This window comes from Sagittula sp. NFXS13 (assembly GCF_040148795.1).
Lineage (GTDB): Bacteria > Pseudomonadota > Alphaproteobacteria > Rhodobacterales > Rhodobacteraceae > Sagittula > Sagittula marina.
In genome coordinates, this window is sequence record NZ_JAGEMH010000003.1 from 1 (window position 1) to 55,568 (window position 55,568).

The window sequence follows — 55,568 nt, forward strand, 5'->3', positions numbered from 1 at the left end:
ATCCAGGTGCGTGTCGCTGTGCTTAACCGCTACACCGCTCTTGGCATGCCTGTCACAGAGCCCGTGGGGTAACTCCGTCCGGGGAAGGGGGAAGTTCGGCCAGACTTCGATTTGTGCAACAAAGCCCAGTGGAGGAACAATTGACTTTTCATGGCCACTCAAGGGTATCCGATACTGTAATCGATCGCTTCATACTGACTCGAAATAGAGTATTCCGACAGACACAATCATCCCGAAAGTGGGGATGGCCTACCCCCTCTCGGATGTTCAGATTTGACAGGCAGAAACGTCCGGAAACATTTTCGCTGTGCAGTTTGCATGACTCACCGCAGAAAGCCCCGGGGCCACCTGATGTCGAAACCGACATCTCGGGCCAACGGTTGCAAGCCAGTCGTCCGCTCGAAGGTCAAGCATTTCTTCCGCCACCAAAAGAATCGCATGGGGCTGGTCATCAGGACCATTGGGCTTGCGCGTGGCAAGCCCGCGATCACGATGGCGAACATGGTCTACAACATGGGGAGATTGCGGTGGCTTCGCAGCCAAGGTGCGCCGCCTGACGCCAACCAAAATGACCTCAAAGTGCCGCACCAGCGGACGCATCAGTACTTCCTATGTGGCGACCTGATACTGTCGAGCGGTCTATCGAAGATGTCCATCTTTTCCGGCACAGTCATTACCCGCGCCGCCGCTGAGGATCAGGCTGCGGCGTTCAGATAATGAATAGGGAATTTGGTGAATGACCGCTCTGGTCTTGCCGCATTGTAGCGACGGACGACTCTATGAAAGTCCGTATTGGGCCGTTAGTGAATACATCCGACGTAGTTCTCTCCGAACCTCTCCATAGCAGAAGTGGCGACCTCGTCGCTCGTGCTCTCGTCGATGAATAGACCCCACGGGAACACATCGACAGTCGCTAGATCGAAGTTATCTGTGGGGTTCTGCTTAGGCATAGCTAAGAAGGTGTATCGGATCCCCGCCCACATTTCGAAGCCAAGCTCCACCTCTAAGCCGTCGTAGATGCTGTCCCCAGGCATGCTTAGCACGACTTTCTTCGTAATATGTCCCAATGTATCCAGCAGCATAGTGCTACATGTATGGGATACGAGGTCCGCAAGTTGGATGCCCAAATTTTTGCTTGAGTCCTGCTCAAAATGAAACTGGCAACGGGCAAGCCTTCCATCTTTCGAAGCTAGTTCGGCTGCCGATTTAGGTGATCGGAATAGCCCCTCATCGAAGAAGACTTTGTGATCCCTTCCCTCAAGGCTGGGGTGGGAGAGAGTGGAGCAGAGTAGCTTGAGAGCAGCGGGTCCGAGCCGTTTATCACCATCGACGACACAGACGGCAATCCGGCAGTGTCGAGCAATGTACTTTCTCAGGGTATTTCGTAGATCGCGAAGGCGACTGTCGTCCGCCATCTTGGCCGACGACTTATACTCAAAATCACTCGGATCGAGCCCAAACCCTCGAAAAATAGCTTCAACATGGTCTGTCGGATCAGTCTCGCAGATGACAAAGGCAGCTAGGGAAAATCCAGCGAGATGATGTTTGCTATCGTCGAGGTAGAGATATGCCATCTAACCTAGATAAGCGCTTTTTGCCCTCGATAGAAGATGGTTGTGTTTGCTAGTCAGGTCTCGTCCGCAACGTCCGCTTTTTTCAAAACACAGCGCAGGTCGGACTCATCTGCCCAATGTCCGCGCCGGGCCGTCAGCTTCAGGTAGTAGGAGACCGGAGGGAGCTGCGCGGTTTGTCCGTCTCAGCAGGTTCTCTCTTTAGTTGGAGATTACGGTCAGATCGCTAATTGCGCACAGACAAAGTCGGCGCGTGTTGCAATGTCGGCGCGTGGCAGCTCCGTGATCTCGTATCCGAGCGCGGTGTAGGTCTCCCGCATGACGGCGCAGGTCGCTTCGGCCTCGGTGCGGGTCTGCGTGCGTTCGGTGTCCTGTGTGAAGGTCTCGTTCCAGCAGGGGCGCCAGAAAGACGCGGGCGTTGTAACGGTCTGCCCTAGCAGCTGCTGCGACGTGGGGCGGCACGGGGAGGCCGCTGAGGGTCAGGTAGCCTAGAATGTCTAGAAGAAGTGCCCCGGTCGAAGATCACGGGGCCTGAGAGCGTCTGTGCGGCGCTGTGGGCGCGCAGGTCCCGCTCCAGCATCTTTCGGCATAGGCCATGCGATCCGCCCAGGGGAGGGCGTCTCCGCCGCTGGCCATCTCCTCGCGAATGATCGCGCGGCCGGATCCGGGGATCGTGTGAAAGCCGCGTCAGGCAAGCTCGGTGATCAGGCTAGTCTTACCCGCACCGGGGCCACCCGTCACGACGAAGAAACGGTCGCTCATGCGCCATCCTGGGGTTTGACAGGGAAAGGGCTGCGCAGTGATCGACGCGCCGAAAGGCGCGGATCAAAGCAGCGTGAATTTCCGTAAGGAAACCAGCACAAGTCTGCGCCGCAGAGGCAAATCCTCTGACCAAAAAGGCAGAGCTATCTGGCGCTTTTCAATAGGAAAATGGTGGAGCCTAGGGGGATCGAACCCCTGACCTCTTGCATGCCATGCAAGCGCTCTCCCAGCTGAGCTAAGGCCCCATCTTCTGGCATCTTGACCTCAAACCCGTATGGGCTCTAAGGCGCGTGCCATGGGCGATGACGGTGTCACCGTGCGGGGTGATTAAGGGTTGGCGCCTTGGGGATCAAGAGGAAAATACGCCGCTTGCTACAGTTTTTTCTGCGCCCTCCTGGAAGCTTCATGCCCACACCGAACGCTAAGCCATGAACGGCAAAAGGGGCCCCGAAAGGCCCCTCCAGATAATACCGGGTCACGCGGGATCAGGAGTCGTCGTCCTCGCTGGCGACGTCGGCGATCTCGTCGAGGGAGACGTTGTCGTCATCCTCATCTTCGAGCACATCGTCGTCGTCATCCAGATCCACATCCACATCATCATCATCGAGAAGATCGGAGTCTTTGGTCTCCTTCTCCTTCGACTTGTTGGCTTGGTCTTCGGCATCGGCCGCGATCAAGGACCGCTTGCCGGTTTCAACGGTCACGGTCTCGCCCGTGTACGGGCTGATGACCGGAGTCCGGTTCAGGTCATAAAAGCGCTTGCCGGTGGTCGGGCAAACGCGCTTCGTGCCCCATTCTTCCTTCGGCATGGATATCCCCTTTTGGAGTAATGGGACCATGCGCGGCCCCGTCGACAATCAAAGCCCCCTGCCATAAGACCGGTATAGAGTCAAAGGCTTTGGGGGAGAATGGCTGATATGGGACAGATCCGGCTGGCTGGCAACCCCGATATATGCGTCACCCTGCGCCGGTCCGCCCGCGCGCGGCGATTATCGCTGCGCATCTCCCAACTTGACGGGCGCGTGACTTTGACGCTGCCAAAATCCGTGCCGGAGCGAGAAGGGAGGGCCTTTCTTGAATCGAAGGAAAACTGGCTGCGCGGGCACCTCTCCCGGCAAGGGGCGCCGGTGAGCGTGGCGCTTGGGAGCCGTATTCCAATCGAAGGGGCGCTGCACCAGATTGTTGCGGGGCAGGGGCGCTCCATCCGCCGAGTTGACGGTGTTTTGCATGTTCCAGGCGATCCGGACCGCGTTGCAGCGCGTGTTCAAGGCTGGTTGAAGACCTTGGCCCGTGACCGATTGGCTGAGGCGTCAGACCGTTACAGTGCCCGTTTGGGTCGCCCTTACTCGCGACTGACGCTGCGGGATACACGGTCGCGTTGGGGGTCGTGTACCTCGGATGGTGGGCTGATGTACTCTTGGCGGCTGATCCTCGGCCATGCGGACGTATTGGACTATGTCGCCGCGCATGAGGTGGCACATCTGCGCCATATGAACCATTCCGCGCAGTTCTGGGCGGAGGTCGAGCATCTCTATGGCGATTGGCGGTCCGCGCGCAAATGGCTGAAGGATCACGGCAATGAGCTGCACCGCTACCGGTTCGACGCATAAAGAGAGGGGAGCCCGAAGACCCCCCTCGCCCTGGTGTGGCAAAGCGCTCTGACGGCGCTGTGCCTTTGGGTGCTACAAGAGTTTACATGCCGCCGGAGACAGCAAAGCCGTTGATGCCACCCATTCCCAGATCGGACAGGAGGGTCGCTTCGGCGCTTTCGAGGTTGATGCTGTAAAGGCCTGCGCTGTCAGCGCCTTCCATCTGCAGCACTGCATAGGCCATGTCGCTGCCTTCTTCGGGGGACAGTATGTCAAAGCCGCCCATGCCGGACAGATCGACCTCTGCACCGTCCACCATCACCTTGCCGATGGTTTCCAGAGTGCCGGCGTTGTTGGCCACGCTCACGAGCGAGTCGGTGCCCGCGTCGAGCCCGTATTGGAACGTGCTTTCCGCGGTCTTGCCCGCAATGGCGTTGGTGTAGGCGTTGGCAAAGACCATCGGTGTCGCATCGGCATTGGCGTCGCCTTCTGCATAGGCCAGATCGGTCATGCGACGCACGGAACCCGCTTTTTCGTCACCATCGCCAAAGCCGTCGGGGAAGTAGACAAGGTTGTCACCGGTCGAGGAAACGGCGCGCACAGCGTCGATGGCGTTGTTGAAATCGAATGCGACCATGGCATCGGCGCCAATCGTCGCGTCACCCATGAAGGTTGCGCCCAGATCGGTCATCTCGCCAGACATCGGGTTGATGGTGTAGATCATGCCGTCCGCCAGCCCCAGCAGGTCGCCGGTCACCGGGCGGAATGCGATGGCGTCGAGGTTTGACTCAAGCGCGTAGGTCTCTGCTTCGCCCGGCGCAGCGATGTCGGCCATGACGACCAGCGTGCTGCCGCCATCCGTCAGGGCGTAGCCCATTGTGCCAGCGTGGCCCGCAGCAAAGGATGCACCAGCGGTAAGAGCAAGGGCGGCGACAGAGGTGTAAACGGTACGGATCATAAGTGAACTCCTGTTGGCGGCTCGTCCGGTTTGGATGAGCTATGTCGTAACCCACGACCGCAATGCGGGTGGAGTTTCGGCGGGTGTAAACTTTTTGAAAATTATTTATTCCCGCAGCCCAGTGGCGGCCCGATCCATTCGCGTATTGACCCTACCGCCGTTTGTGATCACTTGACGGGATGCAAGTGATCTCGCGCCCCGAACCGACCACCTCCGCCCATGACCGCGTTTATCGCGGCCTGCGCACGCGTATCATGCACGGCCAGATCCCGCCGGGACATTCTTTTACTCTGCGCGGCATTGGCAAGGAATTCGAATGCTCCATGACCCCGGCGCGTGAGGCGGTGCACCGCTTGGTGGCAGAGGGCGCGCTGTCCATGTCCGCCTCTGGTCGCGTCGCCACGCCGGAGCTGTCCAACGAACGGATTGAGGAATTGGCAGCGCTGCGCTCGCTGATCGAGGTCGAGCTGGCCTCCCGCGCATTGCCGCGGGCGCACATGGCCCTTATTGAGCGCCTTCAGACAATCAACAGCAATATCGCCGACGTGGTCTCCAACCGGGATGCTGTGGGCTACATTCGCACCAATCTTGAATTCCACCGCACGCTGTATCTGCGCGCTCAGGCGCCTGCCATGCTGGCCATGTGTGAAACGGTCTGGCTTCAACTTGGGCCGACCATGCGCGCGCTGTACGGGCGTCTGCGCCGCTCAGAGCCGCCGCAATATCATCGCCTGATCATCGCCGCGCTCAAGGCCGGGGATGAGCCCGGGCTGCGCCTTGCGGTGCGCACGGACGTGACACAGGGACTGCGCATGATCGCAGACAGGACCTGACGCCTGCGCTTTCAAAATGGAGTAAGCGGTCGCGAGCGTCTCAGGCCGCCAGCCCGCGCGACCCCATATCAAGGTACTTCGACCGACGTGCCTCAACGATCTCACGGGCGCTCAGGCCATCGAGTTCAGCGAGCATTGCGCTGATCGCCTGACCAACGCTGTCCATCGCGGTTTGTGCGTTACGATGCGCCCCGCCGCGTGGCTCCTTGATGATCCGGTCACAAACGCCCAGCGTGTGCAGATCCTGCGCCGTCAGGCGCAGCGCCTCTGCCGCGTCGCGCATCCGCGCCCCGTCTTTCCACAGGATCGACGCACAGCCTTCGGGGGAAATCACCGAATACACCGAATGTTCCAGCATCGCGACGCGGTTCGCGGTGGCAAAGGCCACAGCCCCACCCGATCCGCCTTCGCCAATCACGACGGACACCAGGGGCACGCCGATTTGCAGGCATTTCTCGGTCGAACGGGCAATCGCCTCGGACTGGCCGCGCTCTTCCGCACCTTTGCCGGGGTAGGCGCCGGGCGTGTCGATCAGTGTCACCACCGGCAGGCCGAACCGGTCGGCCATATCCAGCAGGCGCACGGCCTTGCGATAGCCTTCCGGCCGCGCCATGCCGAAGTTGTGCTCGATCCGCGAGGTGGTGTCGAAACCCTTCTCATGCCCGATCACCATCACCGGCATGTCGTTGAACCGCGCCGTGCCACCCATGATCGCATGGTCATCGGCAAAGTTGCGGTCGCCTGCCAGCGGCATGTATTCCGTGAACAGCGTGTCGATGTAGTCGCGGCAATGGGGCCGTTCGGGGTGGCGCGCGACCTGACATTTCCGCCACGGCGTCAGCTTGGCATACAAATCGGTCAACAGGGTATCGGCCTTGCGATCCAGCGCCTTGGCTTCGGCTTCGATATCCATACCGGTGTTCTGCCGGGCCATGGCCCGGAGTTCCTCGGCTTTGCCTTCGATCTCCGCCAGTGGCTTCTCGAAATCGAGGTAATGGGTCATCGAATGTCTCCGCGCGTCTAGGGTGCAAGTGTTGCGCAGCTATATGGCGTGCAGCGCGGCCAGTTGCAACAAAGCAAGATATTCGCTGTGCCAACCTCCGCCGGTGTCACAGACCCAACAAGACCGGCGCCATCGCCGTAAGCAGCAGGGCGGCCATCGTCCAGTTGAACCATTTCAGCCGCACCGGGTTCGCCAGCCAACGTCGGATGCCGGTCCCGAAGCTGGTCCATGTCAGCGCTGACACTGTGCCAACGGTCAGGAATACAGCGGAGATCAGTAGTACACCGGACAGATCGCGGCTCGGGGCGTAAAGCGTGATCGCGCCCAATGCCATGGACCAGCCCTTTGGGTTCACCCATTGGAATGCAGCCGCCTGTGCAAAGGTCAGCGGCTTGGCTTCTGCGTCGCGGGCGCGGATCTCACCCGCTGTTGCGATCTTCCACGCGAGGTAGATCATGTACACCAAAGCCGCGGCTTTCAGCACTGTGTAAAGCGGTGGCCACGCCTCGAACGCGCGCATGACGCCAAGGCCAACCGGCACGATCATCACCGGAAAGCCCAGAGCTACCCCTGACAGATGCGGCATGCTGCGCCGCAACCCGAAATTCGCGCCGGACGCCACCAGCATCAGATTGTTCGGCCCCGGCGTAAACAGCGTCGCCGCAGCAAACCCCATGAGGCCGGTGATCAGGTCAAGGGGCATGACGGGCTCCATCAAGGTACTGGTCCGCCTTTATCGCGCGTCCTTACTGGTTTGAAATTGCGTTATGCCGCGCGGCCGATGTAAATATGCAATTTATGATCAGTCTTGATGAAATAGACCGCAAAATATTGCGCGCCCTTCAGCAGGACGGGCGTCTGTCCAACCTGGCTCTGGCGGAACGGGTGGGCCTGTCGCCCTCTGCTTGCCTGCGGCGTGTCCAGGGACTGGAAGGGGCTGGCGTGATCCAAGGCTACCGCGCCGTGCTGTCCAGCGACAAACTGGGCACAGGTTTTATCGCCTATCTTTCGGTGGGTCTGAATCAGCACACCAAGACCGCTCAGTTGGCCTTTGAACAAGCGATGACGGCCGCGACGCAGGTGGTTGAATGTCACAACATCACCGGTTCCGTGGAATACCTGCTACGTGTCGAGGTCGCCGACCTCTCCGCCTACAAGCATTTCCATACGGAGATCCTCGGCGCGCTGCCGCAGGTGGATCGGCTGACCACATACGTGGTGATGGGCAGCCCCAAGGATATGCGCGGGTGAGCCGCCTTCATGAAGGTTAATAACCGACCGGTTTTTCCACCCGAACCGGTCGGGACTCACCTTTCCAAAATGTAAACGGAGCGCCGATTGACGCCCCGTTCGCAGAATTCATCCTGTGTTCACGCAGATCTGCGGTTGGCTCAATTGCCCGCGATCAGATCGGCCTGTTTCACGATCACCTCTGCCTGCTTCATCGACGCGATGTCGATCAGCTTGCCCTTGTAAGTGGTGGCACCTTCGCCGCGTGCCTTGGCGGCTTCCATCGCGTCGAGGATTGCGCGCGCGTCTGCGACGGCCTCATCCGTGGGGGTGAAGACTTCGTTGGCCAGTGCGATCTGCTTGGGGTGGATGGCCCATTTGCCGACCATGCCGAGCGTGGCAGAGCGCAGCGCCTGCGCGCGGAAGCCCTCATCGTCTGAGAAATCGCCAAACGGCCCGTCCACCGGCAACACGCCATGTGTGCGGCAGGCAGCCACGATTGCGGCTTGCGCCCAGTGCCAGGGATCGGACCAGTGCTTGGCGCCGTCGCGCAGCATGTAGTAGTTTTCCTGCGTACCCCCGATACCTGTGGTGGCCATCCCCATGGATGCGGCAAAGTCGGCTGCCCCGAGGCTCATCGCTTCCATACGCGGAGAGGCGGCGGCGATCTCTTCCACATGAGCGATACCGGCGGCGGATTCGATGATGACCTCAAAGCGGATCGGCTTTGTGCGCCCCTTGGCGCGCTCGACCGCCGTGACCACAGCGTCGACGGCATAGATATCCGCCGCGCAGCCAACCTTTGGGATCATGATGCGGTCGATGCGATCACCGGCCTGCTCCAGAATGTCGATCAGGTCGCGATACCACCAAGGGGTGTCCAATCCGTTGATCCGCACGGACAGGCATTTCTTGCCCCAGTCCACATCGTTGATCGCCTGGATGGCGTTGACCCGGGCGCTGTCCTTGTCTGAGGGTGCCACCGAATCTTCGAGGTCGATGTTGATCACATCTGCAGCCGATCCGGCCATTTTCTCGAAAAGGGACGTGCGGGACGCGGGGCCAAACAGCTGGCAACGGTTTGGTACAGCGGGGGAGGGCGGCTGGAGGCGGAACGACATGGATGAATCCTATCGGCAATGAAGTTGCGTTTTGTCTACGTTCTGGGTTATTAAATTGCGGAATGCTGCGCAAGCGAAATACGTGTGCTGATGTATGCAGCAACCTGCCTGACCCGCGAAAACCGCAGGGGATGTGCATAAATCTTCGCCAAAACCTCTCCATTGTTGCAGAATCTTGCTCAAGCACAGTGAAATTACGCGGAATGCGGATCAAATCCCGGCACGAAAAGGTCAGTATGTCGCCAAAACACGCTTTGGAGGCCGACATGATTCAGACCCCCTATCTCCTCTTCTTGGGCGACGCGCCCGATCCTCTTGCCGCGAAGGTCGCGCAGGGAATACGCGACTGGCGGCCGGAAAATTCCGTGGGTCAGTTCCGGATGGACGGCTGCAAGGCCGACATGAAACTGCCCGACATGACGCTGGCGGAGGCAAAGGCCGCTGGCGCCAAGACGCTTGTGATCGGCGTGGCCAATCGCGGCGGGGTGATTTCGAAAGCTTGGAAAAAAGTGTTGATTCAAGCGTTGGAGGAAGGGTTTGACCTTGCCTCCGGTCTACACAACCTGTTGGGCGATGAGCCTGATCTGGTTGCCGTGGCCGAAGCCTGCGGACGTACCTTGCATGACGTGCGTGTGCCCGCAGTGGACTACCCCATCGCGGACGGGACAAAGCGGTCGGGCAAGCGCGTTCTGGCGATCGGCACCGATTGTTCGGTTGGCAAAATGTACACCGCGCTGGCGCTGGACAAGGCAATGCAGGCGCGCGGGATGAAGAGCACCTTCCGTCCCACGGGCCAGACCGGCATTCTGATCACCGGCGACGGCGTGCCACTGGACGCGGTGGTTGCCGACTTTATGGCAGGGTCGATCGAATTTCTGACGCCGCCGAATGATGATGACCATTGGGACGTGATCGAAGGGCAGGGCAGCCTGTTCCACGTATCCTATTCCGGTGTGACGCTGGCGCTGATCCACGGTGGTCAGCCTGATGCGCTGATCCTGTGTCACGAGCCGACGCGCACCCACATGCGGGGCCTTCCGGGCTACAAACTGCCCTCGCTCGAAGAGGTGCGTGATGTTGGACTGGCGCTCGCAAGGGTAGCAAACTCCGAGTGCCGGGTTGCGGGCGTATCGATTAATACGCAGCATATGGGGGATGAGGAAGCCAAGAGCTATTGCGCCGAGATCGAAGCACGCTTCGGCTTGCCCTGCGTTGATCCGTTCCGCCACGGCGCGGACCGGCTGGCCGAGGCGCTGGAGGCCTTTTGATCGACGGGTGCGGCGCTGTTCGCTGACGCGAAGGCGCCCCGCCCACCGTCCCATCTGTGTGTGCTTGCCACAGCGGTTTCCTGTACGACGCGCATGAGATTGGATTTAGACCCGAGACAACACAGGAGGTCCGCACATGATCACGGTGACACGCGACGTGTTCCGGCTGGCAGAAGCCTTTACCATTTCACGCGGTTCCCGGACAGAGGCGCATGTCCTGACTGTCGCCATCACGCGCGACGGTGTGACAGGGCGCGGTGAATGTGTGCCCTACGCCCGCTATGACGAGACGCTGGAAAGTGTCACGGCTGAAATTGAAGGCCTGCCCGAAGGGATCACTCGGGCCGAGCTGCAGGACGCATTGCCCGCCGGTGCAGCGCGCAATGCGGTGGACTGTGCGCTATGGGATCTGGAGGCCAAGACAGCGGCTCGCCCGGCATGGGACCTGGCCGGGCTGGAGGCGCCGGGGCCGGAAGTGACCGCTTACACACTTTCGCTCGACACGCCGGAGAAAATGGAAACATCGGCTCGCAAACACGCGCATCGCCCATTGCTGAAGATCAAGCTGGGCACGCCTGATGATATGCCACGGCTCGAAGCAGTGCGTCGCGGCGCGCCTGACGCGCGGATCATTGTTGATGCGAACGAGGGGTGGACCGCGCAGGTCTATGCTGACCTCTGCCCTCATCTGCTGCGCCTTGGCGTGGCTTTGGTGGAACAACCCTTGCCCGCCGGTGCGGATGAGGCGTTGATCGGGATGGATCGGCCAGTGCCGCTTTGTGCAGATGAATCCTGCCACGATCGCGGGTCCTTGTCTGCGCTCAAGGGCAAGTACGATGTGGTTAACATCAAGCTGGACAAGACCGGAGGCCTGACCGAAGCCTTGGCCTTACGGGATGCGGCACGCGCCGCGGGATACGGTGTCATGGTTGGCTGTATGGTGGGGTCGTCCTTGGCGATGGCGCCCGCGACGCTGGTTGCGCAGGGTGCGGAGGTGGTGGACCTCGACGGGCCGCTTTTGCTGGCCGAGGACCGCGACGTGCCGCTGGTCTATGACGAACACGGCGTGCATCCGCCGCAACCGGGCTTATGGGGCTGACGCTACCGCCATCGGTGGTGTCAGATCGCCCCCTTTGGTCCGGCGGTCTGTCGCGCGCACCTGTTCAGTCGGACACAGTTCGCGTGCGGCAAACGCGGTCGCCGTCCAGTCCAACTCCGGGCCGCATCCGATCCGGTGCTTCGACGGCGATGCAAATCCGGTACGTTGTGTCCGTCTGACGATCATAAGTGATCTGAGCGGCAAAGGCGGTGAGATCATCCGGGGCGCTTGCGCAGTCCAGCGGATCGAATGTCGCTGGTAGCGGGGCGCGCATTGCATCGCAGCGGAGCAGATCCGTCTCAAGCCGATTGAGGTCGCGCAGGCGCAGTGTGTCCCGCGCCTCCATTTGCCCCTGTTTCGGGCCGCCGACAGTCCAAAGGCTTAGCCCCAACGACAAAAGCGCAAGGGCAATAAGGATCGGCGCGGCAGGTAGGCGAAGAGCCTTGACCGGAAGATCGCGCCCTTCATCGAAATACGCCAGCACCACGAGGGACAGGCCAGCGACCACAAGCGACTTCACCAAGAACCGCAGGGTCATCTGACCGTTGAGCCAAGTGAAGATCAGAAACAGGGCGTCCCCCAACAGGATGCACACAGCAATCAAAAGTGCCAGAGCGGACAGCCAGCGCCGCACGGCGCTGTGTCGCCGCGCGTCATTTTGGTGGATGTCACGACGGTCCGACTGATCCAGAAAAAAGAAGGCCGGGGTGAAAACGATCAGGGCGGCCATTGACCAGCGCAGGCCGGACAGGCCGCCAGAGGTCACACCTTCTCCGATTTCCGGCAGCCATAGGTTGATCTGGCCGTAAAGCAGGCTCAGCACGTTGCCTGCCACCATGCCAAACACCACAAACATCAGGGCGTAAAAGAAAGCATCCCGCGCGGTCCGGGGGCGGATGGGGCGAGGGACCGCGCCGTTTTCTGTCGGCATCCATGCCGCCAATGCGGTGTCTATCTCTGACGCGGTCCAACCCGCCTCCTTCAAGTTCTGACGAATGGTGTCTGCCGATTGCCCTGCATTCAGAGCGTCGCGGATGTGTGTGAACAAAACATCGGACATGGGACCGCTTTCGATGGGGGCAAATTCGCGCCTTAGTAGAATGCAGCGGACAGGCGTTCAAGCGGACACGGCACGCTCTGGCGGTCCTGCGCCCAGCAGCTGAGCGCCCGAAGGATTGGCAAGGACGCAAAATTCTGGACCTGCGTTTGACGGAGGTCTTGACCATGCGCCCGGATGGTCGCATCCCGTCGGGCAAGACATCCCGTTGCCTGTGGCAGCGCTCTCACCTTGATGCCGGAGGAACGATCATGACCCGCACCGTCTATGTTAACGGAGACTACCTGCCCGAAACCGAAGCCAAGGTGTCGATCTTTGACCGCGCGTTTCTGATGGCCGACGGCGTTTACGAGGTGACCAGCGTATTGGGTGGTAAGCTGATTGATTTTGAAGGCCACGCCAAACGTTTGCAGCGGTCGCTCGACGAGCTGGACATGCCGTCCCCGTGTACAATGGATGAGCTGTTGGAAATCCACCGCGAACTGGTGAAGATCAACGAGATCGATGAAGGCATGGTCTATTTGCAAGTCACGCGCGGCGCGCCTGATGATCGTGATTTTGTCTTTCCGGACCCGGAGCTGGTGAAGCCGACGCTGGTGCTGTTCACTCAGAACAAGCCCGGCCTGGCGGACAACCCGGTCGCGAAGAAGGGGATCAAGGTCATCTCCATAGAAGACGTCCGCTGGGGCCGTCGCGACATCAAAACCGTGCAGCTTCTCTACCCTTCGATGGGCAAGATGATGGCAAAGAAAGCCGGTGCCGACGACGCGTGGATGGTCGAGGACGGCTTTGTCACCGAGGGCACGTCGAACAACGCCTATTTCATCAAGGGCAACAAGATCGTGACCCGCGCGCTGTCCAACGACATCCTGCACGGCATCACCCGCGCCTCCGTTCTGCGCTTTGCCAAAGAGGCGCAAATGGAGGTCGAAGAGCGCAACTTCACCATTGAAGAGGCGCAGCAGGCGGACGAAGCCTTCATCACATCGGCATCGACCTTTGTGATGCCGGTTGTAGAAATCGACGGCGTCAGCTTGGGCGGAGGCGTACCTGGACCACGTGCCGCCCGTCTGCGCGAGATCTACCTTGAGGAAAGCCGCAAGGTCGCCGTTTAAAAGAAATCAGGGTGGGCGGCGCGGCTTGACGTACCGCTCATCGTTTTTTTGGGGTTACAGGGGCCGGGGCAGTGAGGCGTGATACCGCGCCGCGTTCTGTCCGGCCCAGAGGCCGGTTGCCAGGCACGCAGTCAGCAGATAGCCGCCCGTCGGCGCGTCCCAATCCAGCATCTCACCTGCGCAGAAAAGGCCGGGACTTTCGCGCATCATCAGGCCGTCATCCAACGACTCGAACGGCACGCCCCCTGCGGTTGAAATGGCTTCATCCATTGGGCGCAGTCCCGCATGGCGGACGGGCAGAGCCTTTACCAAGCCGGCCAGAGCATCGACATCGGAGGGAAGCGGGCGCCCCATTTCCATCAGCAGGGCTTGCGCCGCGGGCGGTAGTTTCAGTGACTTGCGCAAGGCGTTCGACTGGCTCTGTTTGCCGCGCGGCTTGGCAAGCCGTTCACGCAGCGCATTGCGGGTGACATCGGGAAGAAGGTCCACGGTCAAGGCGGCCCCTTCGCGCAACGCAGGGCCAAGCGGGTAGATCCCGCCGCCTTCCAGCCCCCGAACTGAAATCACCGCTTCGCCTCGGTTCGTGAGGTTCCCCGCGTGGAAGGTCACATTCTTAAGCGGCACCCCAAAATGGGTGCGCATATGCTCGGACCAATCCACCAAAAGCCCGGCATTCGAGGGTTGAAACGGCGTGGTTCGCAGACCGCGTGCATCGAACTGATCCGCCCACTTGCCATCTGACCCAAGCCGCGCCCAGCTTGCGCCGCCCAATGCGAAAACGGTCACATCTGGAGTCATGTGGCGCGTGCCATCTGGCGTGTCAAAACGAAATGCGCCTGCATCCCAGCCTAGCCAGCGCCAACGGGTGTGACGTTCCAGGCCCATGCCGTCGAGCCGCGACAGCCAGGCGCGCAAGAGCGGCGAGGCCTTCATAGCCGTCGGAAAAAGGCGGCCCGTAGAACCGGTGAAACAGGTTTGGTCCAGCCCTTCGGCCCAGGCGCGCACATCTTCCGGCCCAAAGGCTTCCAGCATGGGGCGCAGTTGCGACGCGCCGGTCGGGTAGGCTTGGACGAATTGTGCGAGCGGCTCCATTTTCGTCAGGTTCAGCCCGGATTTACCTGCCATCAGGAATTTGCGCGCAAAGGATGGCTTTGCATCTACCAGCGTCGTTGGCACGCCGGCTCGCAGCAGCGCGTCGGCCGCCATCAACCCCGCTGGTCCGGCCCCTATGACAAGAGCGCTCACGTCGGCCCCTGATGCAGTTCAATATAAGGATTGTAGATATCGATTGTATCTAGAGCGATCCGGATCAAACGAGGCGCGCATTCATGCGCAGTGTTGGCCTTCCCAATGGCCGCTTCCACCCTGCGCGGCGGCTTGCTTGCCAAGGTTTGCTTGAGGGCGGAGAGGTCAAAGGTCATGTGGCGTTTCTCGATTGATGATCGGTTGAGGTTTGCCCAAACGGGCCTGCCGACACAAGAACAGGCCTGTGATGTCGCACGAAAATGTCGATCTGAACCGTCCGCGTTGCCTGCGCCTGATCTGAAGGGCTGAAAGCGCCGTCACATTGTCCTGTTACGCTCGCCCCGTGATCCGATCGACTGTTTTCCATTGGAAACGAAACGGTACCGACATGCCATAGCCGCGCTTCAGACAAGCGCCGCCAGGGATGGGGCTGGACCCCGACCGCGCTGATCGCCAGACAGAGGGTGCATCACTAAAAAAGGGTAAGGTCATGCATATCTTTAATGTTCGGGTCTACTACGAGGACACCGACATGGCGGGCATCGTTTACCACGCCAATTATCTGAAGTTCATCGAGCGGGCGCGCTCTGACTGGGTCAAAGATCAGGGTCTCGACCAGAACGCCATGCGCGAAGAGGGCATCGTTTTTGTCGTGCGGCGAATCGAGGCAGATTATCTGGCCCCGGCGAAATACGACGATGTGCTGGAGGTTCGGACCGTCACCAAATCCATGACAGGTGTACGGCTGATCATGTCTCAAGAAGTGCTGCGCGGCGAGGAAGTGCTCTTTCGTGCCGAAGTTACAGCCGTTTGTGCAACTTTGGACGGGCATCCCGTCCGGCTTCCCGCGCGGCTGCGGCGGCAGGTCCACTGACCGGGCGACCAATCTAGGGTCTCGGGTCGCGACACGGGCATGATCCGCTGCAAGGTCGACCGCCGCGTGCCAATTACGGCGGTTTGGCCATCTGCATTGAGGGCTGCCGCAAGGCTCGAAGCGACAAGCCGCCATTTGGCGTCGTGAACCGCACAAGAGTATCGCAATAGTCGGTGAGGAAGACCGCTGAGGCTTTCCTTGGGAAGTCGCACACATACGACTTGGCGAACAGTTTCCTTGATGTAGGTGCCGCACACGAAGTGCAAAATGCCCGCATATGGGGCGCTGATTTGCCCCGCCAGACCTCAAGGCGGCAATGATCCGCGCATCTTGGCGCGAAACGACACTTGGGCGCTGAAACATTGGCCTTTGCGCTGCACATCAGCTAACAGAAGCATTAATACGGCCTCGATAGAAGGCCGAGCACTGGAAAGAGCAGGTTCATGGAAGCAGACGTTGCCACCCTTGCGCAAGGGATCGATTTCTCGTTTTGGGGGTTGTTCGCGCGCGCGACACTGACGGTCAAGATCGTCATGCTGATGCTGATCGCGGCCTCGATTTGGTCGTGGGCGATCATAATCGAAAAATTCGTGACATATCGCAAGGCGCGCCGCGAGGCGCAGGCTTTTGACCGTTTGTTCTGGTCAGGTGAGCCATTGGATGAGCTGTTCGACCAACTCGGGCCAGAGCCGAAGGGCCGGTCCGAGCGTGTCTTTGCGGCCGGTATGATCGAATGGCGACGCTCGCACCGCGAAGATGGCGGGCTGATCGCCAACGCGCAATCACGCATCGACCGCTCCATGGATGTTGCCATCACCAAAGAGGCCGACGCCCTGCAAAAAGGTCTGCCCGTTCTGGCGACCGTAGGGTCGACATCGCCATTCATTGGCTTGTTCGGCACGGTCTTCGGCATCATGCACGCCTTCATTCAGATCGCGGAATCGCAGAACACCTCCTTGGTGGTCGTGGCCCCCGGTATCGCAGAAGCGTTGCTGGCCACAGGCCTGGGCCTTATGGCAGCCATCCCGGCGGTGATCTTTTACAACAAGTTCAGTGCGGATGCGGACCGCATCGTCGGCAACTACGAAGCATTCGCCGACGAATTTTCCACCATCCTGTCCCGCCAGTTGGATTCCTGAGCCATGGGAGCAGGTGTCATCAAAGGCGGCGGGGGCGGCAAGCGGCAGCGCAGATCGCGCCGCTCGTCTGCGGTCATGTCCGAAATCAACGTTACGCCGTTCGTGGACGTGATGCTGGTGCTGCTCATCATCTTCATGGTGGCCGCGCCCATGTTGACGGTCGGTGTTCCCGTGGAACTGCCCAAGACGGCGGCGCAGGCCTTGCCGCAAGACACCGAAGAGCCGCTTTCTGTCACGTTGCAATCGGATGGGACCGTACGGATCATGGAGACTGAAGTCTCGCGTGACGAGCTGGTCAACCGGCTGCGTGCCATCGCGGCGGAGCGGGCGGATGATCGTGTGTATCTGCGCGCGGATGGTGTTGTGCCCTACGAGCAGGTGGCTCAGGTCATGGGGGCGTTGAACGCCGGTGGCTTTTCCTCGATCGGACTGGTGACGGATGTTGGCGGCCCGTCGCTGGACGATCAGAACTGAGGCCCCGCGGCGTGTCACGCTATTTGCAAATCTCCGCCGGGGTGCATGCCGCGGCTTTTGCCTGGCTCTTGCTGGGCAACATCTTTGATGCGGCGCCGCCAGAGATGTCTGTGGCGGATGTGTCGGTGATTTCAGAGGCGGAATTCGCGGCTTTGAGTGCGCCGGAACGCTCGGATACTGACCTGCTTGAACCGGCTTTGGAGCCGACCCCGGAGCCTGAGCCGGAACCCGCACCTGAGCCTTTGCCCGACCCAATCCCAGAGCCCGAACCAGTCCCGGAGCCGGCCCCCGTGCCAGCGCCAGAGCCTGAGCCGATCCCTGAACCGATGCCGGAGCCAACGCCAACTCCGGAACCGGTGCCGACTATTCCTGCGCCTGAACCCGAGCCTCTGCCAGTGCCGGACCCGGCACCAATTCCGCCCGCGCCACAGGTGCTTGCGCCGGACAATTCTCGACGTCCGCAGCCACGGCCTGCGCCGCGCGTAGCCGATGAACCCCTCGCGCCCCCCGATCCGGAGGCCGTGACGGGTCCGGAAACGCAGCAAGCCGCTGATCCTGACGCCACCAGTGCAGACGAGGTGGAGGAGGCCCAAGAGGCGACCGCGCCAGAGGAAACCACGACTGAAATCGTGACCGAGGCCGAGGAGCCCTCGGGGTCCGAGGGCGCCCCCCGTGCCCCGGCGGCTTCTGTACGCCCGCGCACGCGTCCTGAAAGGACTGCGGAGGCTGAACCTGCCGAACCGGCATCTGAGCCAACCCCGACGCCGACGCCGTCCGAGCCGGTCAGCGATCCGGCGCAGGATGCATTGACCGCAGCTTTGGCAGACACGCTGACAAGCAGCGGTGCCGGGGCTGATGCGCCCGAAGGTCCGCCCATGACGCGCGGTGAAAAAGACGCCATGCAAATTGCTGTTCAGGCGTGCTGGGTCGTGGATGTGGGCAACCAGGCGGCGGATGTGACAGTCACACTGGCCTTTGACATGCAGCCGGATGGTACAGTGATTTCCAGCTCCATCCGAATGCTGGATGCGACAGGAGGCAGCGGTGCTGCTGCGGATACAGCGTTCCAATGGGCACGCCGTGCCGTACTGCGCTGCCAGATTGAGCAGGGCGGGGCCTATGATCTGCCGGCTGAGAAATACGACAGCTGGAAGCGGATCGAGATGACCTTCAATCCGCGTGACATGCGCCTGCGTTGAACGTGGAAAAGTCGGGGTTCATGCCCCGACTTGCGCCACTTCAGGAAGTTACTGCCCCGGTTGAACGGATTTCAGACGGGTTAGGGCGTTGCCTTCCCGTCGACAGGGGAGGGTGTCAAAGTCTCGTCTGCGGTGGAACATCCACAAGGTTCACCTGAGGGCGGCGGCGTAGCTTTGCAGGGGCGTCGGGGCCGGATTGGGGTGTCACGCGGGAGATCTGGCAAACTTGGGCCATGACGGCCATCGCTTCAAGGAACGGCTGGGTGTCATTGCCCTCGCACAGAATCATTGCGTGGCCTTTGGCCGCTTCGCGGCGATTGGTTGCCATGGCGCGGCAGGTGTTGAGGAACTGGCGTTCGTTCTCGCTGAGATGTGCGGCGCAATGGGCGCAGTCGGCAGAATTGAAGCGGAAGGCCGAGATGCGGCTGCGGCGCATGGCCTGAACGGCGGACAGAACCGCGACGGCGGCATGGGGGCCGATGTCGTGTCCATAAAATCGCAGCGCAGCGCTGACGCCGCCAAGCCAGCCCTGCTGATCCGGGGCTGCGAAGCTGCCGAAATAGTGCCGGGCAATGGTTATCATGACCAGCTCTGCCGGGCGCAGAGACAGTACGTCGATGTGTGTTCCACGCGGGTCCGGAGGGCAATGGCGTTCAGGGCGATGGATTGGCGTCATTATGGGCTCCTGCGACGGTCAACAAAAGCGGCGGATACCGCGATGCCTGGCTGATCTCGCTGGGCTTGCTAATCCCTACTTAAACACTCAGGTAAAATCAACCCGCTTTGGAATGGGCCATTCAGCGTGCCGAGCGATAGAAATTGCGATGTGACATTGGAAAGTGCCTCACTTTCGGCAATTCCCCGCGCAAACTCCGTTTGAAGGGTGTTTTGTGCGCATCAAATGCAATGTAGTAAGAATTGATGCGGGCAACAGACCCGTTGGGCAGTTGGTGGGCAGATCCCGAGGAGCGGTTCCATGACAAAACGAGCCATGACGTGGCTGATGTTGGCGCTTGCGCTGGTTTTTGCCGGGGGGATGCAAGTGTCGCCCCTGTCGGCACAGGAGCCTTTGCGCCTCGAAATCGACCGCGGGATCGTCGAACCAATGCCGGTCGCGGTCCCGGCCTTCGTCGCAGAGACGCCGGGGGCGGAACAATTCGCGGAGGATATCTCCCGCGTGGTGGCAGAGGATCTGGTCGGCACTGGCCTTTTCCGTGAAATTCCCCGCGATGCGCACATCAGCCGGGTGTCTGCCTTTGCCTCGCCTGTGCAGTTTGCTGACTGGAAAGCGATCAACGCTCAGGCGCTGGTCACTGGCGCGGTCAGCACCGATGGCGCTGGTCGCGTGGTTGTAAAGTTCCGTGCCTGGGATGTCTTTGCAGAGCGTGAGCTGGGAGAGGGCATGCAATTCGCTGCAACCTCCGAGGGCTGGCGTCGTCTGGCGCATAAGGTGGCCGATCAGGTCTACCGCCGCCTGACCGGCGAAAGCCCGTACTTCGACAGCCGCGTGGTTTTCGTTTCCGAAGTCGGCCCCAAGGATGACCGCCAGAAACGTCTCGCCATCATGGATTATGACGGCGCGAACGTGCAGTATCTCACGGACAGCGCTTCCATCGTTCTGGCGCCGCGCTTCTCTCCCAACGGCAATCAAGTGCTTTACACGTCTTACCAGACGGGCTTCCCGCGCATTCACATTCTTGATGTCGGCGCGGTGCAAAGCCGCATCTTGCAGGCCAATGAGGGCACCATGAGCTTTGCGCCCCGCTTTTCGCCGGATGGCAGTCGGGTGGTCTACTCCATGACCCAAGGCTCGAACACTGACATCTGGGCAATGGACGTCGCCAGTGGTGCAACGCGGCGGCTGACATCCACCCCCGCGATCGAAACCGCACCGTCGTTTTCGCCAGATGGCTCGCAGATCGTGTTTGAATCGGACCGCAGTGGATCTCAACAGTTGTATGTCATGCCCGCAATGGGCGGCGACGCGCAGCGTATTTCCTTCGGGGAAGGCCGCTACGGTACGCCGGTCTGGTCGCCCAGAGGGGACCGCATCGCGTTCACCAAGCAGAACCAAGGGCGGTTCCACATCGGCGTCATGAACACAAACGGCTCTGAGGAGCGTTTGCTGACGGCCTCCTTCCTCGACGAGGGGCCGACCTGGGCGCCGAACGGGCGTGTCATCATGTTCACGCGGGAAACCCAAGGCGCACAGGGGGCCTCCGCCCTCTATTCCGTGGACATTTCCGGGCGAAACCTGCGCCGGGTTCGAACCCCTGCCGGGGCATCCGATCCAAGCTGGGGACCGCTTCAGTAACCTTCACGTGTCGGGGCGCAGCCCCGATTCCCTTATTGCGTTGGATGTGGTAGAAGACCCGCAACAACACTTGCGCCAAACGGGCGCGACAGAGCAGGACGACAGTGATGCAACATCTCCCTAAAGCCCTCATGCTGGTGGCGGCGCTGGCCGTGGCCGGCTGTACCAATCCCAACCGTTTCGGTGCCGGAGCCGATGGCGCCGGTGGCGCAGGCATGGGCGCCAACAATGGCGTGACCAGCGGCGTGCTGCCCGGCAGCGTCGATGACCCGACCTCCACAGCCTATTTCAACCAGCGCGTTGGCGACCGCGTGTTGTTCGCGGTGGACCAATCGAGCCTGAGCGCCGAGGGGCGCGCAATTCTGGACGGGCAGGCGCAGTGGTTGACGACCAACTCCGACTACATGGCCGTGATCGAAGGTCACGCGGACGAACAGGGCACGCGGGAATACAACCTTGCGCTTGGGGCACGCCGTGCCAACGCCGTGATGGAATACCTCGTGAGCCGCGGCATCTCTCAAAGCCGGTTGAAGTTCGTGTCCTACGGCAAGGAACGCCCGCTTGAAGTCTGCTCCACCGAGGCTTGTTATTCCAAGAACCGTCGCGCGGTCACTGTGATCGCCGCCGGTTCGTTGATGGGGTGATGCCATGCAATCGGTTCTGAGAAACATGTTGGTGGGCGCGGTTTTTCTGACCGCGCCTTTGACGGCTCAGGCTCAGGATACGCTGGCGGATGTGCAGCAGGATCTCGCCGTGCTGTCCGTCGAGTTGCAAAAACTGAAGCGTGAGCTTTCCACGACCGGGGGCAGCGATGTCACCGTTTCCGGCGATGTGCTGCAACGCGTGAACCTGATCGAATCAGAACTTGCGCGCGTGACAGCCAAAACGGAAGAGCTGGAGCATCGCGTCGTCACAGTGGCCGAGGACGGCGCGAACCGCCTGGGCGACCTGCAATTCCGCGTCTGCGAAATGGAGCCCGGCTGTGATCTGGCGACCATCGGGCAGACGACGACCTTGGGTGGCGAGTCGGGTGTGCCTGCCGCGCCTTCTGCGCCTGTGGCTGGCTCCGGAACCGATTCGCTGCCATATGAAGGCGAGCTGGCTGTGAGCGAGGAAGAGGACTTTCGGTCGGCCAAGGACGCTTTGGACGAGGGGGATTTCCAGCGCGCTGCGGATCTGTTCGCCAACTTCCGCGAAAGCTATCCAATGGGGCCGTTGGAACCTGCCGCGCTGGTTGGGGAAGGCCGTGCATTGGAGGGCATGGGCGACACGCGTGAAGCTGCGCGGCGCTATCTCGATGCCTACAGTGGTTTCCCTGACAGCCAGAGCGCGCCCGAAGCGCTGTGGCGTCTGGGGACGAAGCTTGGCGAGCTGGGGTCGGTTCAAGAGGCTTGCGTGACGCTGGCCGAAGTGCCTCAACGTTATGGTGATTCCGACTATGTGGACCGCGCGGCGGAGAGCCGTGATACGTTTTCCTGTCAGTAACTTTGAATCGCTAAGCGGGTGTGGGGGCGTTCTTCCTTTTGGGCCACGCGGCGTACCCCGGACCCTATGCGCCAGAAAAAGCGGGGCTGCATGACGCTCGATCAGCGATTCGCCGAAAACATGGGGGCCCTTTTGGGCCCCTCTTTTCCGTCGCAGATTGGTTTGGCCGTGTCTGGCGGCGGCGATTCGATGGCCATGCTCACCCTCGCGCATAACTGGACCCGCGTCTGGGGCGTGGATCTGCGTGTGGTGACTGTGGATCACGGTTTGCGACCGGAGGCGGCCGAAGAGGCAAAGATGGTCGCGGAGGAGTGTGCCGCGCTCGGCTGGCCACACGACACGCTAAGCTGGAATTGGGATGGCAAGGGCAACAAAATGGAAGCGGCGCGGGAGGCGCGGTTTTCGTTGATCGAGGGTTGGCGCGGTGCTCTGCGTCATGTCCTGTTCGCACACACGCGCGATGATGTGGCCGAAGGCTTCCTGATGCGTCTTGCGCGCGGGGCCGGAGTGGATGGACTGTCTTCGATGGCGGCGCGACGTCGGGTGCACGGGTTTGATGTGGTGCGGCCCTGTCTGGACATGGGGCGCAGCGAGCTGCGGCACTACCTGAAAGTCCTTCAGGGGCGCTGGGTGGACGATCCTTCCAACGACGACGTGGCTTTTGACCGCGCCCGGATGCGGCGCCTGTTGACCGTGCTCGAAGACGAAGGGCTAGGCGTGGAGGTGCTGGCCGGCGCGGCTGCGCGGATGGGTCGCGCCCGCCAGGCTTTGACCGCACGCGCGGCGCAAGCTTGGGATCTTGCCGGGGTGGAGGGCGAAAGCTGTGGTCAGCCCACCGGGGAAATCTTGTTCTACCGCGGCGCATTTGAGGCGCTGGAGCGCGATACCCAACTGCGGCTTCTGGCGGCGGCTTTGATGTGGGTGTCGGGGCAGGGGCTGCGTCCGCGCATTGCGCCGCTGGAGGACGTGCTGGATCGGCTGCTGTCTGGCGGCGGCGGCACGTTGCATGGCTGCGATGCAGTGACAGAACGCAGTCAGATCAGGATCTTCCGCGAATTATCGGCCTTGCAGAGTTTGCCTGAGGGGCAGGTCCTGTGGGACGGGCGCTGGTCTTGTGACGCGCGCGGTTTGCGGCATTTGGGGGAGGACGGTTGGCGTCTGCTTCCGCCGGACGCGCGAGCCCACCACCCGCATCGCGCAGCCCGATCCTTGCCCTCCGTCTGGGTCGGAGACGAACTGGTGGCCTGCCCGGCGCTTGGACTTCGCGCGGGCTGTATCGGCCAACTGGAGTTTCTGCCCATGGGCACACGGTCGCTGACCTTCAGGCAGTTTCTCGTCACGCATTGAACCGGCTGCACATATGTCTATGTTATGCTGAAACCGCGCCTTCGGGCCGAACGCTTCCCTGTCAAAGGAGTGCCGTCTTGGGCAACGCTCGTAATATCGCCTTTTGGGTCGTCCTATTTTTGCTGATCCTGGCACTTTTCAACCTGTTTTCGGGGGGACCGTCCACGCTGCAAAGCCGTGAGACGAGTTACACTGAATTTGTCGATGACGTGAATGCGGGCAATGTTGCCAGCGTCACGATCGATGGTGAACAGGTTCGCTACCGGACCACCGACCAGCAGGACATGGTCACGATCAAACCGGAAGACGCCGAAGTCACCAATATGTTGATTGAGCGCGATGTGCCGGTCACGGCCAAAAGCCAGGAAAGCTCCGGCTTTCAGGTTTTCTTGCTGAACCTTCTGCCCTTCCTGCTGCTCATCGGCGTCTGGATTTATTTCATGAACCGGATGCAGGGCGGTGGCAAAGGCGGCGCGATGGGCTTTGGCAAGTCGAAGGCCAAGTTGCTGACTGAAAAGCACGGCCGGGTGACGTTCGATGACGTTGCTGGTATCGACGAGGCCAAGGAAGAGCTTGAGGAAATCGTTGAATTCCTGCGCAATCCGCAGAAATATTCCCGCCTTGGCGGCAAGATCCCCAAAGGTGCGCTGCTGGTGGGCCCTCCCGGCACCGGTAAAACGCTTCTGGCACGCTCCGTCGCGGGTGAGGCCGGTGTGCCATTCTTCACGATTTCCGGGTCTGACTTCGTTGAAATGTTCGTTGGTGTCGGCGCGTCGCGTGTGCGTGACATGTTCGAACAGGCGAAGAAGAACGCGCCCTGCATCGTCTTCATCGACGAAATCGACGCCGTTGGGCGCGCGCGTGGCCAAGGCTACGGCGGGGGCAATGACGAACGTGAACAGACGCTCAACCAGCTTCTGGTCGAAATGGACGGTTTTGAAGCAAACGAAGGCGTCATCATCATCGCTGCCACCAACCGGCGCGACGTTCTCGACCCCGCGCTGCTGCGGCCGGGCCGTTTCGACCGCCAGGTGACCGTGGGCAACCCGGACATCAAGGGGCGTGAGAAGATCCTCGGCGTGCATGCAAAGAAGACCCCCCTGGGCCCTGACGTTGATCTTCGCCTGATTGCGCGCGGAACACCGGGCTTCTCCGGCGCGGATCTTGCGAACCTTGTGAACGAGGCAGCCCTGATGGCTGCGCGCTATGGGCGTCGCTTCGTGACGATGGAAGACTTCGAGAACGCGAAGGACAAGGTCATGATGGGGGCGGAGCGCCGCTCCATGGTCTTGACCGACGATCAGAAGGAAAAGACAGCTTTCCACGAAGCAGGTCACGCGGTTGTCGGCCTCGCCCTGCCGCAGTGTGATCCTGTTTACAAGGCGACGATCATCCCGCGTGGCGGGGCGCTTGGCATGGTGGTAAGTTTGCCGGAAATCGACCGTCTGAACTGGCACAAATCCGAGTGTGAAGAGAAGATGGCCATGACAATGGCAGGTAAGGCGGCCGAGATCATCAAGTACGGCGAAGAGAATGTCTCCAACGGGCCGGCGGGTGATATCCAACAGGCTTCCGCACTGGCACGTGCCATGGTCCTTCAGTGGGGCATGTCCGACAAGGTTGGCAACATCGATTACCGCGAGGCGGCGGAAGGATATTCCGGGAATACGGCCGGTCTGTCTGTCTCTGCTGAAACAAAGCGGTTGATCGAGGAAGAAGTGAAGCGCTTGATCGCGGATGCCTACGACCGTGCCTTCCAGATTCTGACTGATCGTAAGGACGATTGGGAGCGACTGGCGAACGGCCTGCTGGAATATGAGACGCTCACCGGCGAAGAGATCAAGCGTGTGATGCGTGGCGATCCTCCGCAATCGGGTGATGATGACAGCGGATCAGGTGTGGTGGATGAAAAGCCCAGTTTGACCGCCATTCCCAAGACCAAGCCAAAGGCAAAGCCAGCAGGCGATCTTGAGCCCGAGCCGAGCGCCTGAACGCGCACAGGTTTTCGCATCGTCTTTTAGACAGAACGCCCCGGGATCTATGAACGATCCCGGGGTTTTCTTTTGCGTCGCGCCTGCGCTCTTCTGCTTGGGGTAACCGGGCCTCGTTGAACTTTGGTTCGAAGCAATCATTGAGGCAAAGACCCGCGACGCCTTTCCAGCGGCCACATTTGCTTGCGCGCTGCGCCCGCAGCCTTGTGACATCAAAGGCCACAAACTGGCACCAGTGGCCGACGAGCCCTTGCACCTGCCTGCGCCCCGCGACAGTTTGTCAGCAGCACACGGATCGTAAGGGATTGGATAATGCCTGCTTTGAAGCCAACGGATTATACTTGCGAAGTGATTTGGCTGGGGGTCGTCACAAACGGCGATCGCAAGGAATTGCTCTCAGAGGTGCTGACCGACGCGATGCTCAGCTTTGAGGGGCTTGCCGGGTCCTTTCATGGTGGTCTGACGCGGCCTTCCTGTTCCCGTGTGAAGTCTCAGTATGCCAAGGGCACCGAGATCCGGAATGAGCGTCAGCTGAGCATTGTCAGTGCAGAGGAACTTGCTGCAATAGCAGCCAAAATGGGCGTTGAGCGGATCGACCCGGCGCGCATGGGGGCGTCGATGGTCGTGAAGGGCTTGCCGGATTTCAGCCATGTGCCCCCCTCTTCGCGGCTGCAGGCGCCTTCCGGCGCGACATTGACGGTGGACATGGAAAACCGGCCCTGCCAGTTTCCCGCCCTCTCTTTGGCAAAGGTGGTGGGCGATGACGCGAAACAGTTCAAATCCGCGGCAAACGGGCGCCGTGGCGTGACCGCTTGGGTCGCAGCAGAGGGGCGCATTTCCATCGGCGACACCCTGACCTTGCATGTTCCCGACCAGCCGCCGTGGCAGCCGAGTATGCTCTGACGGTAGTGGAGGTATGTCGCAGAATGTCTGTATTGCGGTGACAACCCCCTCTGTGGCCGGGTATCAGTGCCAAAAAGCGTTACCGCCAACGGGGAGGAATCATGACCTACAAGAGCGACATCGAGATTGCCCGCGACGCGCAGAAGAAACCAATTCAGGAAATTGGCGATCGTTTGGGCATACCGGCTGAACATCTGCTGCCCTACGGTCATGACAAAGCGAAAATTGGCCAGAGCTTCATCAACGATGCGCAGGACCGCCCCGACGGAAAGCTGATCCTTGTCACCGCGATCAACCCGACCCCTGCGGGCGAGGGCAAGACCACAACTACCGTTGGCTTGGGCGATGGCTTGAACCGCATCGGCAAGAAGGCAATGATCTGCATCCGCGAAGCATCCCTTGGTCCGAACTTTGGCATGAAGGGCGGGGCCGCGGGCGGCGGTTACGCACAGGTCGTGCCAATGGAGGAGATGAACCTCCATTTCACCGGCGATTTCCACGCGATCACCTCCGCGCATAGTTTGCTGTCGGCGATGATCGACAACCATATTTATTGGGGCAATTTGTCGAAAATCGACACGCGCAGAGTCACATGGCGCCGCGTCGTCGATATGAATGACCGGTCCTTGCGGCAAATCACGTCTTCCTTGGGCGGCGCGGCAAATGGCTACCCGCGCGAAGACGGCTTTGACATCACTGTCGCATCGGAAGTCATGGCCATTCTGTGTCTGGCCAAGGACCTCAAGGATCTGGAAAAGCGGCTGGGCGACATGATCGTGGCCTATCGGACAGATAAGTCGCCGGTCTTCTGCCGCGATATCAAGGCCGAGGGGGCCATGACGGTCCTGCTGAAGGACGCCATGCAGCCGAACCTGGTGCAGACGTTGGAAAACAATCCGGCCTTTGTACATGGCGGTCCCTTCGCCAATATCGCGCATGGGTGCAACTCGGTGATCGCCACGACCACGGCGCTGAAGCTCGCGGACTATGTCGTGACCGAAGCAGGCTTTGGCGCCGATCTTGGCGCCGAAAAGTTCATGGACATCAAATGTCGCAAGGCTGGGCTGAAGCCGGACGCGGTTGTGATCGTCGCCACCGTACGGGCCATGAAGATGAACGGCGGTGTGGCGAAGTCGGATCTTGGCAGCGAAAACGTCCAAGCGGTGAAGGACGGCTGCCCGAACCTGGGCCGTCACATTGAAAATATGAAGAAGTTCGGCGTCCCTGCTTTGGTGGGCATCAACCACTTCGTCACGGACACCGACGCAGAGGTACAAGCGGTGATCGACTATTGCGCCTCGCTGGGCGTCGAAGCTGTGTTGAACAAACATTGGGCCGAAGGCGGTGCTGGTATCGAAGAAACCGCGCAAAAGGTGGTGGCGCTTTGTGACGGTGGCTCTGCCAACTATGCGCCTCTCTACGGTGATGACCTCCCGCTGGCTGCGAAAATCGAAACCGTTTGCCGCGAGATTTACCGCGCCGATGGCGTGGTGATGGACAATAAGGTTTTGAGCCAACTCAAGGATTGGGAAGAGCAAGGCTACGGTCATTTGCCGGTCTGCATGGCAAAAACGCAGTATTCATTCTCCACCGATCCGGACCAGCGCGGCGCGCCGACCGGGTTTGACATCCCGGTGCGAGAGGTTCGGCTGTCCGCTGGTGCGGGTTTTGTCGTGGTGGTCTGCGGCGAAATCATGACCATGCCGGGCCTGCCGCGCAAACCGGCGGCTGAATCGATCCACCTCAACGAAGACGGCCTGATCGAGGGGCTTTTCTGAGCCAAGCCGTAGATGATCGGAAACGGCGAAGCGATGGAGCGTGCCAAACCGTCGTACCCGCCGTGTTATCCGTCGCGCCCGGCGTGGCAAATGTCGGACGTGACCGATAGGAACCGGGCGATAGTTCATACCAAGGAAGTCGGAATGCCACGCAGAGACCCGGAACAGATCGACAGCATGGCGGAACTGCGTCGCGGAATTGACGAGATTGATGCGGCCCTGATGGATTTGCTGGCGGAACGGTGGCGTCATACGGAACAGGCACCGCGCCTGAAGGCGGTCGAAGGTATTGCGGCGCGGGCTCCGGGCCGTGTTCAGGCGGTTCTCGACCACGTTCGGGAGGGGGCCGAGGCACGCGGCGTGGATGGAGAGATGGTCTCCGCCATGTGGCGGATCATGATTGAGACGGTGATTGCCCGCGAGGAAAGGGCGATCGGCAAGGAAGGGATCGACGGATGACGGCAACTGTGATCGACGGAAAGGCCTTTGCGGCCAGGGTGCGTGAAAAGGTCGGCGGCCACGTGGCGCGCCTGAAGCAAGAGCACGGCATCACGCCGGGATTGGCGGTTGTTCTGGTGGGCGAAGATCCCGCAAGCCAGGTCTACGTCCGCTCCAAGGGAAAGATGACCGTCGAGGTCGGCATGAATTCCTACGAGCACAAGCTGGACGTTGACACGGCGGAGGCCGATCTGCTGGCATTGATCGACACGCTGAACAACGACCCGGCGGTGCACGGTATCCTTGTTCAACTGCCGCTGCCAAAGCACATGAACGAAGATCTGGTGATCAACGCCATCGACCCGGCAAAGGATGTTGATGGTTTCCATATCTCCAACGTGGGGCTGCTGGGCACGGGGCAGAAATCAATGGTCCCCTGTACGCCTCTGGGGTGCCTGATGATGTTGCGTGACCATCACGGTTCGCTGTCCGGCATGGACGCGGTGGTGATCGGGCGCTCGAACATTGTTGGTAAGCCGATGGCGCAACTGCTGCTGGGCGAAAGCTGCACCGTAACGATTGCACATTCCCGGACAAAGGATCTGGCTGACGTTGTGCGTCGCGCGGACATCGTTGTCGCTGCCGTCGGACGCCCCGAGATGGTGCCGGGCGACTGGATCAAAAAGGGGGCCACCGTCATCGACGTGGGCATCAACCGCATAGATGCGCCGGAAAAAGGCGAGGGCAAAACGCGCCTCGTGGGCGATTGCCACTACGACAGCTGCGCTGAAAAAGCCGGGGCAATTACTCCGGTGCCCGGTGGCGTCGGACCCATGACAATCGCTTGCCTGCTGGCCAATACGGTCACGGCCTGCAGCCGCGCCAATGGCCTGCCGGAGCCGGAAGGACTGACCGTCTGAAGAGCCAATGGTCTGAAACGGAAAGGCGCGGCGCAGGCTGCGCCTTTTTGTATTCAGATGGTTCGTGCCAGTCCACGCAGATGCGCTGGCAGGTCACGCGCAGTCACGGTGGCTTCGCGCACGAGGTGGTCGAAATGCGAAGTCAGCACCGCCAACCGGTCCTTATCCCTGAATGCGATGTAGTTTCGCCCGATGTAGAGCACGGCCAACAACGGACCAAAGATTGTCAGCGGCGCAGAATACAGCCGCCGAGCATCATACAGTGTGACCCGCAAACGGGGGTAAAGCGTCTCTGCCAACTCGGCCATCACCTCCAGCTGAGTGTGGCGAATATCAGCGGACAGGCCGGCATAGTAGCCCGACCCTTCGGCAAAGGCGGCCAGCTCGAACAATGGCAATGCGATTTCGTAATCCGACTGTGAGGCGCGCATCCAGTTCAGTCGATCCTCCGATGCATTGATCGCCTGCTCTGTCGTCTTGCCCAGATGCGGGCCGTATTCCCACTCCAGCATGTCGCGGGTCTTCAACACATCGGGCAGGGCGGGGGGCACATAGCGGATCTTGTACCCCTCGGCTTCGCGATGCCAGTTGAAGATCTGCTCATCGACCAAGGCCCGTGGCGCCTCTGTCAGCGTCAGAGCATTGGCGAGCAGGTCGGCTGCGTTCTCGGGGCGCTCTGACAGGCCCAAAAGCCAGTCGGTCGACACGCCCAGCACCTGTGCACAAGCGGCAACCAGATGCGCGTTGGGCAGGCGTGCGCCCTTGTCCTTCAGCAACTGCGAAATCGTAGAGCGGTCGACGCCAATATCGCGCGCCAGCGCGGTTTGGTTGCTGCGGGCTGTGGTCATTGCTTCGGTCAGTCGATCGCGCAGCAATGCCGCTCGAATGCGCTTGTCGGGAATTTTCACCATGTGGTGATTATTATCACTACTGCTGGGTTTTGTGAAGCATACGCAGAATAGTCCCTCCCTTTGGCAGACGATAGGAAGGCTGCAATCGACACAACGGAGGCAATATGGAAACCCGGCAAAGAACGATTTTGAAATCAGTGGTTTGGACCTTGATTGGCCTGTTCAGCATGGGCGTGGTCGGCTTGCTGTTCACCGGCTCGATTGCGGTGGGTGGCGGCATGGCGTTGGTAAACGCAATCGTCGGCTTTCTGTGCTACCTGATTTATGAGCGTGTCTGGGCTGGTATCCGGTGGGGACGCCTGATCTGAGCCTTACGGTCGCTTAGGGGCTGGACCTTGCGCCACCCCGCGCGCAAGAGCAGGGCATGGAACTCTGGATCATCGCCACACTCAGCGCAGCAGTCTTTCAGACTGTGCGCTTCATGCTGCAAAAAGTCTTGGCGGGCGGACGATTAAGTGCCACCGGCAGTACATTTGCCCGCTTCGCCTACGCTGCGCCCGCAGCGGCGGTGCTGCTTCTGGGGTATCTCTGGATCACGCAAGCGGCGCTGCCCTCTATCACGCCAGACTTCTGGGTGTGGGCGATCTTCGGCGGTTTTGGTCAGATACTTGCGACAGTTCTTGTTGTTCTGGCATTCCGAGAACGTAATTTCGCTGTCGGCGTAACGCTGAAAAAGACCGAGGTCATTCAGACCGCGCTTCTGGGGCTGATCCTACTCGGAGAAGTGATTTCCCTGCCGGGATGGATCGGCATCGGTATTGGCCTGATCGGTGTGCTGTTGCTGTCTCGAACGCCGGGTATCGACGGAGCACTATGGACCCAACTGCGCAGCCGCGTTGTGCTGCTCGGCGTCGGGGCTGGCTTTTTCTTTGCCGTCGCCGGAGTGGGCTACCGTGCGGCAACATTGCAGGTCGGCAGCGATGATCCGGTGCTGCGTGCATTGATTGGATTGGTCTTTGTGACCATAGGTCAAGCAATGGGGATGGCCGCGTGGCTGCGGTGGCGCGCGCCGGGAGAGATCACGCGCGTCTGGCAGGCACGGCGCACGGCGGTCTGGCTGGGATTGACCTCGGCCTTTGGCACGATGAGCTGGTTCACGGCGTTCACATTGCAGACTGCCGCTTACGTCTATGCCGTGGGGCAGGTCGAATTGGTCTTGTCTCTGGCGGCCTCGGTTTTGTGGTTCAAAGAGAAGGTGACAGCGCGCGAGGTCGCAGGCATCGCCGTTCTGACCGTATCGGTGGTCATACTGGTTCTGGCTGCCTAGAGATCGGGGCGACCGTTGCGCTGCATCCCGGGACAGCGGTTTAGTAACTGGTCTCCATAAACCACGTCTATCTGCATTGTTTCGCCGAATACCCTGATCTCTGTTTGGCGCCCTTTCAGGCGGCGATGCGCGCAGATTGTCCCCTGTCACAATGGTATCTAAACACCTCCCCCAAACATCGGAACCCCAGATTTGAACGCACTTCATCGCGGCAGCTGCCATGTTCAGCCTCCAAAGCCCTGAGGCCCGGAGCCAATCCCCGCACCGGGAAAACGCCCGAAGCCGCGCTGTGCGAAAGCTGACCTAGCGGGCGTAAAACTGAAAAGGGCCGCCCGTTTTGGGCGGCCCTTCGCGTGTCCTTGCTCTAGGGAAATCAGAGCGTCGGATAGATCGGGAATTTGGCGCAGAGGGCTTCGACCTCAGCCTTCACCTTGGCCTCGACTTCGCCGTTGCCGTCTTCGCCATTGGCAGCAAGTCCATCGACCACTTCGATGATCCAGTCCGCGATCTGGCGGAACTCGGCCTCGCCAAAGCCACGGGTGGTGCCCGCCGGGGAGCCAAGACGGATGCCGGAGGTGACCATCGGCTTCTCGGGGTCAAACGGCACGCCGTTCTTGTTGCACGTGATGTGCGCACGACCCAGAGCCTTCTCTGTGGCATTGCCCTTCACGCCCTTGGGGCGCAGATCGACCAGCACCACGTGGGTGTCTGTGCCGTGGGTCACGGTGTCGAGGCCGCCTTTGATCAGCTGATCGGACAGAGCCTGCGCATTGTTGACCACATCCTTGATGTAGTCCTTGAACTCTGGGCGAAGCGCCTCGCCAAAGGCCACGGCCTTGCCTGCGATGACATGCATCAACGGACCGCCCTGGATGCCCGGGAAGATGGCAGAGTTGAACTTCTTTGCCAGTGCTTCGTCGTTGGTCAGGATCATCCCGCCGCGCGGACCGCGCAGGGTCTTGTGCGTGGTTGTGGTCGCCACATGTGCGTGGGGGAAGGGCGAGGGGTGCTCACCCGCCGCCACGAGACCGGCAAAGTGCGCCATGTCCACGTGCAGATATGCGCCCACGGAATCCGCGATTTCGCGCATTTTGGCAAAATCGATCTGGCGCGGAATGGCAGAGCCACCGGCGATGATCAGCTTCGGTTTGTGCTCGGTCGCGAGCGCCTGAACTTCGTCGTAATCAAGCAGGTTGTCCTGTTTGCGCACGCCGTACTGGATGGCGTTGAACCACTTGCCGGATTGGTTCGGCTTGGCACCGTGGGTCAGGTGGCCGCCCGCGTCCAGCGACATGCCGAGGATGGTGTCGCCGGGCTGCAGCAGCGCGGTGAATACACCTTGGTTGGCCTGAGAGCCGGAATTCGGCTGCACGTTGGCGAATTCGCAGTTGAACAGCTGCTTGGCGCGGTCGATGGCGAGATTTTCTGCCACGTCGACCCAGTCACAGCCGCCGTAGTAGCGCTTGCCGGGGTAACCTTCGGCATATTTGTTGGTCATGACCGACCCTTGCGCCTGCATGACGGCACGAGAGACGATGTTTTCCGAAGCGATCAGCTCGATCTCGTCGCGCTGGCGGCCCAGTTCGCCGGTGATGGAGGCAAAGAGTTCGGGATCGCGGTCGGCGAGGTCTTCGGTGAAGAAACCATTGGCAGCCATGTGTCTGATCTCCTGTCAGGGTAGGTTTGACGTTCTCGTACCGGAAAGCGCGGCGGGGTCAAATACGGCAAAACGACTTAGTGGAATATTCTAGCGGCACGTCTGGCCCATTCTAAGCGAATGTGGTTCGATCCGCTCCTCAAGGCGCGGACAGGAAACCGCGCGAAGCCCCCGCTGGAGGACATATGTCGTTACGGATCGCCTTTTGCGCCTCACGCGCGCCGATCGCCCAAGCGGCGCGGACGTCCTTGTCCCGACGCTACGGCGACCACAACGAACAGGGCGCCGACGTTATCGTGACCCTTGGGGGTGACGGCTTCATGCTGCATACCCTGCACCGCACGCAGGACAACCCGGCGCCGGTCTACGGGATGAACCGGGGCACCGTTGGCTTCTTGATGAACGAGTATTCGGAGCACGGGCTGGTGGAGCGGCTGCAATCTGCCGAAGAAGGGGTTATCAATCCGCTCGGAATGCGCGCCCTTTGTGCCGATGGGACCGAGCATCGCGGCCTGGCGATCAACGAGGTGTCCTTGCTGCGCGCTGGGCCGCAGGCCGCCAAGCTGCGGATCAGTGTGGATGGCAAGGTGCGCTTGTCCGAATTGGTGTGCGACGGTGCGCTTGTGGCGACGCCTGCGGGATCGACGGCTTACAATTACAGTGCGCACGGCCCGATCTTGCCCATTGGCTCGGATGTGCTGGCGCTGACCGCTGTTGCGGCGTTTCGTCCACGGCGCTGGCGGGGCGCGCTGCTGCCAAAATCGGCGGAGGTCGGATTCGAAGTCTTGGAAGCCGACAAACGCCCGGTCATGGCGGAGGCAGACAGTGTCGCCGTGCGCAACGTGGTGCAGGTCCACATCCGATCAGAGCCTGATGTGCGCCACCGTGTGTTGTTCGACCCGGGTCATGGTCTCGAAGAACGCCTGATCAGCGAGCAATTCGTTTAAACCTGAGGCCTTGCCGGCCAGCTCTGCCAGCTACGCGAAAATGTCCTCCGACGGCTGACATAATTCACCCATAGGTGGAGTGTCAGCTATAGTCTTTCGTATGGGGGAGTCGCATCCCTCCAAAGGGAGGAAGTTTCATGAACCGTTTTCTTGCCAGCCTTGGCATATCCATCCTGTGCGCCGGATCAGCCGGGGCAGAGTGCGCAAGCGACGCGGCCATCGCAGCTTTCGTCGCTGATTTCGAAGCTAAGGTGCCGACGCAAGCGCTCGTGCCAGACGGTACAATGGAAGACGCCCGTTGCACGCAGGCCAAACTGTCGGAGGCGATGCAGCCCAAGCTGGGGCCGATCGTCGGGTACAAGGCAGGGCTGACGTCAGCCCCTGTGCAGGCACGTTTCGGCGCAACAGAACCGGTGGGTGGCGTTCTATATGAGAAGATGCTGCTCGAAGATGGCGCCGAAGTGCCCATGGCTTTTGGCGCACGTCCTTTGTTCGAGGCCGACCTTTTGCTGGTCATAAACGATTCGCAGGTGAACGAAGCGCAGACGCCGGAGGAGGTGATGGCCCATGTCTCCGCGGTTCGGCCCTTCATCGAGCTGCCTGATCTCACTGTGGCCGAAGACCAGCCGATCAATGGGGTGACCTTGACCGCCATGGGCGTTGCCCCTCGGCTGGGTGTCATGGGGGCAGAAATCCCTGTCGAAGACCCGGCCGCAATGCTCGACGCGTTGGCCGGGATGCAGGTGACCGTGCGCGATGCCACGGGGGCCGTGATGGCAGAGGCATCCGGCGCATCCGTCTTGGGAAATCCTGTGAACTCCGTGCTTTGGCTGATGTCGAAGGGGTATGTCCTGAAGGCTGGCGATTTGATCTCCGTCGGCTCGATCGGGCCGCTTTTGCCACCGGCCAAGGCGCAGGGTGGGGCCAGCGTGACCTATGTCGGCCTGCCGGGTGATCCGACAGTCTCGGTCGTCTTCACGCCGTAAAAGCGGATCTGAAAAGCGCCATTTGTGGAAAGCGGTTCGTCGTGAACTTCGAGTTTACCAGTCTCGCGGATAGTGGCGTTCATCACCTGGGCGGGCGACGCGGATTGAACGCGCATTGCTGCCGTTCGGGGTGTCGCAACACACGAAGGGGGCTCATATGTGTTTCGTGACCGGCTGTATCATAGCCACACCCGGCGGCGGGCGCCCGGTTGAAACGCTCGCTTCGGGCGATCTGGTTCTGACCACGGAGGGCAGGGCGGAGCCTGTGCTTTGGGTAGGAACCTCTCGGATCAGCTGGGCGGAACAGATGTCCAACACGCGCAAACGCCCGATTCGGATCGGACGCGATGCTCTGGGGCCGGGGGTGCCCGAACGCGCGGTGATGCTTTCGCCACAGCATCGGGTGCTTGTGCGGTCACGGCAGGTGAAACGGATCGTCGGCGAGGAGGAGGCTCTGGTGCCGGCCTTGGCCTTGACCGGGCTGCCGGGGGTTCGGGTCATGCCGTCGCTGCCCGGTCTGGACTATGTCCACATTGCCTGTGCCAGGCACACCTTGCTGCTGGTAGAAGGGGCAGGCGTCGAAAGCATCCTGCCCGAGCCGCTGTCCTTGCAGGAGATGGCCTCCGCGCAGCGCGTCGATCTGGCTGAAACCCTCGGCTGGGCCGAAGCCCGGTGGCACGATCATCAACGGGTGCGCCCGACGCTGTCCGTGCGCAAGGCTGAAAAACTGGTGGAACGGTCGATCCGCAGTCGCATCCCTTTGGTCGTGCCAAAAAGCGGATCGGATGATGCTGATGTCCAGCAAGCCAGCGGCTAAGTCAGGGCGATGTGGTTCAGTCACCACATCGCCTGCTCGACCAAGCGCGCCAGATGCCCCGAAGGTGTGACACCGCAATCCAAGCGCTGGTGCGTGGCCGGAAAGCCCCGCCAATCATCTTGGCGGGGGAAACAGCCTACTTTGCGTACCCAAGACCCTGAAGCGCCTCTTTGATTTCGTTCAGAATGGCGGGGTCATCGATTGTCGCGGGCACCTTGACCGTCTCGCCATCGGCTATCTTGGCCATGGTGGCACGCAGAATTTTGCCGGAACGGGTTTTGGGCAGCCGATCCACAACGCAGGCCAGCTTGAACGCCGCCACAGGTCCGATCTGTTGGCGCACCAGCGTCACGCATTCTTTCACGATGTCCTCATGGGGGCGGTTCACGCCGGAGGACAGGCACAGGAATCCCATGGGAAGCTGCCCTTTTAGGTCGTCCTCCACACCGATCACGGCGCATTCAGCCACATCGGCGTGCGAGGCCAGCACCTCCTCCATTGCGCCGGTGGACAAGCGGTGGCCGGCTACATTGATGACATCATCCGTGCGCGCCATGATCGAGACATAGCCGTTCTCGTCAATCATGCCCGCATCGCCGGTTTCGTAGTAGCCGGGGAAGTGATTGAGATAGGCCTTGCGGAAACGGTCTTCGGCATTCCACAGCGTCGGCAATGTGCCGGGCGGCAAGGGCAGCTTGATGGCGATTGCCCCGAGTTTGCCCGTCGGCACCGGATGCCCCGCCTCGTCCAGGATCACCACATCGTAGCCCGGCATCGGCACGGTGGGGGAGCCAAGCTTGACCGGCAATTCTTCGATTCCGACAGGGTTCGCGGCGATGGCCCAGCCGGTTTCGGTTTGCCACCAATGGTCGATGACAGGCACTTTCAGTTGGTCTTGTGCCCATTCTATAGTGGTCGGATCGGCACGCTCGCCCGCGAGGTAGACGGTCTTCAGGCCGGACAGGTCATATTTTCCGACATATTCGCCTTTGGGATCTTCGCGCTTTACGGCTCGGAATGCGGTGGGCGCGGTAAAGAACGATTTCACCTTATGTTCAGAGATGACACGCCAGAATGTGCCTGCGTCTGGGGTGCCCACGGGTTTGCCTTCGAAGACGATTGTCGTGTTGCCGTGGATCAGCGGACCGTAGCAGATGTAGCTGTGGCCGACGACCCACCCCACGTCAGAGGCCGCCCAGAACACGTCGCCGGGGTCGACGTTGTATATGTTCTTCATCGACCAGTTCAGCGCCACAAGATGACCGCCGGTGTGTCTCACAACACCCTTGGGCTGCCCCGTCGTGCCGGAGGTATAGAGGATATAGGCCGGGTGGTTGCCTTCGACCGGTACGCAGTCGGCGGGCTTCACGCCGTATTGAAAGCCGTGCCAATTGAAGTCGCGTCCTTCGACCAGTTTCGCAACCTCTTGCTCCCGCTGGAAGATGACGCAAAAGTCGGGCTTGTGGGCGGCCTGCTCGATGGCATCGTCCAGCAACGGCTTGTAATGCACGACGCGTCCGGGTTCGACCCCGCAAGACGCCGCGATAATCGCTTTCGGTTTGGCATCGTCGATCCGCACGGCCAGTTCATGCGCGGCAAACCCGCCAAAGACGACCGAGTGCACAGCGCCCAGACGAGCGCAGGCCAGCATGGCTTCCAGCGCTTCGGGGATCATCGGCATGTAGATGATGACGCGATCGCCCTTTTCGATGCCTTTTTCCCGCAACGCGCCGGCCAGCATGGCAACGCGGTTGCGCAGTTCGACGTAAGATATTTCTCGCTTAGTCTGGGTGATCGGGCTGTCGTGGATAATGGCGGTTTGTTCGCCCCGGCCCTGTGCAACGTGGCGGTCCACGGCGTTCCAGCAGGTGTTCACCATGCCATCGGCGAACCATTCGTACATATGTTCACCGACATTGGTCAGCGCCTTCGTCGGCGCTTGATCCCAGTCGATGGCTTGCGCGGCCTCCATCCAAAACGCCTCTGGATCGGATGCCCAAGCATTGTAAACCTCTGAATACCCCATGGGGCCCTCCTCCTGTAATACCTTCGCCATCAGGCTTAGGGGGTGGCGGGGCGCTGTCGCAAGTCTGTTGGCGTATGACATGACAGAATATCGCAGGGCTTTGCGAAATCCGCGTTTAATGATCTGCAAATATTTGCAAATACTCTGAATTTCCGGCTTTGCTCTGCGAATTTATGTCCGCTTTGCAAAGTGCTTTGCGGAGGTATTGCAAATCTCCGACTCAGGGGGATGCTTGACCTGGATGCCTTGTCATGGCGTTTTGAACGCAACAGGCGGGAGCACATTCATGCGGGCATTTGCAACGGCAGCGGTCATATCTGTGGGTATTTCATCGGCGGCGCAGGCGCAGTGGAGCTACCAAGAAGGGCCAGAGGCGGGACGCTATGCGGCCTATGTCTGCGCCGATGGTACTGGCGATCCGGCGGCAGAGCGGCTGTGTTTCGGATTGTCCTGTGATGCTGGAAACCCTCTGCGGTTCGGTTTGCGTGCTGAAGGCAATCCCGATCTCTTGGCGCGGTCCGAACTGGATGTGCAGGCCTTTGCCGGCGTGCGCGTTATGCCGCCGCTGGCCTTCCAGACCACGGGCCTTGGCACCTTTGAGGCACCGATGACCAAAAGCCACCTCCCGGGGATCGAGGGGCTAAAGGCCGGGACGCGTCTGGAATTGCGCTATTGGGAAACCGTCGACGTGCCGCCCACGGTCTGGCAGATGTCGCTGTCCGGCTCCAGCGATGCGATTTCCGCGGTGGAGGCAGTGTGCCCTCAGCCGGACTTTGCCGCGCAGGAACTGGCGGCCCGCACGATGGCCGATCCGGCTGCGGCGGTGCTTCGCGACATGCGCGCGGCCTGCGGCGCTCTGGGCGGGGAGGTCTCCGTCGGCGACGACTATGCCGAGGCGATTGACCTTGATGGAGCGGCGGGCAAGGATCTTGTGCTGCGCCATGGCGCGCTAAGCTGTTCTACCGCACAGGATCTCGTCTGTGGTCCTGCTGGCTGTCTGACGTCCATATGGCAGGCGAACGATGACGGGTTCACCCGTGTTTTCCTGAACGCAGTGCGGGACGTGGCCGCGGAGGCGCCAGGGTCGGTGCGGCTGACGCTCAAAGGGTCGCTTTGCGGCCGTGTCGGGGCGCCAAAATGTCAGCAGGTCTGGTCGTTGCAGGACGGGGAATTGATCCCCGCCCCATAATTTTTGATGGCTTGTCAGCCGTAGTGCTGAACCGGCGTGCCGGCGATGGCCGCCATGTTCAGCAAGCCGCGCGCGGTGATCGACGGCGTCACAATATGCGCGCGGTTGCCCATGCCCATCAGGATCGGCCCCACTTCCAGCCCGCCTGCTTTCGTTTTCAGGATGTTGCGCGTGGCCGAAGCCGTGTCCGCATGGCCAAAGAGCAGCACATTCGCCGCGCCCTCCATACGGTTGCCTGGCAACAGGCGTGAGCGCAGATCGGCGTCCAGCGCCGCATCCACGTTCATTTCGCCTTCGTAGCAGAAATCGCAGTCTTGCGCGTCGAGGATTTCCAGCGCTTCACGCAGCCTCTGGCCGGAGCCTTCGGTGTGGTTGCCAAACGACGACTGTGAACACAGTGCGACGTTGGGTGTCAGGCCGAACCGCCGCACGTGACGCGCCGCTCCGATTGCGGCGCGCGCCAGTTCATCCGGGGTGGGGCGGCTGTTGACGTGGGTGTCCGCAATGAACAGCGGGCCATCTTCCAGGATCATCAACGACAGCGCGCCTTGGGGTGTCAGTGTCTTGGTGCCCAACACCTGCCGAATGTAATTCAGATGCCAACGATATTCGCCGAAGGTGCCGCAGATCATCGAATCCGCTTCGTCGCGTTGCACCATCACCGCGCCGATGGCGGTGGTATTGGTGCGCATGATCGCACGGGCAAGATCGGGTGTCACACCGCGACGCGACATGATGTGATGATAGGTTTCCCAGTAATCCCGATAGCGCGGATCGTTTTCCGGGTTCACGATGTGGAAATCGATTCCGGGGCGGACCTTCAGGCCAAAGCGTTCGCAGCGGGCCTCCATCACCTCGGGGCGACCGATCAGGATCGGCTGTTCGGTGGTTTCCTCAAGGATGGCCTGCGCCGCGCGCAGCACGCGCTCATCCTCCCCCTCGGCAAACACGATGCGGCGCGAGGCGGTGGCGGCAGCCTCGAACACTGGGCGCATCAACAGCGAGGATTTGAAGACCGAGGCGTCGAGCTTTTGCTTGTACGCCTTCAGGTCATCCAGCGGCCGTTCGGCCACACCGGTTTCCATCGCGGCCTTCGCGACAGCCGTGGACACGACGCCCGACAGGCGCGGATCGAAAGGCTTTGGAATCAGGTAATCGGCGCCGAATGTCAGCTGCTCGCCACGGTAGGCCGCAGCGGCTTCTGCGCTTGTGGTGGCGCGAGCAAGGGCCGCAATGCCCTCGACGCAGGCGACCTCCATCTCGTCGTTGATGGTCGTCGCGCCAACATCCAGTGCCCCTCGGAAAATGAAGGGGAAGCACAGCACATTGTTGACCTGGTTCGGGAAATCGCTGCGGCCTGTGGCGATGATCGCGTCAGGTACTGCGGCGCGGGCGACATCGGGCATGATTTCTGGATTGGGGTTGGCGAGCGCAAAGATGATCGGACGCTTCGCCATCGTCTGAACATTTTCGGGCTTCAGGACATTCGGACCGGACAGCCCAAGGAAAAGGTCGGCACCCTCAATCACATCGGCCAGCGCGCGCTTGTCAGACGCTTGCGCAAAGGCCGCCTTTTGCGGGTTCATGTCCTCTTCGCGGCCCTGGTAAACCAGCCCGTGAATATCGCAAAGCCAGATGTTCTCGCGCTTCACACCCAGCTTCAGCAGCATGTTCAAACAGGCGATGCCCGCAGCCCCACCGCCGGTGGAGACGACCTTGATGTCCTCGAACTTCTTGCCTGCCACATGCAACGCATTGGTGGCCGCCGCGCCGACAACGATGGCCGTGCCGTGCTGGTCGTCGTGAAACACTGGGATATTCATCCGCTCGCGGCAGATTTGTTCAACGATAAAGCAGTCAGGGGCCTTGATGTCTTCGAGGTTTATTGCGCCAAACGTCGGTTCCAGCGCGCAGACGATCTCTGCCAGCTTTTCCGGGTCCGGTTGATCCACCTCGATATCGAAACAGTCGATGCCGGCGAACTTCTTGAACAGCACCGCCTTGCCTTCCATCACCGGTTTCGACGCCAGCGCCCCGATGTTGCCAAGCCCCAAAACGGCTGTGCCGTTCGAGACCACTGCAACCAGATTGCCGCGGGTCGTGTAGCGCCGCGCCGCTGTCGGGTCTGCCTGAATTTCCAGGCAGGCTTCCGCCACTCCCGGGGAGTAGGCACGGCTCAGGTCACGTCCATTGGCCATCGGCTTGGTGGCGCGGATCTCCAGTTTTCCGGGCTTGGGATGCTCGTGATAGAACAGCGCCGCTTCGCGGAGAGTGTCCTTGGCGGTGTCAGGGGTCTGGTCGCTCATTCGGGGTCCTCCAGCGATGTCCTTGGCGATATGGTTTAGCACTAAACCATTATGCAAAACTCTTTTCCGCGGCGATAGCAGGTGGGGGGCTGCGTTGCCAAGGCTGTCTGTTGCTTATTGCGCTAACAGTATAAAACGGATTGATACCAATGCTACGAAACTCGTCCAGACATACCGTGGTGTGCCGGCGTCTCATGGACAAGCTTCTTTCCGCCCGCGCTGCCCCGAGGACGGGGTTGCAAATGCCTGACCGGCTTCGCATCCTGCCCGCATCTGAATTGACGGAGTCTTTTATGTCCCTGGCCGAAGCCGCGCGCGCCGTGCGTGAAAATGCCTATGTGCCCTACTCTCATTTCAAGGTCGGGGCGGCCCTACTGACCCCGTCCGGCACAACTTATGTCGGCTGCAACGTGGAAAACGTCGCCTACCCGGAGGGCACCTGCGCCGAGGCCGGGGCCATCGCCGCAATGGTCGCCGCTGGCGAGACAGAGATCGCAGAAGCCTACGTCATCGCCGACAGCCCAAATCCGGTGCCGCCCTGCGGCGGGTGCCGCCAAAAACTGATGGAATTCGCCAAGGCTGGAACCAGGATCACTCTGGCGACGGTGGATGGGACCGAACAGGTGACCACGGTGGGCGATCTGCTGCCGGGGGCCTTCACCAACGATCATATGGATCGCGCGTGATGGATGCCCGGTCGGTGATCGGCCAATTGCGTCGTGGCGAAGCCCCGTCGCCGCGTGATCTGGCATGGTTTGCTGCCGGTTTGGCGGACGGGCGTGTCAGCGATGCGCAGGCCGGAGCCTTCGCCATGGGCGTCTGCCTTCAGGGGCTAAGCGAGGCTGGCCGCGTAGCCCTGACGCTGGCCATGCGCGATTCAGGCCACGTGCTGGAGTGGGATCTCGACGGGCCTGTGGTGGATAAACACTCAACCGGTGGGGTCGGCGATTGTGTGTCGCTTGTGCTTGCCCCGATGCTGGCGGCTTGCGGCGTCTACGTGCCAATGATCTCTGGTCGGGGGCTGGGGCATACCGGTGGAACGCTTGACAAGCTTGAGGCCATTCCCGGCTATTCGGTCGCGCCGGATGAGGCCCGCCTGCGCCGCATCGTGAGCGATGTGGGCTGCGCCATTGTCAGCGCGTCTGGCGATATCGCCCCAGCGGACAAGCGGCTCTACGCCGTGCGCGACGTGTCTGCGACGGTCGAAAGCCTCGACCTTATCACGGCATCGATTCTGTCCAAGAAGCTCGCCGCCGGGCTGCAATCTCTTGTTCTGGACGTGAAATGTGGCTCCGGGGCATTCATGAAGACTGCGCAAGATGCACGCGCGCTGGCACAGGCTTTGGTGGGGACCGCAAATGCAGCAGGTTGCCCGACCACGGCGCTGATCACGGATATGGACCAGCCGCTTGTGCCCTCGCTTGGCAACGCGCTGGAAGTCGACCTGTGCATGGAGGTGCTGACCGGTGCGCGGTCCGGCCCCCTGCGTGACCTCAGCCTCTCGCTTGGCGCTGAGCTGCTGGCCACCGCAGGCATCGAGGATGGTATGGCCAAGCTGGAACAGGCGCTGGACAGCGGCGCCGCGGCGGAACGGTTCGGCAAGATGGTGTACGAGCTTGGCGGCCCGTTGGGTTTTGTCGAGGATTGGCAGCGCTTCCTGCCCGAGGCCCCAGTGATCCAAGAGGTCGCAGCGGTCGAAAGTGGCACGGTCAGCGCCATCGACGGGGAGGCACTTGGGCTGGTGGTGGTCGATCTTGGCGGTGGACGGCGGGTAGAGACCGACACGGTCGATCCGGCCGTCGGCGTGACCGAGATTGTGAGGGTCGGCGCGAAAGTTGAAAAAGGCCAGCCCCTGGCCCGTGTCCATGCCGCCCGCGAGGGGCAGGCTGACCGCGCCGCCGCCGCCGTACGCGCAGCCATAACCTACGGCGATGCGCCTTCGCCGCGCCCACTTGTGCTGGAGCGTGTAGCATGAGCCGCGCGTTCCTCGTGGTGATGGATTCTGTGGGCATCGGCGGCGCGCCGGACGCAGACAGCTATTTCAATGACACACGTCCCGACACCGGGGCCGACACGCTGGGCCATATCGTCGATGCCTGCGCGGCAGGGCAGGCCGAAGACGGGCGCAGCGGGCCGCTGCACCTGCCCAACCTGGCAAAGCTCGGCCTGTTCCACGCGGCCGATCTGGCCAGTGGCGCGCATCGGTCTGCCATGATCGCGGACCCGGTCAATGCCCGCTGGGGCGCGGCCACCGAGCAATCGAAGGGCAAGGACACCCCCTCGGGTCATTGGGAACTTGCCGGGCTGCCGGTGCCGTGGGACTGGCACTATTTTCCCGACACACAGCCCGCTTTCCCAGCCGATCTGATCGCCAAGGCCTGCGACATCGCCGGCGTCGATGGCACGCTGGCCAATTGTCACGGCTCCGGCACCGTCATGCTCGACCGCTTCGGTGCAGAGCATGTGCGCACAGGTCAGCCGATCTGCTACACCTCCGCCGACAGCGTCTTTCAGATCGCCGCGCATGAGGAACACTTCGGCCTGGACCGGCTGCTCGACCTGTGCGAACGCATCGCGCCAACACTGCACGCGATGAAGGTGGGGCGCGTCATCGCCCGCCCCTTCGTGGGCGAGGAGGGCAGCTACCAACGCACCGCCAACCGTCACGACTACGCGATCACTCCACCGGAACCGATCCTGACCAACTGGGTGCAGGACGCAGGCCGTGCCGTCCATGCCATCGGCAAGATCGGTGACATCTTCACCATGGAAGGCATCGATACGGTCGCCAAAGGTCCGGACGACGTTCTGATGGAACAGCTTTTCGCGGCTGTCGATACCATGGCGGACGGCTCGCTGACCTTTGCCAACTTCGTTGAATTTGATTCGCTCTATGGTCATCGTCGCAACGTGTCCGGCTACGCCCGCCATCTCGAATGGTTCGACGCGCAGATCGGACGCCTGCTGCCGCTGATGCGCGCGGGCGACCTGTTGCTCATCACCGCGGATCATGGCAACGACCCCACCTGGACAGGCACCGATCACACGCGCGAACGCGTGCCTGTGCTTGTGGCCGGGTGCGGCGCGGGCCAGATCGGGCAGGTGGGCTTTGCGGACGTCGCCGCCTCCATCGCGGCGCATTTGAACATACCGGCGCAAGGGCCGGGGAGGAGCTTTCTGTGACTGACCGTGATCCCAATGAACCCATGACCGAGGAAGAGCTGCATCACATCGTGCATCTCCCCAAGGTCGAGCTGCACACCCATTTCGAAGGTATGGCGCCGCCTGCCTTCATCCGGGGCCTGGCCAAGGAAAAGAAGGTCGATATCTCCAAGATCTTCCGGCCCGACGGCTCCTATGATTACCGCGATTTCTGGCACTTCCTCGAAGTTTACGAGGCCGCAACCTCTGTTCTGAAAAAACCGGAGGATTTTGCCCGCCTCTGCACCGCCGTGCTGGAGAAAAGCGCCGAAAACGACGTTGTCTATCAAGAGACCTTCATCAGCCCGGACTTCTGTGGCGGCGGCGACGTGGGCGCGTGGAAGGAATATCTTCACGCGATCGAGGATGCTGCCACTGCGGCAGAGCGGGATTTCGGCATCACCCTGCGTGGCATCGTCACTTGCATCCGTCACAACGGCCCGGATCAAGCCAGGGCCGCCGCGCGCTGCGCCGCCGAGACCGCCGGTGGGTTTATCACCGGCTTTGGCATGGGCGGGGACGAAAAGCAGGGCAAGCAACGTGATTTCGCCTGGGCCTTCGATTGCGCGCGCGAAGCGGGCTTGCAGCTGACCACCCACGCCGGCGAATGGAACGGCCCACAGGAGGTGCGCGACGCGGTCGAGGATCTCGGCGTGTCCCGGATCGGCCACGGCGTGAACGCCTACACCGACATCGCCCTGCTGGAGATGCTGGCAGAGCAGGACATTACGCTGGAGGTCTGCCCCGGCTCCAACGTCTTCCTCGGGGTGTTCCCCGCGTTGAAGGATCATCCGATCCAGAAACTGCGCGATCGCGGTGTGAACGTCACCATTTCGACCGATGATCCACCATTTTTCCATACGACCATGCGTCAGGAGTACGCGGCCCTTGCGAAGACCTTCGGCTGGGGCGAAGAGGTGTTCCGAGAATTGAACGCGACCGCCATCGGCGCGGCCTTCTGCGACAAGGCCACGCGCGAGGCGATCACCAAGCAACTGGAGCGCCCATGACAGAGCACCTCACCGTCGTCGATCACCCGCTGGTCCAACACAAGCTGTCCATCATGCGGGACAAGACCACCTCGACCGCCTCTTTCCGCCAGTTGCTGCGCGAGATAAGCCACCTTCTGGCCTACGAGGTCACTCGTGAACTGCCGATGACAGACGTGCGTATCGAGACGCCCATGTGCGAAATGAACGCCCCGATGATCGAGGGCAAGAAGCTGGCACTGGTTTCGATCCTGCGGGCGGGCAACGGTTTGCTGGATGGCATCCTGGAACTCATCCCGGCGGCGCGCGTGGGCTTTATCGGCCTCTATCGGGACGAGGAAACGCTGCAGCCTGTGGAATATTACAACAAGTTGCCGCAGCGCATGGAGGACCGCGTCACCATCGTCGTTGATCCCATGCTGGCCACCGGCAATTCCTCTGCGGCGGCTATCGACATGGTGAAAGCGGCTGGCGCAAAGGACATTCGCTTCCTGTGTTTGCTGGCTGCGCCCGAGGGCGTCGCGCGCATGAAAGAGGCGCATCCGGATGTGCCGGTCGTCACGGCTGCCTTGGACGAAAAGCTCAACGAGAAGGGCTACATCGTGCCCGGTCTGGGCGACGCGGGCGACCGTATGTTCGGCACCGCATAAACGCGAATTGTCAGGCAACCCATATAGAGGCCGGCGGCAGTTCCGCTGGCCTTTTCCGTTCGAGGTGGCGTCGGAACATATCTGGCCCGTTCCACGAGGGATTCGTTTTCGAGCCCGAGTCTGACCGAAAACGGAAGGCTGTCTCGCCTTCGGCACGCGGTTTGTGGAGCGTTTCGCACCAATTTATGCGGCTTGGAAATACACCGTTTCCATTAACCACCTTTACCTCACGCTCAAAATAAGGCGATTCTGGGGCGCGCGGATACCACCGCTTGATTCACCACAGGAGTCCAGTGGATTCTTGGCAAGGCCTGTATTTACAAAGCTTTACAGGTTAAAGCTGATACTGCATGGTGCAGGTCACATCTGTGGGGGCAGACATGACGATTACGAAAACGGCGCTATGCGCCACAATTTTGTCCTATTTCGCCGGCTTCGCACTTCCTGCCAATGCGCAGTCAGGCATGCCTGTGAACTTTCCGCCGGCCAGCTACGAAGGGCGGCAGTTTGTGGATAACTCGGGCTGCGCCTTTGTGCGGGCAGGCTATGATGGCAACGTCACCTGGGTGCCGCGTGTGACACGTGCTCGCAGCCAGGTCTGCAACCAGACACCGACCTTTGGCGGCCGCACAACGGTCACCGCTGCTGCACCTGCCGCGCCCGCACCGCGAGCCGCGCCGAAGCAGATCACGCTCGACACGCCGCCAGCTCCGGCCCCGTCACCCGTGGTCCGTACGTCCGCCACCAGCGCGCCACGCGTGGTGACAGCGCCGCGTCCTGCCCCGCAGGTGGTCAAGGCACCGGCCTCCAAACCCATCGCGGCGGAGCCGCCACGCGTGGTGCGCCGGGTTCCCGTGACCTCCGCGCCCGTGTCTGCGAAACATGTGCGTGTTCCAATGCAACAGGCCTGCGCCGCCGGACATACCTCTCGCGTGGTGAACGGTAAGCGCATAGCGATCCGGTGCGGTCCGCAGGCGACGCCCGCAGTCCCCGTTGTGCGCCGAGGCGAAGCACCCGCCGCGGGCAAAAACGTGTACCACAATCGCTCATCTTGGCAGGGTTCGTCCCTGTCCCCCGACACGCGCATCGTACCGCGCCATCTGTATGAAGAACGCCAGATCGCACAGACGGCGCACGTGCCTGTCGGCTACAAGCCCGCGTGGGAGGACGACCGGTTGAACCCCTATCGCGCTGTGCAGACCGTGCAGGGGTACCGCGACACACAAAAAGCATGGACGAACCAGGTGCCGCGTCGCTTGATCACCCGCGCTAATCCGACCCAGCCATTCCCAAAGAACCTCTGGACCGCGAAGTACCGTCACACTGTCAAAGATCCTGCAATTGCCTACCGCGGCACCGATCCCTATCCGCCGACCGATGTCCGCGTCAGCTACGCCAACCAAGCAGAGCATCGCACTGCGGTCCTGTCCACAAAAGGCAGCGATAACGCCAAAAGCTACGTGGAAATCGGTGTGTTCTCGAGTGCGGAAAAGGCGCAGGCCGCAGTGAGCCGGCTTGCCTCTGCCGGTCTGGCCGTGCGGGCGGCGAGAGTGTCGCACAACGGCCAAACCATGCAGCGTCTGCGGGTCGGGCCGTTTGCAGATGCAGCGTCCGCGCAGGCCGGGTTGTCTGCGGTGCACAGCACGGGCTACGCGCAGGCCTACATCCGCTAAGCGGCTGACATTTTCATGACAAAGCCTCGCATCATCCGGTGCGGGGCTTTTTGCATATACGAAGCTCTCTCGATCAGCCGCCGCAAATGCCTTGCAACCGCACCCAATCAGCGTCTGACAGCACGGTGCGGGAGCCTTCGTCGCGGCGCGGGTCGGCCTCGATCAGTGGCAAGGTGCGTTCCCCGGTGACATCCACCGCGTAGGCAAAGGGTGTCGACCGCAACTCCGCCTTGGCGAAGGCTGGCAACAGCGTTTCCGGTGCCGGGTAGCTCGGCGTTTCGGTCATGATGTCTTCGGCATAATCGGCAAGGGCACTGTCCGGCAGCGCGCCGGTGGTCAGCAACCGCAAGGAGGCGATCAGGCCTGCGTCATACAGCAAGTCGCCCAAGGGATCGGAGGCATCGGCCCGGACGGCCTCCACCAGTGCAAATCCGGCTGCGACGTCGGGGTCTTCGTAATCCTCAAGCACCCTGCTGTTGAGCACAATGATCCGTCCCGGCAGGTGCACGCTTGTGAAACTGCCGCTGGGCAGGATCACGACACTGCCAGACGGCTGCACCCGTTCGGAAAGCCGCCGCAACGGTTCCCGCGCATCCGGTGTCGAGCAGGCCTGCCCGGTAAGATGTGTGATGTGTTCCAGCAGCCGCGTACCGATTTCGGCCCGTTTGACAGTGGGCACGACATTTGTCGCGTAACGCGCCAGCGCATCGGGCAGCCAAAAGACGCTCAGCGCGCCCACGATGGCAATCATTGATCCGGACAACAAAAAGCGCAGCTTGCCAGGACGCGGGCGGCGGCGGTCGATGACCTTCAGCAGGCGGTCCAGGCCGCCGATCATCTCCTGCTCGCCAGCGCCGAGTTCAAGCGTCTCTTCAGGGGCGGTGTCAGGGTGGTATATGGCAGGAATTTGACTTCCATTGGCGCGCATCACGGCCCCCAGCGACCAATGCGCCAACACGTCGCCGCGGATCGAGGTCATGGTCAGCGTGGCATCCCCGAGGGACACGATCACTTCTCGCCGCTGCGACTCCGCATCGGGGCGCCAGAGACCGGTGGCCTCCAGCCGTGTAAACTGTGTCAGTGCGGTCATGCGGGCGTGCTGCTCTGCCTCTGGATCAGGCTGCACGATAGCACGCGGGCGCGACGGGGCGCAATCTGATGCCGTCAGGGAGCGGGCGAGATCAGACTCACGCCCCCACGGTTGATCGGATTATTGGAACCGGTCCGGCATCTCGATTGGAGCAAGGATCAGCGCCTTGCGGCCATCAGTGTACCATGCCTGCGCGCGCCCGTCGTCCAACGGCGAGAGGGTAAAGCAGTTTTCCGAATTCTCGCGGAAGTTCAGGTAACGGGTGCAGTAGGTGTTACCCTCGATCCGGTAGCTGCCTGGCTCGTCAGCCGACCCTTCGACGGCCATCCACAAGGTGGAGGTGCCATCGGCGTGGTACACGACAGAGGCGACCTTTTCGCCGCTTTCGGGGTTGATGCCCTCATAGGTCTTGCCGGTGACGAAAGCGGTGATCGTCTCGGCATCCATCATGTCTTCTGCCAAGGCAAGGGAGGCCGACAGCGAGAGTATGGCGGCGGCGCCCAGGGCGGTTGCGAAAAGGCGTTTCATGCAAATAACTCCGGATTGAATCAAGATCTGTTCCTAAACTTTAGAGAGTGGGCGCGCGCCTGTCCAAAGCGTTTTCAGACCGGGGCTTGTCACATGTTACGTGCGATAGTGCGCAGCTCGAATTTCTGGATCTTCCCGGTCGAGGTCTTGGGCAACTCCTGAAACACCACCGTCTTGGGACATTTGAAGCCCGCCAGGCGGTGCCGTGTGTGGGCAATCAACTCCTCCGCCGTGGCGGTGTGGTTGTCTTTCAACTCGACAAAGGCACAGGGAACTTCGCCCCATGTCTCGTCCGGCTTTGCCACCACGGCGCATAGCAGCACGGCGTCATGGCTCATCAGCGTGCTTTCCACCTCGACGGACGAAATATTCTCTCCACCAGAGATGATGATGTCCTTCGCGCGGTCGGCGATCTTCAGGTAGTTGTCCGGGTACATCACCGCGATATCGCCAGAGTGAAAGACGCCGCCTTCGAATGCCTCGCGCGTGGCGCGCGGGTTCTTCAGGTAGCCCTTCATGACGCCATTGCCTTTGAACACGATCTCACCGCGCGCCTCGCCATCGCGCAGGATCGGTTTGCCGTCGTCATCCAGAATTTCCATCGGCTCGATAAAGGGCATGGCAACCCCTTGGCGGGACTTCAGCGCAGCGCGTTCTTCGCCCACGGTGTGATCCCACTGCGATTGCCATGTGCATTCGGTGGCAGGGCCGTAGGTTTCCGTCAGCCCGTAAACATGCGTGATGTTGAACCCAAGCGGCTCGATCGCGGCGAGGGTCGCCGGGGCAGGGGGCGCGCCGGCGGTAAAGACCTCGACCGTATGGTCAAAGCTGCGCTTTTGGTCGGCGGGGGCATTGATAAGCGTGTTCAGCACGATGGGCGCACCGCCGAAATGGGTCACGCCCTCGTCTGCAATGGCATTGAAAATCGCGTCGGCGCGAATGTCGCGGCAGCACACGACCGTCCCTCCCACGGCAGGCATCATCCAAGTGTGGCACCAGCCGTTGCAGTGGAACAGGGGAACGATGGTCAGATAGATCGGGTGCAGCGTGATCCGCCACGACAGCACCTGCCCCATGGCGTTCAGATGTGCGCCTCGGTGGTGGTACACGACGCCCTTGGGCCGCCCCGTGGTGCCGGAGGTGTAATTGAGCGCGATGCTCTCCCATTCGTCTTCCGGCATGATCCATTTGAAATCCAGATCGCCCGTGGCCAGAAACGCCTCGTACTCGGTGTAATGCCCACCTGAATGCACTCCGGCGTGGTCGTCAGCGACTTCGATGATCATGGGGGCATCGCTTTCCATGATCTCCAGCGCGGTGGCGAGAGTTGGCACGAACTGCGGATCGCACAAAACGACCTTCGCCTCTCCGTGGTCGAGGATATAGGCGATGGTATCCGCGTCGAGCCGCGTGTTGATGGTGTTGAGCACCGCGCCACAGGCCGGCACGCCGAAATGCGCCTCTGCCTGTGCGGGGATGTTCGGCAGGATGGTCGCCACCACGTCGCCAGGGGCCACGCCCGCCTTGTGCAGCGCCGAGGCCAGCCGCGTCACGCGGGTCGTGTAGTCGACATAACTGCGCCGGATGGGGCCGTAGACCACTGCGGTGTGATCCGGCCAGATCTGCACCGCGCGTTGCAGGAAGGACAACGGCGTCAGCGGTACGAAATTCGCCGCGTTGCGTTCCAGTCCGGTTTCGTCTTTCATCCAGCCCATGTTTGCCTCCCACTTTGTCACGTAAGATTATTGCGTCACTTGGGCGGCAGTTGAAAGAGCCGATCTCGCGCTGTGACATCAGGTTGCGCTGGGCGCAATGACTTCGCCCCATGGGAGGCACCAATGATCATCTCGCCGGGCCGGGGCTACATCTTCGTCCACATTCCAAAGACCGGGGGCACGTCTCTTGCAGCGGCATTGGAGGCGCGGGCCATGGCGGATGACATTCTGATTGGCGACACCGAAAAGGCCGTTAAGCGTCGCGGGCGCGTCAGAAAGCTGCAACACCGCGCGGCGGGGCGGCTTTGGAAACACGCGACCTTGCGCGATATTTCCGGGGTTCTCCCCGAGGCGGACCTTAACAGGCTGTTCGTTTTCTGTGTCGTGCGCAACCCTTGGGACCGCATGGTAAGCTATTACCATTGGCTGCGGGCCCAGAGTTTTGCGCACCCGCAGGTGCGCCTGGCTCAGTCCGAAACATTTACGGGCTTTGTGACCCATCCCGACACGGCACGGGTCATCGTGCGCAACCCGTACGAAAGCTACACCGAAGATGTGTCAGGCCAGCGCTGCGGTCTGTTTTTGCGTCTGGAGCATCTGGACGAGGATCTGGACAAGTTGGCGCAGCATATCGGTTTCCGCCCAGACGTCGCACATCTGAATGCCTCGGATCGGGGCCCCCGCTATCAGGACTATTATGACGCGCAGACACAGGAGGTTGTGGCCCATATCTGCGCTCAGGAAGTGGCCCGCTTCGGATACAGGTTTTGAGGTGATGCGCGCGTTCCAGGACGCGCGTGTTTGCCACACTCAAGACTGATATCGCAGTCAGCGGATGGGCATGAACATGGCGTCCTTCATGGTGCAGTCCTTGATCGCATCGCGTCCGCAGGGCACCGGCTCCAGATCTTTGGACAGGCAGACACGCACCTCCTGGATGTAGCGGTCGCGACAGGTGACCGTGACCATATCTGCCTCAAGGCTTGGATTGGCTTCCATAAACGCATCTTCGACCACGGATGCGGGCAGGGTCACGGCGTCGTCCAGCTTGCGAAAGATCTCCGGCCGGGTGACGCTGCCATACGCTTCACGGGAGAGATCGTAATACTGACTGGCAGAAAGCCCCGTGCAAACGCCATGCTTTTTCCACTGGTGCCAGGCCAGACCACCCGTGCCCATGATGTCGGCCATCTCCGAGGTCTGCGCCCGCGACGGTGCGCGTTCAACCGTCGGGCAGTAGCTCGGCCAGCCACGATGATACTGCGGCCACAACCCATGCAAGACCCAACCGTGATCCTCGTCACATTGCGGTGAATTGCGCGCATCTCCCTCCAGCGCGCACCAGTTGGGCGACCACGACAGAGCCATGACAAAATAATCGAATTTTCCGGCCTTTTCGCCGTCAGCCAAGGCAGGCAGAGGCAAGCAGAGAAGGGCAGCGAGGCACAGACGGCGCATTTTTCCGTTTCCTTTTGACTTTGTCGGCACTATATACACCGCGAGTTTCCCGACAACGGTAACCCGCCCCGGAGTTGATCCGAGGCATCCCGAGGCCCCGAAAGGCGGTTTTGGGGGGCGGAGTAGATTTGGCCGTTTGTCCGTGCATAGGAGAATTGATATGTCCAAGCTGCTGCATCCGAAGGCAACCGCCGTTTGGTTGGTGGACAACACCACGCTGACCTTCAAGCAGATCGCCGATTTCAGCGGCTTTCACGAGCTGGAGATCCAGGGCATCGCCGATGGCGACGTGGCCGTTGGCGTGAAGGGGTTTGACCCGGTCGCCAACAACCAGCTGGTGCAGGAAGAGATCGACAAGGCGGAAAAGGATTCCTTCTACAAGATGAAGGTCAAATTCAACGCGGCCGCCGTCGACGAAGACAAGCGTCGCGGCCCGCGCTACACGCCTTTGTCAAAGCGTCAGGACCGTCCGAACTCGATCCTTTGGCTGGTGAAGTTCCACCCTGAGCTGGCGGACAGCCAGATCGCCAAGCTGGTGGGCACCACGAAGCCGACCATTCAGACGATCCGCGAGCGCACGCACTGGAACATCCAGAACATGCAACCGATCGACCCCGTTGCGCTGGGCCTGTGCAAGCAGTCCGAGCTGGACGCCGCCGTTGCCAAAGCGTCGAAAGACCTCGGCAAGGTCATGACCGATGACGAGCGCCGCAAGCTGGTATCCACCGAGCAGAGCCTTGAGATGGACAGCTCCGAACAGCGCCTGCCGTCGAACATGGAAGGTCTGGAAAGCTTCTCTCTCTCCGATCCGCGCGATGACGACGACGAGGACAAGAAGGACAACGCCGACTATTCGGACGCGGACAGCTTCTTCAACTTGCCGGGTGACGACAAGGACGAAGACGAGCAGCCATGAGGCGATTGCGGCTGACAATTTGAATTGCGGCTGACAATTTCAAGGGCGATCCTGGGGGTCGCCCTTTTGCATGTTGTGGACTTACAATCGTTTACGCGCGTTCAGGGCGGCGGTGATGGTGCCGTCGTCGAGGTAATCCAGCTCGCCACCAATCGGCACACCTTGTGCCAGAGACGTCAATTCCACGCGGCCCTCAAGCTGGTCGGCGATGTAATGCGCCGTGGTCTGGCCGTCGATTGTGGCGTTGAGCGCAAGGATGACTTCGGTTACGCGTTCGGTGGACAGGCGGTCCTTGAGCCGCGGGATGCGCAGCTCCTCCGGGCCGATGCCGTCCAGCGCGGACAGCGTTCCGCCCAGCACGTGATAGCGGCCGCGAAACACGCCGCTGCGCTCCATCGCCCATAGGTCGGCCACGTCTTCGACCACGCAAAGAATGCCGTTCTGCCGGCTGTCGTTGGTGCAGATCGGACATATGTCGGCGCTGGCCACATTGCCGCAGTTCAGGCATTCCCGTGCGGTTGCGGCGACCTCTGCCATGGCCTCGGCCAGTGGATGCAAGAGCTGACCGCGCTTGCGGATCAGGTACAGCACCGCGCGCCGGGCGGAGCGCGGGCCAAGACCGGGCAGGCGCGCCATCAGGTCGATCAACTTGTCGATGGGGTTGGGGTCTTTCACGCGGCACAGCCTCGGTTCACTTGGACGGTCATGGAGCGACCGTATGGTCGCCGCAACGCGTCCTCAGTCGTGGGGAAAATCTTATCCGCGATGTATCGCGATTGGCGTGTTTTGCCATGGCGCACGCCAGTCTGTCGCACCTGCCACAAAGGAGCGCATGACGCGGTGGAGAGAGGCGCAAGACGGTCCCGCTCGCGCCTCCTGTCGGATCAGAACGGCAGCTTCATGTCTGCGGGCAGGCCCATCTCCTCGGAGAGCTTGCGCATTTCCTCTTCGGCTTTGACCTGTGCCTTGGCCTGCGCGTCCTTGACCGCGGCAAGGATCAGGTCTTCGGCCACTTCCTTTTCCGAGGGGACAAAGATCGAGGGGTCGATATCCAACCCGGTCAGCTCGCCCTTTGCAGTGGCCGTCGCCTTGACCAGACCCGCGCCGCTTTCGCCGGTCACTGTCATCGCCTTCAGGTCGTCCTGAAGCTGGGTGACCTTGCCCTGCATTTCCTTGGCAGACTGCATCATCTTGGCCATGTCGCCGAGGTTTCCGAGGCCCTTGAACATCCGTGTCTCTCCTGTGCCGGGCCGGGGTGGCCCTGTTGGGCGCAGTTTATCGCAGGTGCGGCGCTGTGGGGCAAGAGGAAGGCGCGGCCATGCGGCTCAGCAGGGCGGTGATCCGCGCGGGGTCGTAGCGGGTTGATGTCGGATCCGCCAACTGCAGGAGCAGGCAGGGGATCTGGTGGCGGCGAGAGACCTCGTCGCAATCGTCAAGCGGTTGCCGTTGGTCGCAGATCACATGGCTCAGGAACGCAGTGGCAGGCAGCGGGCCCGCGTCCTGTCGCAAGGGGGACAGCAGGGCGTCCA

General features: G+C 61.3%; 56 protein-coding genes and 1 tRNA gene (1 of these 57 running past the window's edge). 34 read left to right on the plus strand and 23 right to left on the minus strand.

Annotation, left to right across the window (positions count from 1 at the left end; all coding sequences use genetic code 11):
* The first annotated feature begins 351 nt into the window (after positions 1 to 351).
* The gene (locus J4E08_RS07705; protein ID WP_349537984.1) at positions 352 to 717 is read left to right on the plus strand and encodes a hypothetical protein; all 366 of its coding nucleotides are present in this window, start codon (positions 352 to 354) and stop codon (positions 715 to 717) included.
* 83 nt (positions 718 to 800) lie between these two features.
* On the opposite strand, the gene J4E08_RS07710 is transcribed toward J4E08_RS07705, so the two are convergent.
* From J4E08_RS07710 to J4E08_RS07725, 4 genes are all read right to left on the minus strand, one after another.
* Complete coding sequence (locus tag J4E08_RS07710) at positions 801 to 1,574, minus strand: DUF3800 domain-containing protein (protein WP_349537985.1); 774 nt, start codon at positions 1,572 to 1,574, stop codon at positions 801 to 803.
* Positions 1,575 to 1,789: 215 nt separating this feature from the next.
* On the minus strand, positions 1,790 to 2,011 hold the full coding sequence (locus J4E08_RS07715) for an AAA family ATPase (RefSeq protein ID WP_349538472.1): 222 nt from the start codon (positions 2,009 to 2,011) through the stop codon (positions 1,790 to 1,792).
* Positions 2,012 to 2,502: 491 nt separating this feature from the next.
* Positions 2,503 to 2,578: transfer RNA gene (locus tag J4E08_RS07720), tRNA-Ala, on the minus strand.
* Between the two features lie 240 nt (positions 2,579 to 2,818).
* Positions 2,819 to 3,142 carry a TIGR02300 family protein gene (locus tag J4E08_RS07725; RefSeq protein ID WP_183963999.1) on the minus strand — a complete coding sequence of 108 codons (324 nt, stop codon included), beginning with the start codon at positions 3,140 to 3,142 and terminating at the stop codon, positions 2,819 to 2,821.
* 108 nt (positions 3,143 to 3,250) lie between these two features.
* Between J4E08_RS07725 and J4E08_RS07730 the strand changes: the two genes are divergently transcribed.
* Complete coding sequence (locus J4E08_RS07730) at positions 3,251 to 3,943, plus strand: M48 family metallopeptidase (protein WP_183964111.1); 693 nt, start codon at positions 3,251 to 3,253, stop codon at positions 3,941 to 3,943.
* An 82-nt stretch (positions 3,944 to 4,025) separates the two neighbouring features.
* Here J4E08_RS07730 and J4E08_RS07735 read toward each other — a convergent pair whose 3' ends face one another.
* Positions 4,026 to 4,880, minus strand: a complete 855-nt coding sequence (locus J4E08_RS07735; RefSeq protein ID WP_349537986.1) for a DUF4394 domain-containing protein — start codon at positions 4,878 to 4,880, stop codon at positions 4,026 to 4,028.
* A gap of 179 nt (positions 4,881 to 5,059) precedes the next feature.
* Between J4E08_RS07735 and J4E08_RS07740 the strand changes: the two genes are divergently transcribed.
* Positions 5,060 to 5,713 carry a GntR family transcriptional regulator gene (locus tag J4E08_RS07740; protein WP_183963994.1) on the plus strand — a complete coding sequence of 218 codons (654 nt, stop codon included), beginning with the start codon at positions 5,060 to 5,062 and terminating at the stop codon, positions 5,711 to 5,713.
* A 40-nt stretch (positions 5,714 to 5,753) separates the two neighbouring features.
* Here the strand turns inward: J4E08_RS07740 and J4E08_RS07745 are convergent, their stop codons facing one another.
* Complete coding sequence (locus J4E08_RS07745; protein WP_183963992.1) at positions 5,754 to 6,716, minus strand: acetyl-CoA carboxylase carboxyltransferase subunit alpha; 963 nt, start codon at positions 6,714 to 6,716, stop codon at positions 5,754 to 5,756.
* Between the two features lie 106 nt (positions 6,717 to 6,822).
* Positions 6,823 to 7,419: a LysE family translocator gene (locus J4E08_RS07750; RefSeq protein ID WP_349537987.1), complete on the minus strand. Its 597-nt coding sequence runs from the start codon at positions 7,417 to 7,419 to the stop codon at positions 6,823 to 6,825.
* A 95-nt stretch (positions 7,420 to 7,514) separates the two neighbouring features.
* On the opposite strand from J4E08_RS07750, the gene J4E08_RS07755 reads away from it, so the two are divergent.
* On the plus strand, positions 7,515 to 7,967 hold the full coding sequence (locus J4E08_RS07755) for an Lrp/AsnC family transcriptional regulator (protein WP_349538473.1): 453 nt from the start codon (positions 7,515 to 7,517) through the stop codon (positions 7,965 to 7,967).
* Positions 7,968 to 8,107: 140 nt separating this feature from the next.
* Here J4E08_RS07755 and J4E08_RS07760 read toward each other — a convergent pair whose 3' ends face one another.
* The gene (locus tag J4E08_RS07760) at positions 8,108 to 9,067 is read right to left on the minus strand and encodes an L-malyl-CoA/beta-methylmalyl-CoA lyase (RefSeq protein WP_349537988.1); all 960 of its coding nucleotides are present in this window, start codon (positions 9,065 to 9,067) and stop codon (positions 8,108 to 8,110) included.
* Positions 9,068 to 9,333: 266 nt separating this feature from the next.
* On the opposite strand from J4E08_RS07760, the gene dgcN reads away from it, so the two are divergent.
* Both dgcN and dgcA read left to right on the plus strand, forming a co-directional pair.
* On the plus strand, positions 9,334 to 10,335 hold the full coding sequence (dgcN, locus tag J4E08_RS07765) for an N-acetyltransferase DgcN (RefSeq protein ID WP_349538474.1): 1,002 nt from the start codon (positions 9,334 to 9,336) through the stop codon (positions 10,333 to 10,335).
* Positions 10,336 to 10,471: 136 nt separating this feature from the next.
* On the plus strand, positions 10,472 to 11,434 hold the full coding sequence (gene dgcA, locus J4E08_RS07770) for an N-acetyl-D-Glu racemase DgcA (protein ID WP_349537989.1): 963 nt from the start codon (positions 10,472 to 10,474) through the stop codon (positions 11,432 to 11,434).
* A 64-nt stretch (positions 11,435 to 11,498) separates the two neighbouring features.
* Here the strand turns inward: dgcA and J4E08_RS07775 are convergent, their stop codons facing one another.
* Positions 11,499 to 12,494 (minus strand): DUF5671 domain-containing protein, encoded by a 996-nt coding sequence (locus tag J4E08_RS07775; RefSeq protein ID WP_349537990.1) that lies wholly within the window; start codon positions 12,492 to 12,494, stop codon positions 11,499 to 11,501.
* Between the two features lie 248 nt (positions 12,495 to 12,742).
* Between J4E08_RS07775 and J4E08_RS07780 the strand changes: the two genes are divergently transcribed.
* Positions 12,743 to 13,606, plus strand: a complete 864-nt coding sequence (locus J4E08_RS07780) for a D-amino-acid transaminase (RefSeq protein ID WP_349537991.1) — start codon at positions 12,743 to 12,745, stop codon at positions 13,604 to 13,606.
* Positions 13,607 to 13,660: 54 nt separating this feature from the next.
* Here the strand turns inward: J4E08_RS07780 and J4E08_RS07785 are convergent, their stop codons facing one another.
* Positions 13,661 to 14,851 carry a TIGR03862 family flavoprotein gene (locus tag J4E08_RS07785; protein WP_349537992.1) on the minus strand — a complete coding sequence of 397 codons (1,191 nt, stop codon included), beginning with the start codon at positions 14,849 to 14,851 and terminating at the stop codon, positions 13,661 to 13,663.
* Complete coding sequence (locus tag J4E08_RS07790) at positions 14,848 to 15,027, minus strand: hypothetical protein (protein ID WP_349537993.1); 180 nt, start codon at positions 15,025 to 15,027, stop codon at positions 14,848 to 14,850. Before J4E08_RS07790 ends, J4E08_RS07785 begins: the two co-directional genes overlap by 4 nt.
* 314 nt (positions 15,028 to 15,341) lie before the next feature.
* Between J4E08_RS07790 and ybgC the strand changes: the two genes are divergently transcribed.
* The 4 genes from ybgC to tolA all read left to right on the plus strand — a co-directional run bounded on the left by ybgC (position 15,342) and on the right by tolA (position 18,537).
* Positions 15,342 to 15,725: a tol-pal system-associated acyl-CoA thioesterase gene (ybgC, locus tag J4E08_RS07795; RefSeq protein WP_183963976.1), complete on the plus strand. Its 384-nt coding sequence runs from the start codon at positions 15,342 to 15,344 to the stop codon at positions 15,723 to 15,725.
* Positions 15,726 to 16,168: 443 nt separating this feature from the next.
* Positions 16,169 to 16,864: a protein TolQ gene (gene tolQ / locus J4E08_RS07800; protein WP_183963974.1), complete on the plus strand. Its 696-nt coding sequence runs from the start codon at positions 16,169 to 16,171 to the stop codon at positions 16,862 to 16,864.
* Positions 16,865 to 16,867: 3 nt separating this feature from the next.
* Positions 16,868 to 17,338: a protein TolR gene (gene tolR / locus J4E08_RS07805; protein WP_183963972.1), complete on the plus strand. Its 471-nt coding sequence runs from the start codon at positions 16,868 to 16,870 to the stop codon at positions 17,336 to 17,338.
* A gap of 11 nt (positions 17,339 to 17,349) precedes the next feature.
* Entirely contained in the window at positions 17,350 to 18,537 is a 1,188-nt protein-coding gene (gene tolA, locus J4E08_RS07810) for a cell envelope integrity protein TolA (protein ID WP_349537994.1), read from the plus strand.
* Between the two features lie 115 nt (positions 18,538 to 18,652).
* Here tolA and J4E08_RS07815 read toward each other — a convergent pair whose 3' ends face one another.
* Complete coding sequence (locus J4E08_RS07815) at positions 18,653 to 19,213, minus strand: hypothetical protein (protein ID WP_349537995.1); 561 nt, start codon at positions 19,211 to 19,213, stop codon at positions 18,653 to 18,655.
* A 360-nt stretch (positions 19,214 to 19,573) separates the two neighbouring features.
* Between J4E08_RS07815 and tolB the strand changes: the two genes are divergently transcribed.
* The 9 genes from tolB to folD all read left to right on the plus strand — a co-directional run bounded on the left by tolB (position 19,574) and on the right by folD (position 29,713).
* Positions 19,574 to 20,851 carry a Tol-Pal system beta propeller repeat protein TolB gene (gene tolB, locus J4E08_RS07820; protein WP_349538475.1) on the plus strand — a complete coding sequence of 426 codons (1,278 nt, stop codon included), beginning with the start codon at positions 19,574 to 19,576 and terminating at the stop codon, positions 20,849 to 20,851.
* 107 nt (positions 20,852 to 20,958) lie between these two features.
* On the plus strand, positions 20,959 to 21,495 hold the full coding sequence (gene pal, locus J4E08_RS07825) for a peptidoglycan-associated lipoprotein Pal (RefSeq protein ID WP_183963966.1): 537 nt from the start codon (positions 20,959 to 20,961) through the stop codon (positions 21,493 to 21,495).
* A gap of 4 nt (positions 21,496 to 21,499) precedes the next feature.
* A complete protein-coding gene (locus tag J4E08_RS07830; protein WP_349537996.1) occupies positions 21,500 to 22,336 on the plus strand; it encodes a tol-pal system YbgF family protein in 837 nt (278 codons plus the stop codon).
* 90 nt (positions 22,337 to 22,426) lie between these two features.
* Entirely contained in the window at positions 22,427 to 23,683 is a 1,257-nt protein-coding gene (gene tilS / locus J4E08_RS07835) for a tRNA lysidine(34) synthetase TilS (RefSeq protein WP_349537997.1), read from the plus strand.
* Between the two features lie 77 nt (positions 23,684 to 23,760).
* Positions 23,761 to 25,674, plus strand: a complete 1,914-nt coding sequence (ftsH, locus tag J4E08_RS07840; protein ID WP_183963955.1) for an ATP-dependent zinc metalloprotease FtsH — start codon at positions 23,761 to 23,763, stop codon at positions 25,672 to 25,674.
* A gap of 312 nt (positions 25,675 to 25,986) precedes the next feature.
* Positions 25,987 to 26,577: an MOSC domain-containing protein gene (locus J4E08_RS07845; RefSeq protein ID WP_349537998.1), complete on the plus strand. Its 591-nt coding sequence runs from the start codon at positions 25,987 to 25,989 to the stop codon at positions 26,575 to 26,577.
* A gap of 101 nt (positions 26,578 to 26,678) precedes the next feature.
* On the plus strand, positions 26,679 to 28,355 hold the full coding sequence (locus J4E08_RS07850; protein WP_349537999.1) for a formate--tetrahydrofolate ligase: 1,677 nt from the start codon (positions 26,679 to 26,681) through the stop codon (positions 28,353 to 28,355).
* Positions 28,356 to 28,499: 144 nt separating this feature from the next.
* Positions 28,500 to 28,814, plus strand: coding sequence for a chorismate mutase (locus tag J4E08_RS07855; protein WP_349538000.1), 315 nt, complete (start codon positions 28,500 to 28,502; stop codon positions 28,812 to 28,814).
* A complete protein-coding gene (folD, locus tag J4E08_RS07860; RefSeq protein ID WP_349538001.1) occupies positions 28,811 to 29,713 on the plus strand; it encodes a bifunctional methylenetetrahydrofolate dehydrogenase/methenyltetrahydrofolate cyclohydrolase FolD in 903 nt (300 codons plus the stop codon). The genes J4E08_RS07855 and folD overlap by 4 nt, the downstream gene beginning before the upstream one ends.
* Before the next feature lie 53 nt (positions 29,714 to 29,766).
* Here the strand turns inward: folD and J4E08_RS07865 are convergent, their stop codons facing one another.
* Positions 29,767 to 30,624 (minus strand): helix-turn-helix domain-containing protein, encoded by an 858-nt coding sequence (locus tag J4E08_RS07865; protein ID WP_349538002.1) that lies wholly within the window; start codon positions 30,622 to 30,624, stop codon positions 29,767 to 29,769.
* Positions 30,625 to 30,761: 137 nt separating this feature from the next.
* On the opposite strand from J4E08_RS07865, the gene J4E08_RS07870 reads away from it, so the two are divergent.
* Positions 30,762 to 30,932, plus strand: a complete 171-nt coding sequence (locus J4E08_RS07870; RefSeq protein ID WP_502949260.1) for a DUF2061 domain-containing protein — start codon at positions 30,762 to 30,764, stop codon at positions 30,930 to 30,932.
* 56 nt (positions 30,933 to 30,988) lie between these two features.
* Positions 30,989 to 31,891: an EamA family transporter gene (locus tag J4E08_RS07875; protein ID WP_349538004.1), complete on the plus strand. Its 903-nt coding sequence runs from the start codon at positions 30,989 to 30,991 to the stop codon at positions 31,889 to 31,891.
* A 373-nt stretch (positions 31,892 to 32,264) separates the two neighbouring features.
* Here the strand turns inward: J4E08_RS07875 and glyA are convergent, their stop codons facing one another.
* Positions 32,265 to 33,548: a serine hydroxymethyltransferase gene (gene glyA / locus J4E08_RS07880; protein ID WP_183963939.1), complete on the minus strand. Its 1,284-nt coding sequence runs from the start codon at positions 33,546 to 33,548 to the stop codon at positions 32,265 to 32,267.
* 185 nt (positions 33,549 to 33,733) lie between these two features.
* Between glyA and J4E08_RS07885 the strand changes: the two genes are divergently transcribed.
* The 3 genes from J4E08_RS07885 to J4E08_RS07895 all read left to right on the plus strand — a co-directional run bounded on the left by J4E08_RS07885 (position 33,734) and on the right by J4E08_RS07895 (position 36,298).
* Positions 33,734 to 34,495, plus strand: coding sequence for an NAD kinase (locus J4E08_RS07885; RefSeq protein ID WP_349538005.1), 762 nt, complete (start codon positions 33,734 to 33,736; stop codon positions 34,493 to 34,495).
* A 137-nt stretch (positions 34,496 to 34,632) separates the two neighbouring features.
* The gene (locus tag J4E08_RS07890) at positions 34,633 to 35,481 is read left to right on the plus strand and encodes a 2-keto-4-pentenoate hydratase (protein ID WP_349538006.1); all 849 of its coding nucleotides are present in this window, start codon (positions 34,633 to 34,635) and stop codon (positions 35,479 to 35,481) included.
* 157 nt (positions 35,482 to 35,638) lie between these two features.
* Positions 35,639 to 36,298: a Hint domain-containing protein gene (locus J4E08_RS07895; protein WP_349538007.1), complete on the plus strand. Its 660-nt coding sequence runs from the start codon at positions 35,639 to 35,641 to the stop codon at positions 36,296 to 36,298.
* Positions 36,299 to 36,434: 136 nt separating this feature from the next.
* Here J4E08_RS07895 and prpE read toward each other — a convergent pair whose 3' ends face one another.
* Positions 36,435 to 38,324, minus strand: a complete 1,890-nt coding sequence (gene prpE / locus J4E08_RS07900) for a propionate-CoA ligase PrpE (protein WP_349538008.1) — start codon at positions 38,322 to 38,324, stop codon at positions 36,435 to 36,437.
* 286 nt (positions 38,325 to 38,610) lie between these two features.
* Here prpE and J4E08_RS07905 point away from each other — a divergent pair, with 286 nt between their 5' ends.
* Entirely contained in the window at positions 38,611 to 39,513 is a 903-nt protein-coding gene (locus tag J4E08_RS07905) for a hypothetical protein (RefSeq protein WP_349538009.1), read from the plus strand.
* Between the two features lie 14 nt (positions 39,514 to 39,527).
* On the opposite strand, the gene J4E08_RS07910 is transcribed toward J4E08_RS07905, so the two are convergent.
* Positions 39,528 to 41,819 carry an NADP-dependent malic enzyme gene (locus J4E08_RS07910; protein ID WP_349538010.1) on the minus strand — a complete coding sequence of 764 codons (2,292 nt, stop codon included), beginning with the start codon at positions 41,817 to 41,819 and terminating at the stop codon, positions 39,528 to 39,530.
* A 293-nt stretch (positions 41,820 to 42,112) separates the two neighbouring features.
* Between J4E08_RS07910 and J4E08_RS07915 the strand changes: the two genes are divergently transcribed.
* From J4E08_RS07915 to J4E08_RS07940, 6 genes are all read left to right on the plus strand, one after another.
* Positions 42,113 to 42,505, plus strand: coding sequence for a cytidine deaminase (locus J4E08_RS07915; RefSeq protein WP_349538011.1), 393 nt, complete (start codon positions 42,113 to 42,115; stop codon positions 42,503 to 42,505).
* Positions 42,505 to 43,794 (plus strand): thymidine phosphorylase, encoded by a 1,290-nt coding sequence (locus J4E08_RS07920; protein ID WP_349538012.1) that lies wholly within the window; start codon positions 42,505 to 42,507, stop codon positions 43,792 to 43,794. Before J4E08_RS07915 ends, J4E08_RS07920 begins: the two co-directional genes overlap by 1 nt.
* Positions 43,791 to 45,002, plus strand: a complete 1,212-nt coding sequence (locus J4E08_RS07925; RefSeq protein WP_349538013.1) for a phosphopentomutase — start codon at positions 43,791 to 43,793, stop codon at positions 45,000 to 45,002. The genes J4E08_RS07920 and J4E08_RS07925 overlap by 4 nt, the downstream gene beginning before the upstream one ends.
* Positions 45,003 to 45,025: 23 nt before the next feature.
* A complete protein-coding gene (locus J4E08_RS07930) occupies positions 45,026 to 46,030 on the plus strand; it encodes an adenosine deaminase (protein WP_349538477.1) in 1,005 nt (334 codons plus the stop codon).
* Positions 46,027 to 46,659, plus strand: a complete 633-nt coding sequence (upp, locus tag J4E08_RS07935; RefSeq protein WP_349538014.1) for a uracil phosphoribosyltransferase — start codon at positions 46,027 to 46,029, stop codon at positions 46,657 to 46,659. Before J4E08_RS07930 ends, upp begins: the two co-directional genes overlap by 4 nt.
* Positions 46,660 to 47,039: 380 nt before the next feature.
* Positions 47,040 to 48,332, plus strand: a complete 1,293-nt coding sequence (locus J4E08_RS07940) for an SPOR domain-containing protein (RefSeq protein ID WP_349538015.1) — start codon at positions 47,040 to 47,042, stop codon at positions 48,330 to 48,332.
* A 73-nt stretch (positions 48,333 to 48,405) separates the two neighbouring features.
* Here the strand turns inward: J4E08_RS07940 and J4E08_RS07945 are convergent, their stop codons facing one another.
* The 3 genes from J4E08_RS07945 to J4E08_RS07955 all read right to left on the minus strand — a co-directional run bounded on the left by J4E08_RS07945 (position 48,406) and on the right by J4E08_RS07955 (position 51,665).
* Positions 48,406 to 49,422: a hypothetical protein gene (locus J4E08_RS07945; protein ID WP_349538016.1), complete on the minus strand. Its 1,017-nt coding sequence runs from the start codon at positions 49,420 to 49,422 to the stop codon at positions 48,406 to 48,408.
* Between the two features lie 120 nt (positions 49,423 to 49,542).
* Positions 49,543 to 49,950: a hypothetical protein gene (locus J4E08_RS07950; RefSeq protein WP_349538018.1), complete on the minus strand. Its 408-nt coding sequence runs from the start codon at positions 49,948 to 49,950 to the stop codon at positions 49,543 to 49,545.
* A gap of 89 nt (positions 49,951 to 50,039) precedes the next feature.
* Positions 50,040 to 51,665, minus strand: a complete 1,626-nt coding sequence (locus J4E08_RS07955) for an AMP-binding protein (RefSeq protein WP_349538019.1) — start codon at positions 51,663 to 51,665, stop codon at positions 50,040 to 50,042.
* A 123-nt stretch (positions 51,666 to 51,788) separates the two neighbouring features.
* Here J4E08_RS07955 and J4E08_RS07960 point away from each other — a divergent pair, with 123 nt between their 5' ends.
* Positions 51,789 to 52,436 carry a sulfotransferase family 2 domain-containing protein gene (locus J4E08_RS07960; RefSeq protein ID WP_349538020.1) on the plus strand — a complete coding sequence of 216 codons (648 nt, stop codon included), beginning with the start codon at positions 51,789 to 51,791 and terminating at the stop codon, positions 52,434 to 52,436.
* Between the two features lie 57 nt (positions 52,437 to 52,493).
* Here the strand turns inward: J4E08_RS07960 and J4E08_RS07965 are convergent, their stop codons facing one another.
* Positions 52,494 to 53,123, minus strand: a complete 630-nt coding sequence (locus tag J4E08_RS07965; RefSeq protein WP_349538021.1) for a ribonuclease T2 family protein — start codon at positions 53,121 to 53,123, stop codon at positions 52,494 to 52,496.
* A gap of 160 nt (positions 53,124 to 53,283) precedes the next feature.
* Between J4E08_RS07965 and J4E08_RS07970 the strand changes: the two genes are divergently transcribed.
* Positions 53,284 to 54,039 (plus strand): DUF1013 domain-containing protein, encoded by a 756-nt coding sequence (locus J4E08_RS07970; RefSeq protein ID WP_183963898.1) that lies wholly within the window; start codon positions 53,284 to 53,286, stop codon positions 54,037 to 54,039.
* 81 nt (positions 54,040 to 54,120) lie between these two features.
* Here the strand turns inward: J4E08_RS07970 and recR are convergent, their stop codons facing one another.
* The 3 genes from recR to J4E08_RS07985 all read right to left on the minus strand — a co-directional run.
* Entirely contained in the window at positions 54,121 to 54,714 is a 594-nt protein-coding gene (recR, locus tag J4E08_RS07975) for a recombination mediator RecR (protein WP_183963896.1), read from the minus strand.
* A gap of 209 nt (positions 54,715 to 54,923) precedes the next feature.
* The gene (locus J4E08_RS07980; protein WP_183963894.1) at positions 54,924 to 55,268 is read right to left on the minus strand and encodes a YbaB/EbfC family nucleoid-associated protein; all 345 of its coding nucleotides are present in this window, start codon (positions 55,266 to 55,268) and stop codon (positions 54,924 to 54,926) included.
* 46 nt (positions 55,269 to 55,314) lie between these two features.
* Positions 55,315 to 55,568, minus strand: the 3' end of a protein-coding gene (locus J4E08_RS07985; protein ID WP_349538022.1) for a GAK system CofD-like protein. It continues 958 nt past the right edge of the window; only the last 254 of its 1,212 coding nucleotides appear in the window; its start codon lies beyond the right edge, outside the window; the stop codon is at positions 55,315 to 55,317.

Bases quoted from the DNA above. Each gene is read 5' to 3' on its own strand.
- J4E08_RS07705 (WP_349537984.1), top strand. From the start codon at position 352: ATGTCGAAACCGACATCTCGGGCCAACGGTTGCAAGCCAGTCGTCCGC.
- J4E08_RS07710 (WP_349537985.1), bottom strand. From the start codon at position 1,574: ATGGCATATCTCTACCTCGACGATAGCAAACATCATCTCGCTGGATTT.
- J4E08_RS07725 (WP_183963999.1), bottom strand. From the start codon at position 3,142: ATGCCGAAGGAAGAATGGGGCACGAAGCGCGTTTGCCCGACCACCGGC.
- J4E08_RS07730 (WP_183964111.1), top strand. From the start codon at position 3,251: ATGGGACAGATCCGGCTGGCTGGCAACCCCGATATATGCGTCACCCTG.
- J4E08_RS07735 (WP_349537986.1), bottom strand. From the start codon at position 4,880: ATGATCCGTACCGTTTACACCTCTGTCGCCGCCCTTGCTCTTACCGCT.
- J4E08_RS07740 (WP_183963994.1), top strand. From the start codon at position 5,060: ATGCAAGTGATCTCGCGCCCCGAACCGACCACCTCCGCCCATGACCGC.
- J4E08_RS07745 (WP_183963992.1), bottom strand. From the start codon at position 6,716: ATGACCCATTACCTCGATTTCGAGAAGCCACTGGCGGAGATCGAAGGC.
- J4E08_RS07750 (WP_349537987.1), bottom strand. From the start codon at position 7,419: ATGCCCCTTGACCTGATCACCGGCCTCATGGGGTTTGCTGCGGCGACG.
- J4E08_RS07755 (WP_349538473.1), top strand. From the start codon at position 7,515: ATGATCAGTCTTGATGAAATAGACCGCAAAATATTGCGCGCCCTTCAG.
- J4E08_RS07760 (WP_349537988.1), bottom strand. From the start codon at position 9,067: ATGTCGTTCCGCCTCCAGCCGCCCTCCCCCGCTGTACCAAACCGTTGC.
- dgcN (WP_349538474.1), top strand. From the start codon at position 9,334: ATGATTCAGACCCCCTATCTCCTCTTCTTGGGCGACGCGCCCGATCCT.
- dgcA (WP_349537989.1), top strand. From the start codon at position 10,472: ATGATCACGGTGACACGCGACGTGTTCCGGCTGGCAGAAGCCTTTACC.
- J4E08_RS07775 (WP_349537990.1), bottom strand. From the start codon at position 12,494: ATGTCCGATGTTTTGTTCACACACATCCGCGACGCTCTGAATGCAGGG.
- J4E08_RS07780 (WP_349537991.1), top strand. From the start codon at position 12,743: ATGACCCGCACCGTCTATGTTAACGGAGACTACCTGCCCGAAACCGAA.
- J4E08_RS07790 (WP_349537993.1), bottom strand. From the start codon at position 15,027: ATGACCTTTGACCTCTCCGCCCTCAAGCAAACCTTGGCAAGCAAGCCG.
- ybgC (WP_183963976.1), top strand. From the start codon at position 15,342: ATGCATATCTTTAATGTTCGGGTCTACTACGAGGACACCGACATGGCG.
- tolQ (WP_183963974.1), top strand. From the start codon at position 16,169: ATGGAAGCAGACGTTGCCACCCTTGCGCAAGGGATCGATTTCTCGTTT.
- tolR (WP_183963972.1), top strand. From the start codon at position 16,868: ATGGGAGCAGGTGTCATCAAAGGCGGCGGGGGCGGCAAGCGGCAGCGC.
- J4E08_RS07815 (WP_349537995.1), bottom strand. From the start codon at position 19,213: ATGACGCCAATCCATCGCCCTGAACGCCATTGCCCTCCGGACCCGCGT.
- tolB (WP_349538475.1), top strand. From the start codon at position 19,574: ATGCAAGTGTCGCCCCTGTCGGCACAGGAGCCTTTGCGCCTCGAAATC.
- pal (WP_183963966.1), top strand. From the start codon at position 20,959: ATGCAACATCTCCCTAAAGCCCTCATGCTGGTGGCGGCGCTGGCCGTG.
- J4E08_RS07830 (WP_349537996.1), top strand. From the start codon at position 21,500: ATGCAATCGGTTCTGAGAAACATGTTGGTGGGCGCGGTTTTTCTGACC.
- tilS (WP_349537997.1), top strand. From the start codon at position 22,427: ATGACGCTCGATCAGCGATTCGCCGAAAACATGGGGGCCCTTTTGGGC.
- J4E08_RS07845 (WP_349537998.1), top strand. From the start codon at position 25,987: ATGCCTGCTTTGAAGCCAACGGATTATACTTGCGAAGTGATTTGGCTG.
- J4E08_RS07850 (WP_349537999.1), top strand. From the start codon at position 26,679: ATGACCTACAAGAGCGACATCGAGATTGCCCGCGACGCGCAGAAGAAA.
- J4E08_RS07855 (WP_349538000.1), top strand. From the start codon at position 28,500: ATGCCACGCAGAGACCCGGAACAGATCGACAGCATGGCGGAACTGCGT.
- folD (WP_349538001.1), top strand. From the start codon at position 28,811: ATGACGGCAACTGTGATCGACGGAAAGGCCTTTGCGGCCAGGGTGCGT.
- J4E08_RS07865 (WP_349538002.1), bottom strand. From the start codon at position 30,624: ATGGTGAAAATTCCCGACAAGCGCATTCGAGCGGCATTGCTGCGCGAT.
- J4E08_RS07875 (WP_349538004.1), top strand. From the start codon at position 30,989: ATGGAACTCTGGATCATCGCCACACTCAGCGCAGCAGTCTTTCAGACT.
- glyA (WP_183963939.1), bottom strand. From the start codon at position 33,548: ATGGCTGCCAATGGTTTCTTCACCGAAGACCTCGCCGACCGCGATCCC.
- J4E08_RS07885 (WP_349538005.1), top strand. From the start codon at position 33,734: ATGTCGTTACGGATCGCCTTTTGCGCCTCACGCGCGCCGATCGCCCAA.
- J4E08_RS07890 (WP_349538006.1), top strand. From the start codon at position 34,633: ATGAACCGTTTTCTTGCCAGCCTTGGCATATCCATCCTGTGCGCCGGA.
- J4E08_RS07895 (WP_349538007.1), top strand. From the start codon at position 35,639: ATGTGTTTCGTGACCGGCTGTATCATAGCCACACCCGGCGGCGGGCGC.
- prpE (WP_349538008.1), bottom strand. From the start codon at position 38,324: ATGGGGTATTCAGAGGTTTACAATGCTTGGGCATCCGATCCAGAGGCG.
- J4E08_RS07905 (WP_349538009.1), top strand. From the start codon at position 38,611: ATGCGGGCATTTGCAACGGCAGCGGTCATATCTGTGGGTATTTCATCG.
- J4E08_RS07910 (WP_349538010.1), bottom strand. From the start codon at position 41,819: ATGAGCGACCAGACCCCTGACACCGCCAAGGACACTCTCCGCGAAGCG.
- J4E08_RS07915 (WP_349538011.1), top strand. From the start codon at position 42,113: ATGTCCCTGGCCGAAGCCGCGCGCGCCGTGCGTGAAAATGCCTATGTG.
- J4E08_RS07920 (WP_349538012.1), top strand. From the start codon at position 42,505: ATGGATGCCCGGTCGGTGATCGGCCAATTGCGTCGTGGCGAAGCCCCG.
- J4E08_RS07925 (WP_349538013.1), top strand. From the start codon at position 43,791: ATGAGCCGCGCGTTCCTCGTGGTGATGGATTCTGTGGGCATCGGCGGC.
- J4E08_RS07930 (WP_349538477.1), top strand. From the start codon at position 45,026: ATGACCGAGGAAGAGCTGCATCACATCGTGCATCTCCCCAAGGTCGAG.
- upp (WP_349538014.1), top strand. From the start codon at position 46,027: ATGACAGAGCACCTCACCGTCGTCGATCACCCGCTGGTCCAACACAAG.
- J4E08_RS07940 (WP_349538015.1), top strand. From the start codon at position 47,040: ATGACGATTACGAAAACGGCGCTATGCGCCACAATTTTGTCCTATTTC.
- J4E08_RS07945 (WP_349538016.1), bottom strand. From the start codon at position 49,422: ATGACCGCACTGACACAGTTTACACGGCTGGAGGCCACCGGTCTCTGG.
- J4E08_RS07950 (WP_349538018.1), bottom strand. From the start codon at position 49,950: ATGAAACGCCTTTTCGCAACCGCCCTGGGCGCCGCCGCCATACTCTCG.
- J4E08_RS07955 (WP_349538019.1), bottom strand. From the start codon at position 51,665: ATGGGCTGGATGAAAGACGAAACCGGACTGGAACGCAACGCGGCGAAT.
- J4E08_RS07960 (WP_349538020.1), top strand. From the start codon at position 51,789: ATGATCATCTCGCCGGGCCGGGGCTACATCTTCGTCCACATTCCAAAG.
- J4E08_RS07965 (WP_349538021.1), bottom strand. From the start codon at position 53,123: ATGCGCCGTCTGTGCCTCGCTGCCCTTCTCTGCTTGCCTCTGCCTGCC.
- J4E08_RS07970 (WP_183963898.1), top strand. From the start codon at position 53,284: ATGTCCAAGCTGCTGCATCCGAAGGCAACCGCCGTTTGGTTGGTGGAC.
- J4E08_RS07980 (WP_183963894.1), bottom strand. From the start codon at position 55,268: ATGTTCAAGGGCCTCGGAAACCTCGGCGACATGGCCAAGATGATGCAG.